Source organism: Vibrio sp. B7 (assembly GCF_963888765.1).
Lineage (GTDB): Bacteria > Pseudomonadota > Gammaproteobacteria > Enterobacterales > Vibrionaceae > Vibrio > Vibrio anguillarum.
The window spans coordinates 115,344-173,014 of sequence record NZ_CAWPKR010000035.1 but is presented as its reverse complement, the minus strand read 5'-3'; the positions used below and the strand labels follow the sequence as shown (position 1 = coordinate 173,014).

The 57,671-nt window shown below is 44.9% G+C and carries 42 protein-coding genes and 2 pseudogenes (2 of these 44 cut by a window edge); 23 read left to right on the top strand and 21 right to left on the bottom strand.

Annotated features, from left to right (window positions below; genetic code table 11):
• The 6 genes from ylqF to AACV32_RS11725 form a co-directional block, all read left to right on the top strand.
• Positions 1-593 carry the 3' portion of a ribosome biogenesis GTPase YlqF gene (ylqF, locus tag AACV32_RS11750; protein ID WP_170895126.1) on the top strand. The gene continues 352 nt to the left of window position 1, outside the view, so the window shows 593 of its 945 coding nt (coding positions 353-945); its start codon lies beyond the left edge, outside the window; it ends in the stop codon at positions 591-593.
• A gap of 224 nt (positions 594-817) precedes the next feature.
• Positions 818-1,963, top strand: coding sequence for an efflux RND transporter periplasmic adaptor subunit (locus AACV32_RS11745; RefSeq protein WP_170895127.1), 1,146 nt, complete (start codon positions 818-820; stop codon positions 1,961-1,963).
• Positions 1,953-3,239, top strand: a complete 1,287-nt coding sequence (locus AACV32_RS11740; protein ID WP_017050028.1) for a TolC family protein — start codon at positions 1,953-1,955, stop codon at positions 3,237-3,239. The genes AACV32_RS11745 and AACV32_RS11740 overlap by 11 nt, the downstream gene beginning before the upstream one ends.
• Positions 3,236-4,453 (top strand): ABC transporter permease, encoded by a 1,218-nt coding sequence (locus tag AACV32_RS11735; RefSeq protein ID WP_170895128.1) that lies wholly within the window; start codon positions 3,236-3,238, stop codon positions 4,451-4,453. The genes AACV32_RS11740 and AACV32_RS11735 overlap by 4 nt, the downstream gene beginning before the upstream one ends.
• Before the next feature lie 2 nt (positions 4,454-4,455).
• The gene (locus tag AACV32_RS11730) at positions 4,456-5,739 is read left to right on the top strand and encodes an ABC transporter permease (RefSeq protein ID WP_170895129.1); all 1,284 of its coding nucleotides are present in this window, start codon (positions 4,456-4,458) and stop codon (positions 5,737-5,739) included.
• Positions 5,732-6,451, top strand: a complete 720-nt coding sequence (locus AACV32_RS11725) for an ABC transporter ATP-binding protein (RefSeq protein ID WP_170895130.1) — start codon at positions 5,732-5,734, stop codon at positions 6,449-6,451. Before AACV32_RS11730 ends, AACV32_RS11725 begins: the two co-directional genes overlap by 8 nt.
• Positions 6,452-6,568: 117 nt before the next feature.
• Here the strand turns inward: AACV32_RS11725 and AACV32_RS11720 are convergent, their stop codons facing one another.
• On the bottom strand, positions 6,569-7,555 hold the full coding sequence (locus AACV32_RS11720; protein WP_170895131.1) for a CobW family GTP-binding protein: 987 nt from the start codon (positions 7,553-7,555) through the stop codon (positions 6,569-6,571).
• A gap of 483 nt (positions 7,556-8,038) precedes the next feature.
• Between AACV32_RS11720 and clcA the strand changes: the two genes are divergently transcribed.
• The 3 genes from clcA to cqsA all read left to right on the top strand — a co-directional run bounded on the left by clcA (position 8,039) and on the right by cqsA (position 11,940).
• Positions 8,039-9,436, top strand: a complete 1,398-nt coding sequence (clcA, locus tag AACV32_RS11715) for a H(+)/Cl(-) exchange transporter ClcA (RefSeq protein ID WP_013868492.1) — start codon at positions 8,039-8,041, stop codon at positions 9,434-9,436.
• Between the two features lie 148 nt (positions 9,437-9,584).
• Complete coding sequence (locus AACV32_RS11710; RefSeq protein ID WP_013868491.1) at positions 9,585-10,559, top strand: TDT family transporter; 975 nt, start codon at positions 9,585-9,587, stop codon at positions 10,557-10,559.
• A gap of 199 nt (positions 10,560-10,758) precedes the next feature.
• Positions 10,759-11,940, top strand: coding sequence for an alpha-hydroxyketone-type quorum-sensing autoinducer synthase (gene cqsA / locus AACV32_RS11705; protein WP_017050024.1), 1,182 nt, complete (start codon positions 10,759-10,761; stop codon positions 11,938-11,940).
• 86 nt (positions 11,941-12,026) lie between these two features.
• Here the strand turns inward: cqsA and AACV32_RS11700 are convergent, their stop codons facing one another.
• From AACV32_RS11700 to cra, 4 genes are all read right to left on the bottom strand, one after another.
• On the bottom strand, positions 12,027-14,078 hold the full coding sequence (locus AACV32_RS11700; RefSeq protein WP_013868489.1) for an ATP-binding response regulator: 2,052 nt from the start codon (positions 14,076-14,078) through the stop codon (positions 12,027-12,029).
• A gap of 138 nt (positions 14,079-14,216) precedes the next feature.
• On the bottom strand, positions 14,217-17,258 hold the full coding sequence (locus AACV32_RS11695; protein ID WP_170895132.1) for an SbcC/MukB-like Walker B domain-containing protein: 3,042 nt from the start codon (positions 17,256-17,258) through the stop codon (positions 14,217-14,219).
• A complete protein-coding gene (locus AACV32_RS11690) occupies positions 17,258-18,400 on the bottom strand; it encodes an exonuclease SbcCD subunit D (protein WP_170895133.1) in 1,143 nt (380 codons plus the stop codon). Before AACV32_RS11690 ends, AACV32_RS11695 begins: the two co-directional genes overlap by 1 nt.
• Before the next feature lie 142 nt (positions 18,401-18,542).
• Positions 18,543-19,673, bottom strand: a complete 1,131-nt coding sequence (cra, locus tag AACV32_RS11685; RefSeq protein WP_170895184.1) for a catabolite repressor/activator — start codon at positions 19,671-19,673, stop codon at positions 18,543-18,545.
• 225 nt (positions 19,674-19,898) lie between these two features.
• On the opposite strand from cra, the gene fruB reads away from it, so the two are divergent.
• The 6 genes and pseudogenes from fruB to AACV32_RS11655 all read left to right on the top strand — a co-directional run.
• A complete protein-coding gene (fruB, locus tag AACV32_RS11680; protein WP_017050020.1) occupies positions 19,899-21,041 on the top strand; it encodes a fused PTS fructose transporter subunit IIA/HPr protein in 1,143 nt (380 codons plus the stop codon).
• A 10-nt stretch (positions 21,042-21,051) separates the two neighbouring features.
• Positions 21,052-22,005, top strand: coding sequence for a 1-phosphofructokinase (gene pfkB, locus AACV32_RS11675; protein ID WP_017050019.1), 954 nt, complete (start codon positions 21,052-21,054; stop codon positions 22,003-22,005).
• A gap of 18 nt (positions 22,006-22,023) precedes the next feature.
• Entirely contained in the window at positions 22,024-23,766 is a 1,743-nt protein-coding gene (gene fruA / locus AACV32_RS11670; protein WP_017050018.1) for a PTS fructose transporter subunit IIBC, read from the top strand.
• A 141-nt stretch (positions 23,767-23,907) separates the two neighbouring features.
• Positions 23,908-24,285 (top strand): hypothetical protein, encoded by a 378-nt coding sequence (locus tag AACV32_RS11665; RefSeq protein ID WP_231140440.1) that lies wholly within the window; start codon positions 23,908-23,910, stop codon positions 24,283-24,285.
• Positions 24,286-24,338: 53 nt separating this feature from the next.
• Positions 24,339-25,022, top strand: coding sequence for a DedA family protein (locus AACV32_RS11660; RefSeq protein ID WP_026028609.1), 684 nt, complete (start codon positions 24,339-24,341; stop codon positions 25,020-25,022).
• A gap of 285 nt (positions 25,023-25,307) precedes the next feature.
• Positions 25,308-27,845: pseudogene (locus tag AACV32_RS11655) on the top strand (M16 family metallopeptidase); the annotation flags it as partial.
• Positions 27,846-27,920: 75 nt separating this feature from the next.
• Here the strand turns inward: AACV32_RS11655 and AACV32_RS11650 are convergent.
• The 4 genes from AACV32_RS11650 to AACV32_RS11635 all read right to left on the bottom strand — a co-directional run bounded on the left by AACV32_RS11650 (position 27,921) and on the right by AACV32_RS11635 (position 32,253).
• On the bottom strand, positions 27,921-29,015 hold the full coding sequence (locus tag AACV32_RS11650) for a S1 family peptidase (RefSeq protein WP_170908166.1): 1,095 nt from the start codon (positions 29,013-29,015) through the stop codon (positions 27,921-27,923).
• Positions 29,016-29,143: 128 nt separating this feature from the next.
• Positions 29,144-30,127, bottom strand: coding sequence for a trypsin-like serine protease (locus tag AACV32_RS11645; protein WP_170888984.1), 984 nt, complete (start codon positions 30,125-30,127; stop codon positions 29,144-29,146).
• Between the two features lie 77 nt (positions 30,128-30,204).
• Positions 30,205-31,338: a glycine cleavage system aminomethyltransferase GcvT gene (gene gcvT, locus AACV32_RS11640; RefSeq protein WP_026028607.1), complete on the bottom strand. Its 1,134-nt coding sequence runs from the start codon at positions 31,336-31,338 to the stop codon at positions 30,205-30,207.
• A gap of 291 nt (positions 31,339-31,629) precedes the next feature.
• Positions 31,630-32,253 carry a helix-turn-helix domain-containing protein gene (locus tag AACV32_RS11635; RefSeq protein ID WP_010320321.1) on the bottom strand — a complete coding sequence of 208 codons (624 nt, stop codon included), beginning with the start codon at positions 32,251-32,253 and terminating at the stop codon, positions 31,630-31,632.
• A 392-nt stretch (positions 32,254-32,645) separates the two neighbouring features.
• On the opposite strand from AACV32_RS11635, the gene AACV32_RS11630 reads away from it, so the two are divergent.
• The 4 genes from AACV32_RS11630 (at position 32,646) to AACV32_RS11610 (ending at position 39,860) form a co-directional block, all read left to right on the top strand.
• On the top strand, positions 32,646-33,989 hold the full coding sequence (locus AACV32_RS11630) for a serine hydroxymethyltransferase (protein WP_170895135.1): 1,344 nt from the start codon (positions 32,646-32,648) through the stop codon (positions 33,987-33,989).
• Between the two features lie 57 nt (positions 33,990-34,046).
• A complete protein-coding gene (gcvH, locus tag AACV32_RS11625) occupies positions 34,047-34,427 on the top strand; it encodes a glycine cleavage system protein GcvH (protein ID WP_013868476.1) in 381 nt (126 codons plus the stop codon).
• A gap of 81 nt (positions 34,428-34,508) precedes the next feature.
• Entirely contained in the window at positions 34,509-37,388 is a 2,880-nt protein-coding gene (gene gcvP / locus AACV32_RS11620; protein WP_170895136.1) for an aminomethyl-transferring glycine dehydrogenase, read from the top strand.
• A 609-nt stretch (positions 37,389-37,997) separates the two neighbouring features.
• Positions 37,998-39,860 carry an amidohydrolase gene (locus AACV32_RS11610; protein ID WP_170895137.1) on the top strand — a complete coding sequence of 621 codons (1,863 nt, stop codon included), beginning with the start codon at positions 37,998-38,000 and terminating at the stop codon, positions 39,858-39,860.
• Between the two features lie 133 nt (positions 39,861-39,993).
• Here the strand turns inward: AACV32_RS11610 and AACV32_RS11605 are convergent.
• A pseudogene (locus AACV32_RS11605) lies at positions 39,994-40,080 on the bottom strand (DUF4113 domain-containing protein); the annotation flags it as partial.
• A gap of 449 nt (positions 40,081-40,529) precedes the next feature.
• On the opposite strand from AACV32_RS11605, the gene AACV32_RS11600 reads away from it, so the two are divergent.
• A complete protein-coding gene (locus tag AACV32_RS11600; protein WP_170895138.1) occupies positions 40,530-41,309 on the top strand; it encodes a TerC family protein in 780 nt (259 codons plus the stop codon).
• 171 nt (positions 41,310-41,480) lie between these two features.
• Positions 41,481-42,578, top strand: a complete 1,098-nt coding sequence (locus AACV32_RS11595; protein ID WP_170895139.1) for a calcium:proton antiporter — start codon at positions 41,481-41,483, stop codon at positions 42,576-42,578.
• 202 nt (positions 42,579-42,780) lie between these two features.
• On the opposite strand, the gene AACV32_RS11590 is transcribed toward AACV32_RS11595, so the two are convergent.
• The 11 genes from AACV32_RS11590 to AACV32_RS11540 form a co-directional block, all read right to left on the bottom strand.
• Entirely contained in the window at positions 42,781-43,650 is an 870-nt protein-coding gene (locus AACV32_RS11590; RefSeq protein WP_064626653.1) for a DMT family transporter, read from the bottom strand.
• A gap of 2 nt (positions 43,651-43,652) precedes the next feature.
• Positions 43,653-44,105 carry a GNAT family N-acetyltransferase gene (locus AACV32_RS11585; RefSeq protein ID WP_170895140.1) on the bottom strand — a complete coding sequence of 151 codons (453 nt, stop codon included), beginning with the start codon at positions 44,103-44,105 and terminating at the stop codon, positions 43,653-43,655.
• Positions 44,106-44,175: 70 nt separating this feature from the next.
• Positions 44,176-44,739, bottom strand: a complete 564-nt coding sequence (locus AACV32_RS11580; RefSeq protein ID WP_094151699.1) for a Crp/Fnr family transcriptional regulator — start codon at positions 44,737-44,739, stop codon at positions 44,176-44,178.
• 527 nt (positions 44,740-45,266) lie between these two features.
• Positions 45,267-46,460: an acetate/propionate family kinase gene (locus AACV32_RS11575; RefSeq protein ID WP_170895141.1), complete on the bottom strand. Its 1,194-nt coding sequence runs from the start codon at positions 46,458-46,460 to the stop codon at positions 45,267-45,269.
• Between the two features lie 329 nt (positions 46,461-46,789).
• A complete protein-coding gene (vctC, locus tag AACV32_RS11570; RefSeq protein ID WP_013868453.1) occupies positions 46,790-47,551 on the bottom strand; it encodes an iron chelate ABC transporter ATP-binding protein VctC in 762 nt (253 codons plus the stop codon).
• Between the two features lie 6 nt (positions 47,552-47,557).
• Positions 47,558-48,508: an iron chelate uptake ABC transporter permease subunit VctG gene (gene vctG, locus AACV32_RS11565; RefSeq protein WP_029189680.1), complete on the bottom strand. Its 951-nt coding sequence runs from the start codon at positions 48,506-48,508 to the stop codon at positions 47,558-47,560.
• Positions 48,509-48,530: 22 nt separating this feature from the next.
• Complete coding sequence (vctD, locus tag AACV32_RS11560; RefSeq protein ID WP_026027432.1) at positions 48,531-49,466, bottom strand: iron chelate uptake ABC transporter permease subunit VctD; 936 nt, start codon at positions 49,464-49,466, stop codon at positions 48,531-48,533.
• A gap of 27 nt (positions 49,467-49,493) precedes the next feature.
• Positions 49,494-50,405, bottom strand: a complete 912-nt coding sequence (locus AACV32_RS11555; RefSeq protein WP_026028180.1) for a siderophore ABC transporter substrate-binding protein — start codon at positions 50,403-50,405, stop codon at positions 49,494-49,496.
• A 195-nt stretch (positions 50,406-50,600) separates the two neighbouring features.
• On the bottom strand, positions 50,601-51,782 hold the full coding sequence (locus AACV32_RS11550; protein ID WP_017045107.1) for a DUF3103 domain-containing protein: 1,182 nt from the start codon (positions 51,780-51,782) through the stop codon (positions 50,601-50,603).
• A 239-nt stretch (positions 51,783-52,021) separates the two neighbouring features.
• Entirely contained in the window at positions 52,022-54,466 is a 2,445-nt protein-coding gene (locus AACV32_RS11545; protein ID WP_170895142.1) for a M9 family metallopeptidase, read from the bottom strand.
• A gap of 189 nt (positions 54,467-54,655) precedes the next feature.
• The gene (locus AACV32_RS11540) at positions 54,656-55,417 is read right to left on the bottom strand and encodes a class II glutamine amidotransferase (protein ID WP_017045106.1); all 762 of its coding nucleotides are present in this window, start codon (positions 55,415-55,417) and stop codon (positions 54,656-54,658) included.
• 506 nt (positions 55,418-55,923) lie between these two features.
• Between AACV32_RS11540 and AACV32_RS11535 the strand changes: the two genes are divergently transcribed.
• Together AACV32_RS11535 and AACV32_RS11530 are read left to right on the top strand one after the other, a co-directional pair.
• Positions 55,924-56,169, top strand: a complete 246-nt coding sequence (locus AACV32_RS11535) for a hypothetical protein (RefSeq protein WP_019280755.1) — start codon at positions 55,924-55,926, stop codon at positions 56,167-56,169.
• Between the two features lie 195 nt (positions 56,170-56,364).
• Positions 56,365-57,671, top strand: the 5' end (the start) of a protein-coding gene (locus AACV32_RS11530) for an immune inhibitor A domain-containing protein (RefSeq protein ID WP_170895143.1). It continues 1,450 nt past the right edge of the window; the window shows 1,307 of its 2,757 coding nt (coding positions 1-1,307); it begins with the start codon at positions 56,365-56,367; its stop codon lies beyond the right edge, outside the window.

Genomic DNA, 57,671 nt, shown 5'->3' with positions numbered 1-57,671 from the left:
TTCGCACCATGATCATGGGCATCCCGAACGTCGGTAAATCAACCATCATCAATACGTTAGCCGGTCGCGCTGTGGCTCAAACAGGTAACCAACCCGCCGTTACTCGCCGCCAACAACGTATCAATTTGCAAAATGGCATTGTGCTGTCCGATACTCCGGGAATTTTATGGCCTAAAGTGGAAAACCCACACAGTGGTTTTCGCCTAGCCGCAACGGGGGCAGTAAAAGATACTGCAATGGAATATGAGGATGTAGCCTTTTATACTGTTGAGTATTTAGCGCAAGCTTATCCTGAGCGTTTGCAAAAGCGTTATCAAATCGATGAGCTACCTCAATCTGATGTGGAATGGATGGAAGAAATTGGCCGCAAACGTGGTGCTCTGCGCCCCGGTGGCCGTATTGATCTGCACAAAGCGTCGGAGATCCTGCTGCATGAATTACGCCAAGGTATTCTCGGCCAAATTACTCTTGAACGCCCTGAAATGATCACCAAAGAGTTAGTGGAAGTGGAAGAACGAACGGCTAGAGAAGCCGAGGAAAAAGCAGCCAAAAAAGTAGAGCGTCGTAAACGTTATTTGCGTAATAAGCGCTAAATTCCTCTCGGATCCCTTCTACGCTACACCTCATTTCTACTATTACCATCAGGGCGGTCAATGATCGCCCTTTTCATCAAAACAGACAACTGCATGCTGTTTGCTATTTCTAACTGACATTATCATGACAAATCAATACAGGTTTTTATGCGCTACTTCTATAGCATGAAGGAACCTTCTGATGACACTCAAGTCATACCACCATTGTTTATTTTCTCCTTGATATGGAATTGTTCATGAAAAAGCGTTGGGCCATCGCGGTAATTAGCGCCGCCTTAATCTGCGGGGGCTATTACCTAACTACCAATAGCAATGAATCTCTCTCGGCTTTCCCCACTCTGACGGTCGAACAGGGAAATATTGCCAAACAGGCAATCGCTGTTGGCCAAATCGTGCCAGCTCACTCGGTATCTATAAAATCGCAAATTGAGGGGATTGTCGGTGAAATTTATCATCGGGTCGGTGAACAAGTTACCTTGGGCACGCCTTTGATCAAAGTGCGTCCAAATCCAACACCGCAAGCGTTAACCGACGCAACCACCGCTTTAATGCAAAGTGAGGCGAGCTTAGATTCCGCCAAACAGACGCTGGCAAACTTGCAGCAGTTAGTTGAACAAAAGATTGTGCCGGAAAACTACGGTGAGCTAATCCAAGCAAAATCAGAGCTAAAATCAAAACAAGCCGAAGTGCAACAAAAAAGGCAGAACCTTGAGCTGATCCGCAGCGGTGAAGCATCGGTTGGCGATTCGAAACTCACGTCCACACTCGTCGCCCCCATTGATGGCACCATTTTAAACCTAAAAGTGGAAGTAGGAGAGCCGATCATTTCCACTGCCTCAAGCCAAGCGGCAACTGAAATGATGTCGATTGCCGATATGAATGACATGATTTTCAAAGGCAGTGTCAGTGAACATGATGCGGCGCAACTCGCCTCAGGGATGGCCGTCAACTTAACGTTAGCACCGTATCCAGAAGCAGAAATCAGCGGCGTATTAAGCAAAGTTGCGGTTCAATCTGATAAGTTGAATAACCCTAGTGATACTAAAACGACTAGCTTTGATAATGGATTTGAAGTGGAGATTAACCAGATTCGCTTTCCTGACAATATGGTGATTCGCTCGGGCTTTTCTGCTACCGCACAGATCACATTAAAGAGCGTGGAAAACGTCATCACCATTCCAGAGCGCGCATTACGATTTAGCGGTGAAAAACCTGAAGTCTTGATCCCAGATCAGTCAGAACAAGGTTACCAAGTGCGCGCCGTAACCTTAGGTTTGTCCGATGGCATTAATGTGGAAGTGATTGCGGGTTTATCAGCGGAGGATGTGATCATCGACAACAGTTTATTCGGAGGCAAAGATGACCACTAAGCGCCCTTTTCAACGTAATGCGCTAGCAGCCGCGCTAATGACGTTCTGTGGCGCGGTGACTTTTTCAGCTCACGCCATCACTATTGAACAAGCTTGGCAAGCCGCCAAAGCTTTTGACCCTACTTATTCACAAGCACAGATCCAATCTCAAATCAGTGAAACAGAGGTCCGAAGTACCAAAAGTGCCTTGCTGCCTTCTTTTAGCCTCAGCGCGGATACCTCATGGGATGACGATGGCAACAACACTAAAGGCTATAGTGCCACATTAAGCCAAACCATTTGGGATAGCGCTAATTGGGCACAGCTCGACCAATCTCAAGCAAGCTATGTGGCATCACAATTAAAAGTGAAGACTGCACATAATGAGCTGGCTGCAACATTACTGTATGCCTATCTCGATCTCGCCAGCGCACAAGGCGATCTACAACTTGCTGAGCAAAAGTTCGTAGAAGGTGCAAAACTGCTGAAGATTACCGAGCAGCGCTACAAAGCAGGAAAAATTCGATCAACGGCATTGGAAGACATGCGTGCTAACCACGTCGATGAGCAAGCCGATATACTCAGTGCGCAAGCTGCTCTAGAAGAGAAAAAGTCAGCCCTTATCGCGCTCATCAATCAAGACCCACAGCACATTGACCAAATTAAAACGACCGACCTCATTGAACCGCCAATGCAGGTCAGCAGCGAAACTGAATGGTTAAAGCTTGCGCAGAATAACAGCCCTGAGTTATTGGCTGCCCAGCAGGAAGTCGCCGCTTCTGAATTTGGCCGAGATGCAGCCAAAGCCAAATATTATCCCACCTTATCTGGCAGTGTTTCTTACCAAGACAATGATCAGGGTCGAGATGGGGATCTCAGTACAGGTTTAAGCTTAAAAATTCCGTTGGATTTGAATGGTTCCACGCGCGCCACGGTCGATCAGGCTGCGCTGCAAGTCTTAAGCGCCAAGCAAGTACTGCGCAAGGTAGATATCGAGATTAAACGCAAAATTCAAAGTGGCTTTAACCAAATCCATCTGGATTGGCGACAAGTGGAGATGGCTCAGTTACAAGTCCGCTCACGAGAGCAAGCTTTAAAAAGTAAACAAACCGTTTATGAGTCAGGAATGACTGAAGCTTCTGATTTGATTGACGCCCATAACGCTCTGTTTAACAGTAAAAACAGTCTACAACGGCGATTGTACCAATATTGGAAGCAGCGGATTGGCCTGCTGCAAGCTGCTGGGCAGTTAGATGATGACGTGATCGCTTCGCTCTCTCAGGCTCTGCACTCATGATCTCAAGCCTACAACAAGTCGTGCAAACGCTGCTTGCCCATCGGCTACGCAGCGCCCTCGCGGTCATTGCTATCGTTTGGGGTATTGTGTCGGTTTTAGTGCTCGTTGCCTTAGGTGAAGGATTTTATCGCGTCAATACACAATCTTTCGCGCTGTTAATGAGCGATACACAAATGGCTTTCCCCAGTCAAACCACCAAACCTTGGCAAGGCCTTGCGGCAAGACGAGCGATTACCCTTTCAGAGCCGGAAATGCATGCTTTGGCACAGCACCCAAACATCAGCGCATTATCAGTTATCTACGGAAAATGGGATGCTAAAGTGACGAATGTAAAAGGCCGAATGCTTCCCGGTTACGTCAGCGGGATCGACTCTCAATTTTTAGCATTGCGCAACTTGCAACTGACCGCGGGGTCACGCGGCATTCACGCCAGCGATCAGCAAAACCATTCCCGAATTGCGGTGGTTGGTTGGCAGTTGGCACAAGTTGGTCAGCTATCCATTGGTGATACGATCAAAGTCAATACCATTCCCTTCTCGGTTGTCGGTATTACTCAGCAGCAAGAAGGGGGCATTTCGATAAACAATGAAAACAGCCAAGTGATGATCCCAAGCAGCGCTTTTACTGATCTTTGGCAAAGTGAGCCTGAATTTTTCCTTGTGCAGCCCGCCGCAGGGATACCAGCAGCGGTATTGCGCATGAACATCCTCTCTTTCTTCGCCAAACAGAAACATTTTGATCCGAGCGATACTGAGGCCATAAACCTACCTGACTTCAGTAGCGGCGCTCAGTTTTTCAATGCCTTGTTTCGAGGTATACAGCTGTTCTTAGGGGCAAGTGGAGCGATGACGCTTGCGGTCGGCGCTTTGGGCGTCGCCAATATCATGTTCCTTTCTGTCACGGAAAGAACGCGGGAAATTGGTGTGCGTTTAGCCATTGGCGCAACACCGAAGATCATTTTGCGCCAGTTTATTTTAGAAGGTGGGTTGCTAGTGGCATTAGGTGCAGTGTTCGGAATGCTCCTCTCCTATCTGGTGGTACTATTACTGAATTACATCGGCTTACCTGATTGGCTCGGCGAACCAGTCATCACTGTGCCAGCTCTAGGCTGGTCACTGCTCGTCACCACGTTGTTTGCACTGCTGGCTGCTTATTTCCCAGCAAAGCGTGCCGCCAATCTCACCCCCGTCATCGCCTTAAGTGCGAGGGCTTAATAATGATGTTACCTATCAGGCAAATTTATCAAGAGATGGCGGCCGAAAAACTGCGCTTGCTACTCACTATTTTAGCGGTGGCTTGGGGCACACTTTGCATCGCCACCATGCTCGCAACAGGCGAAGGATTACGCCAAGGGCTGACACGCTCATCACAAAGTGGCAATGGCAATTTACTCTATTTGACCGGGGGGTATGCCAGCCAGACCGCCGGACGCTTTTTTGAAGGGAAAGCCCTCTCTTTGCAAGCAGATGATGTTGAGCTTGTTCGCGCACTGCCCTTTATCCAACGCGCTGAAGTCAGCGCACAATGGGATAAACGCGTCAGCAATCAAGACAATGGCACCTGGCAGCGCCCACTAGCGGTTAACCCAGAATATCAGTCCTTAACTGGTATTGAGATAGCCAAAGGAGGGCGATGGATCAACCCGCTCGATAATCAACAGCAGCGTAAAGTGGTTGTACTCGGTTATAACGCCGCAGTGCAATTGTTCAATTCTGAGGATGGTTGGAGTTGGCTGGAACCCCAGACGCTGAGCATAAACCCCGTCGGTCAATTGATAAAAATAGGTGATGAAAACTTTACCGTTATCGGCGTGATAGCGCAGACAAGTGCAGAGGTAGAACAAGGAACCCCTATTGACTACGCGGTATTTGTGCCTTTTCGCACTTGGCAACGTTTTAACCCCAACGCAGCGATTGCAGCGATCAATGTGCAGCTCAATGCCACGGTTGATCGCGAAAAAGCCGCGCAAGTGGTTAAGCAAGTGATCGCCAGAAAGTACGGTGCCAGTGCTTCAGACACGCAGCTCCTGCAAGTCGAAGACATGCTATTGAGGCAAAAAAGCATGCGCCGTTTCTTATTCGGTCTACAAGGATTTTTGGGCATTATTGGGCTTATTACCCTCGGCGTAGCAGGCATTGGTATTGCCAATGTCATGTACGCCACGGTAAAACGATCCACGCGAGACATCGGTGTACGAATGGCCGTCGGAGCTACGCCCACCACTATCAAACTCCATTATTTAGTGCAAGCCTTGCTCACGATGTCACTTGGCGGTTTAGCTGGCTTAGGATCCACTTACGGGCTGATCACCTTATTAAGATACGCTCCCTTAGAAGGCAATATGCTGTTTGAGCAATTAGGGAAACCCTTACCCGAACTGTCGTTTTCGATTGTCTTTCTTGTGATCGCGGCGCTGGCGATTGTCGGTGTGATTGCCGCGTGGTTTCCCGCCAATCGCGCGGCTAGCATTACGCCATTAGAGGCATTACAAAGTGAATAAACAAAACTTACCGAACCTTGTTCAATTGACCAATATCAGCAAGCACTATCGCAGTGGTGAAGAGTTGGTCAAAGCATTAGACGGCGTTTCGCTATCGATTCAAAAAGGCGAATTTCTCTCTATTCTAGGGCCATCAGGCTCGGGTAAATCAACCTTAATGAATATCCTCGGTTGCTTGGATGTTCCTACATCGGGTGAATATCAGTTGGACGACAAGGCGGTCGCCTCGCTCAGCAGCCATCAATTGGCTCATATTCGTAATCAAAAAATTGGCTTTGTTTTTCAAAGTTTCAACCTGCTCGAATACGCTAATGCTCTCGATAACGTCGCCCTACCCTTGGTCTATCGCGGAGTAAAATTAAAAGAGCGCCGAGCACGTGCAGCAACACTATTAGAAAAAGTGGGGCTTGGCGATCGCATGCAGCATAAACCCAACCAGCTCTCGGGGGGACAAAAGCAGCGGGTGGCGATTGCGCGCGCGTTGGTCAATGATCCGCAAATTATCTTAGCCGACGAACCGACAGGTGCGTTAGATTCAAAATCAGGCGCTGAAATTGAAGCCCTGTTCAATGAGCTTCATCAAGAAGGACGAACGCTTATTGTCGTCACTCACGATCTCGCATTAGCGAAGCGAACTCACAGAATAGTGAATATCAAAGATGGGCAGATTTTATCTGATGAACGCGTTGATCTCGCAACAAGGCAGCCATAAATAGCTCAACGCATTATAAGAAGTTATAAAGTGAACGAGAAAGACGAAGCCGTTCCAGTTCGCCTTTCTTAGTTCATTTTTTCTTTGTTCTTTCTTTGTTGGTTTTTTCTTTGGATCCTATTGAGAGATACCCGCCAATTTCAGCAATACCGCTTCGAGTTGATCCCATGGCATGAACTGTGAGTCAATCACTTCTAAGCGTGATTCAAACCCTTCTAAGCTCATCTCATTCACTGAAACGACTCCTTGGTTGATGTTGAAGGCGTAGCATCCTTTATCGGTATTGACGACCGCCTTAACACGCTCAGCGGTCAGGGCACTCAGCATAGAAAAAAGCTCATCAAAATCAAAATGGTATTCAGCGCCGATTAACCAACCACAACTGAAATAACCTTGGCCCCGATTTTCTTTGCGCACAAACGCTTTACCCGGCTGTAACGCAAACTGTGGTTCTAACGAAGCATGATGATGGTGATGCGCTTCAATATGAGTAGAAGCTGCGCCGTGAAGACGTTCAATATCTAATAATTCTAAAGGCAACTCACCTTGCTTGACTAACTTGCTAAAAATCTTCGCGGGTGATTGATCAGTCACCCAGTCATTAAACGCATCCACATCAGCACTAGTGCATTGATCCACTTTATTGCCAATCACCACATCACCACTGGCCAATTGGTCATTAAAATTTTGGTTGGATGTGTATTTTTCATTACGCAAGTTGCGCGGATCCACTAAAGTGATCGTGGCTTTTAAATCGACATACGGTGCATATTGATCAGAAGTTAAAGTTGCCACCACTTGCTTAGGGTGCCCAAGCCCTGTTGGCTCAATTAATAGACGATCGGGCTTTTGCCTAAGTAAGGCGTTAATTCCAACAGACATAGGAACACCCGCGGTACAGCACATACAGCCGCCCGGTACTTCTTTGATCAGCGCGCCTTGGTCAGACATCATCGCCCCATCAATACCAATTTCTCCAAACTCATTGACCAACACCGCCCACTTTTCATCAGCAGGTTTATTCTTCAATAAATTCAAAATGGCCGTCGTTTTTCCTACACCAAGAAAACCGGTAATAATATTAGTTGGTACTTTTTTTGTCATGTCAGCACTCCTTTTGCGGCAGTATATACCGAAATAAGAAGCCAGTGCATGGTTTACAGGCAACAATGAGCCGAGGTACATAAACGACAAAAGGCGCACTACGGTGAGCGCGCCTTTCCCCTCGTAACTCAATCGTGAGTTCGCGAATCGGGAGGACTATAGATGCAACCCGATCATAAACGAGGACATAGAATTGAAATATTGCTGATTCCATCCAAATTGTAGGTAAGGCTTGAATTCCTCCCTGTACGATATCTGAATCTGCCTTACGCTTTAACTATGGTTCATTTGGCTGGCTTAGCAAGGTTCAATCTCTGTTTTTTAACTCATTTTTAACTCAGATCTCGTTTTTAGTAGAGAATCTCTCCATCTTCCAGATATGGAAATCTACATTGCAGCTTTGACGCTATAGTTAATCACTTTGGCGCGTATAATTCTGTAACAAAATATGTTCACATTTTACCAATCGAGGCCCTTTTTTACATGACCAAAAGAGAGAGATTGAAACAGTCACTGCTTGCAAAAGTTCCAAAAGATACGATTAACCAATTTCTCTCTAAGGACAAAACACCACTCTCAATCCTTTTTCTTTCGCTCATTGTCGGTATTCTTGCTGGGATTGTTGGTACTTACTTTGAAGCCGCTGTGCACCTGGTTTCTGAAACACGCACCGAGTGGTTAAAAAGTGAGATTGGTAATATCTTACCCTTGTGGTTGGCCGCTTTTCTTATCAGTGCAGCGTTGGCGTTTATCGGTTATTTTCTTGTGCACCGGTTTGCGCCCGAAGCCGCCGGTTCTGGCATTCCTGAAATTGAAGGCGCGATGGATGGTATGCGCCCCGTTCGTTGGTGGCGAGTACTGCCAGTGAAGTTTTTTGGCGGTATGGGTGCCTTAGGTTCTGGTATGGTTTTGGGACGTGAAGGGCCCACGGTTCAAATGGGGGGAGCCATTGGCCGAATGGTGTCGGATATTTTCCGCATAAAAAATGACGATACCCGCCACTCACTCTTAGCATCTGGCGCAGCTGGAGGCCTAGCTGCCGCATTTAATGCGCCGCTGGCGGGCATCATGTTTGTGATAGAGGAGATGCGCCCGCAGTTTCGCTATACCCTCATTTCAGTACGTGCCGTCATTGTCTCGGCGGTGGCGGCAAATATCGTCTTTCGCGTGATTAATGGCCAACATGCTGTGATCCAAATGCCGCAATATCAAGCACCAGAGCTGGCTTCACTGTGGCTGTTTCTGCTGCTTGGGGGACTGTTTGGTATTTTCGGTGTGCTATTCAACCGTTTAATCACACTATCACAAGATATTTTTGCCAGAATTCATCGCAATGATCGTAAACGATATTTACTCACGGGTTCACTATTGGGAGGCTGTTTTGGCTTAACTTTATTGTATATTCCTGAATTGACTGGGGGTGGCATCTCACTAATCCCTAATATCACCAATGGTGACTACGGTGCCGCTATCTTGCTGCTTTTGTTCATTGGTCGTATTTTTACCACCTTGATCTGCTTTGGTTCTGGTGCTCCGGGCGGGATTTTTGCACCAATGCTGGCATTAGGCACGCTGTTTGGCTACGCCTTTGGCCTGATTGCGCAAGAACTGTTACCACAATTAGCGATTGACCCAGGAATGTTCGCCATTGCAGGCATGGGTGCACTGTTTGCCGCAACGGTTCGCGCACCCATTACAGGTATTTTATTAGTTATTGAAATGACCAATAATTATTATTTAATTTTACCGCTGATTATTACTAGCCTTGGCGCGGTTATTTTCGCTCAATTACTTGGCGGCCAACCCATTTATAGTCAGTTGCTCCATCGCACCTTGAAAAATGCCAAGCTGCAACAACAAGATCTTCCACCAAAAGAGTAATCGTGAGACTCATGAATATTGACTCCGCTGCGAATTGTTATGTCTAAGTAACAAATTAGAAAGTGCGATGTTGCACCACAACTCGATAAACTTGATAATGCGCTCGTTTGCTGGCTGCTAGAAATACATTATTCATTTTCTAGAGCAAATGATGACATGGAGTTTATCGTTGAACTGGAAAAGGTTAATTCAAGTACAAAGCACACCGCCCTCTCAAGCGGCGCTAGCATTAGGTGTGATCAGCCTCGGGCATGCGTGGGCACTTTATATTCCCTCGGTCGGTCTCATTATTCGCCCCTATTTGGCACTGCTCGGTGCATTATTACTGCTGCCTGTCTTGCTAAAATACCTCACCAGCTTCAAGACATTCATGGAGGACATTCGCCACCCTCTTTCAGGTAGCTTGATGGCTCCAATGAGCATGACTTTACTGATCTTAAGTGATTATCTCGCTTTAATTTCACCGCTCATTGCTTATCCTATTTGGTTTACCGCGCTCTTGCTGCACTTCACCATGATGCTGCTTTTCTTCAGTTTTCAGGCCATGAACTTTAAAATCAGCCATATTGTACCAAGCTGGTTTCTTTATCCGGTTGGGTTAATCAGTAGCTCGCTCGCTGGCACGCAATTTGGCCACACTGTCTTTTCAGAAACACTCGTCTCTGTCTGTATCGCTATCTATTTTTTTATGCTGCCGTTAGTGTTATATCGTTTGGTGTTTGCTGGAATGTTACCTAAACGCGCACGCCCAACACTCGCCATTATGGCTGCACCTATTAACCTCACCCTCGCGACGTATTTGGTCAACTTCCCTCATCCTGATCCAATATTAACAGGCGCACTGGCTGGCATTGCCATCACCATGACACTGCTTATTTACCTTTGCTATATCCGTCTGCTCAGGCTCAAGTTTCAACCGTCTATTGCTGCTGTGACCTTCCCTTCTGTCATCAGTGCTATCGCCATGCATCGTTTAACCACCTTCTTTGAAGGACAGTACCCGCAATGGCACTGGTTACATCAATTTGGGTTATTTGAATTGACTATTGCTACTTTCTTAGTCGTTTGGGTTTCTATTGGTTATATAAAAATGTATTGGCCTGAATTATTTGCTAATAAATAAAAACCTAATATTTATCTTTAATTAAAAATTAATTAGGGCTGGATAAGCCTAGGCAATGACGAACAATATAAAAGACACTATACCTTAATTTGCAATAGCAGCCAAAATAATAAAAACTCACTCGTGACAATTTTAAATTAATATTCAATATATCCTTTGTCAGCTGGCATTTAATTAAAAACATATAAAGGATATAACCATGAATTCACGTAAGTGGAAACACGAACTACCGGCTTCTATACAATCTAGAATTGACTATTTTATCAATGATTTGATTAATGCAAATGCTAACGGAAAACATCTAGTCCTAGGGAAAAGGCCAACAAAAAACGACATAGTGTTACAAAGTAATGATTATTTAAGCTTGGCTGATCATCCATTAATTAAAGCACGGCTGAAAAATGCCATCGATAAAACACATGATAGTGTTTTTATGTCCGCTATTTTTCTACAAGATGAAGAGTCTAAACCTTCATTAGAAACGAAATTTGCAGAATTTGTAGGCTTTGATAGTTGCCTTCTTTCTCAATCAGGATGGAATGCTAATACTGCCTTGTTGCAAGCCGTGTGCGGGCCACAAAGTAACGTCTACATTGATTTTTTTGCTCACATGTCAATGTGGGAAGGTGCTCGTTACGCTAATGCCAATATTCACCCATTCATGCACAATAATTGTGATCATTTGCAAAAACTAATCGCTCGACACGGCCCAGGGCTCATTGTGGTTGATTCGATTTACAGCACTATAGGTACGATTGCACCACTCACCGATTTGGTCACTATCGCCAAAGAGTATGGATGCGCCATTTTAGTTGATGAGTCGCATTCACTTGGCACACATGGCGAAAAAGGTGCAGGACTTGTCAGTGAATTAGGGTTAACAGCAGAGGTTGACTTTATTACAGCTAGCCTTGCGAAAACGTTCGCGTATCGCGCTGGCGCTATTTGGGCGAATAATAATGTGAATCACTGTATCCCTTTTGTGGGTTATCCCGCTATTTTTAGTTCAACTATTTTGCCTTATGAAGTCGAAGCGTTAGAAGCGACATTGGACATTATCAAATCAGCCGATTCTAAAAGAACTCAGTTGCACCGCAATGCACACACACTGCGTCGTGGACTAAATAGTATAGGGCTAAGCGTACGAAGTGAGTCCCAAATCATAGCGCTAGAAACCGGAGATGAACGAAATACAGAAAAAGTTCGTGATTATTTAGAAGAGAATCAAATATTTGGTGCTGTTTTTTGCAGGCCTGCCACTTCAAAGAATAAAAACATTATTCGGCTTTCGTTAAATAGTAATGTCACTGACTCACAAATTGACACCATATTAACCGTGTGTGAAAGGGCCCAAAATGATAGCAGTCTCTATTTCAAGTAAGTCACGCATCGACATACTAAACCAATGGTGCAATCTCAAATAAGAAGGATAAGGTAAGGAATAACCCTAGGGTTCACCTAGGGTTATTAAATCCAGTGACTTAATTTTTTTAACAATAGCGTTTTATCCGCTGGTTTTAAAACGTAATCATTCATTCCTGATGTACGGATTTTTTCTATCGTTGAAGGGCTATTGTCACCCGTATGCCCAATAATAGGCACTTTACTGTAAGAAGCGGTGGATGAACGGATAGATAAAGTGGCCGAAATACCATCCATAATCGGCATTTCAATATCCATTAACACCAAGTCAATTGAATTATTGGCCAACATTTGTAATGCTAATTCCCCATCGCTCGCTTGCAGTACTTCATACCCTTGCTTTTCTAGCAGCAGAGCGGTGAAGCTACGTAAGGAGTGGTTATCATCGACCAACAAAATTCGTTTTTCATAATCATATTGTTTTAACGGGATAACATTTTTATCGGCAATAAGCTCTTCCGTTTCAAAGAGTAGTTCATCAATAATCGCCGATCCATCCAATAACAATTTGTGCTTTTCAATTGGGTAAATGGTTAAATGACGCTCCATCGTCAGCGCGTAACGCTGATTTTGGTCATATAAATAGCAAACTTTTGCTTGTGTAAAATGCAGTTTAGGTTCCAGTTTGGTTAAGTAATCCGGCGTTTCATCCAACGTTTGCAGATCCACAAAGATCAGATCAAACTCAAATTCAAACTCTTCTCGACGCAAAGCACTCTCAGGCTCTAAGACATTAAGCTGGAAACCAAGATAGAACGATTTCTCACTGAGATAACGATTCACTATGCTCGTTTTGCCAATATAAAGCAGAGATTTCGCCTTCATTAGATCAAGTTTAATATTAGCAACGGCTTGCGAATCATACTCGGGAAACGTTAAGGTAAACTCCGTCCACTCTCCAAGTTCAGAACGGCAGATAATATCCCCTCCAAAAGCATGCATTACTTTACGGCAAAAGGGTAACCCCAGACCATAGCTACCATTTTTACCGAAGGTATAAAAGTCTTTAAAAATATCGTCCAGCAAATGAGGTTCAATACCAACACCATTGTCTTTCACTGTAATTTGGTGGCAATTCTCACTTGATTTCAAGGTGATATGGATATTAAACATATCGTTATTTTGATAGTAGAACGCATTCTTGAGTAGATTGTAGAGCACGTATTTTAACAGTGTACTGCTGCCTAAAAAATCAAAGTCATCCACCACCTTAAGAGTCACTGCCTGCCTGTCTTCTGGTCTTTTATAAGAAAAACTGCGCAGTGCCTCTTCTATAACAGGCTTTACAGCATGCTTTTTAAAGGTCGATGTTGAGACCCTATTTTGATCAATCGAGGTTAACAGCAAATCAATGGTCTCATTACCGGAGCGAATGACTTCATCAGCATCTCTTAATAGCCCAGCAATCAGCTCTAAATCTTTAGACGGTAGCGTATAAGATTCTGATTTGGATGCCGTAGGATTGGGCAATACTGAACCCATTACTTCAATTGACGCTTTTAACGCACTTAATGGATTTCTCATTTCATGCGCAATCCCTGCGCCAAAAGACTTGGCAATCGACACCTTCGCTTCATGTTCAATTTGGTTACGAAAATAGAACAGGTTGCCAAAAATGTAAGTAAATAGAAAAATCGGTACATACGGCCATTCCACCATCACTCGCAATTCCGCGTCCATTACGCCATAAGTCACAAAGTAAGCACATGCTAATGCAATGGCGGCTTGAATCAGCATGACTTTTGTTTCGTGGACTAAGAGGATATGGAGGAAAATAGACGCCATGAACGACATCGCCCAGATCGTTGACCAATCGTTCATCAGCATCATGTAGCCAAAGAAGAATGGCAAACAAAATCCTATTGAAAACAAGTAATAGTAAGGTAAGTAGTGCTGTAAATGTTTCGGCGTTGAATTACGAAAAATAATCCCCGCAAATAAAATGGCGCAAATCGCCCGTAACTCCATACTTTCATAAGGTTGTGGAAAGAGATAAGTCCACACGTAATAATAAAGGGGAAAACCAATGAACCCCATCCATCCCACAAGGGTGAGGTTCGGCTCAGCGTACTGGTATATTTTTTTTACTACGTCCATGCAACCTTACCAAACTGATACATTCATTTTTATAATCATCATCATGCATAACCTGATCTTTTTAAACGTCGAAGTGAGTCACACTCGCCACGCTATGCTTATTAATAACTAGCACAAGATAACCTACATTCCCATTCATTATGCAACAAGTCTTATTGAGCTGCCGTTATTTCTCGCCACATCGACATCAATGCGTAAGGCTATTTGCTCTTTCAGCTCGCTCACGTGAGAAATGATGCCGATCGTTCGGCCTCCTTGTTGTAAGTCGACAAGGGTTTGAATCGCCAAGTCCAATGACTCAGGATCTAAACTGCCAAAACCTTCATCGATGAACAGTGTATCCAGTTTAATACCGCCGCTGTATGATTGCACCACATCCGATAACCCCAGCGCTAATGACAACGCCGCCATAAAAGATTCACCACCTGACAAGGTCGCCACATCTCGCCATTTTCCGGTGTAGCCATCTTCGACCATCAGATCAAGCCCTGAACCCACATTACCTTTGGCGCGATCTTCTTTACGCTTGAGCAGGTAACGCCCCTTACTCATGATCTGCAGCCTCATTGAGGCTTGGATCAGCACATCATCTAACAGCACGCCAAGAACAAAGCGATGCAAACTCACTTTGGCGCCTGTTTTGCCGTTGGCGATATCGCTCAAAGTCCCAAATACTTGATACTCTTGCTCTAAGGCTTCATTTTTTATATGTAAAATAGCGATTTTTTCTTTCACACTGGTTAAGGCATCCATTTTAGACCGTAACGTGCTCCATTGATCCAGTGCGCTTTGCTGTAACATGGCTACAGCCTCGACCGCGCTTGCATACTCAGCAAGATTGGGCTCACTTTTTTCACTCAGCTCACTGGCTAATGTTTGAAGCTGGGCGTTTAACGTCGTACTTCTTTCGTCAAATTGTTTGATCTGCTTTTCAAGCTGCTCGATCTGCTGCGAAGATAAACGCGCCTGTAAATAGTGCTCAGTATCGTCGAACTGGCTCTCAATCAGCGCACTGTGCCACTGCTGCTGTGACTGCGTAAACGCATTTTGCCAATGAATCTGGTGTTCGACCGCCGCCGCCAACGCCGCTTTCGCACCAGAAAAATCAGCGTTCGCTTGATTGAAGCGCGCTTTAGTTTCCGCATCTAAATGGTTGAGATTGGCCAATTGCAGCTCTAACTGGGTTAAAGATTCGTTCAAATGCAAACTGTCTTGATACGACTCCGGGATCCCTTGGCTTAAGGCAGAAACTTCGGTCTGCTCTTTGGCAACCGTCAGGGTGGCCTGTTCGACTTTATGCTGCTGCGTTTCAGCATTTTGCTTAGCTTGTGCTAACTGCAGTTCTAATTTTGCCAATTGTTGAGCTAATTGCTCTGGATTGAGCGATTCAAGATGAGCAATGGAATGTTCAAGATCGCTTTGAGCTTGCTGCAGTTGTACTAAACTTTGCGTATTTCCAGATAATGACTCCCTCAAACTTGCCATCTCTTGCTCAAGCCGTGCGTATTTGGTCGCTCGTTGCTGTTGCTGTTTTAGCGTTTCTTGCTCTGTGGCCAGTTTGTTTTGCTGTATCGCTCTCGCCTGCTGCACTTGCGCCTTAGTCACCGTTTCTCCGGTATAACGCGCTAATTTAGGATGATCGCAACTGCCACACACCGGGCACTCGTCGCCTTGATCCAAGGTTCGAGCCAGCTCGGCGGCTTGGTTGGTGTGCCAAATCAGCTCTAATTTATCGGCTTGCTGTTTCGCGTCCAATGTCGCGCGCTGCGCCAACTCAAACTGCTGCTGACTATAGCTCAGTGCAGCTTGCTCTGTGACTAAACGCTGTTCAAGCTGCTGCAGCTTTAATAAGCGATCAATCTGCTGTTTGATGGTTTCAAGCTCTAAGCGCTGGCCTTTTAACTCAGCCAACTGCTGGCTAACTCTTTCGCACTCTTGACGCTTAAGCATAATTTGCTGCTCAAACTGCTCAACAGCGGTGCGCAAGTTGTGGCGATTTTGCGTCGCGAGCTCCACTTCACGTAAGGCTTGTTGCAGCGCTTTTTGATGATGCTCCCGTTCAACAAGCTTAGTTTTGATTAGGTTTAAGTCATAAATTTGTTGCATCAGATTCGGCACTATTTTGACTTTTTCTGCCGCGTCTTCTTGAGCCGCTTTAGCTTGTTGCCACTGCTGTTGTGACTGTGTAAGCGCTTGTTCTTTTTCGACTTTTGCTTGGTTGGCCGCTTCTAACTGACGTTGTGACGATTGTAATTCGTAATAGGGTGAATCTAAGCGCGTAGCTTGCAAGGCTTGATGCCTTTGAGCTTTTACCGCATCGATGACTGACGATTGTGCATCGTGATCGGCTTTAAGTTGCACGAGTTGACGCTGCTCTTGAAATTGTTTAGCAAGGGTTTGCGCCGCCTTTTGCTCGCTGCTCGCTGCATCAAACCTTTGCTGGGCATCTAGGTACGCTGCGTGAGCGGCCGTCAATTGCGGTGACAGCTCAGCAATGCACGTTTCAAGGTGTGGCTCGCTAGTTGCGTTCACGACGTCCAATGCGCCTTTAATTTGGTGATCAAATTCTTCTTTCGCTTTGCGGATCCCCGCCGCTTTCTCAAACAGCGCTCGTTCAATTTGGCTATAAATGTGAGTTTGAAACAACTGACCAAAGATTTGCTCCCGCTCTTTGGAGTTGGCAGTCAGTAATTCACGAAATTTCCCTTGGGGGATGACCATCACTTGGCGAAACTGTTTTACATCTAAACCGATCAATTCCACCATTGCTTTACCGACGGGATTGGGTTTGTTAGCAAGCAATTTCATTTCGCCATCGACCCATTCAAACAAGCTCGCGGCATGGGATTTTTTTGTTGAGCCTTCACCGCGTTTTTTCGGCACTTCTTGGTCGGGCGAGCGATCAACTTGGTAGATTCGCCCGCCAAGCTCAAACTGGTAGCTGATTTCGGTGAGCGTGTGCGGGGCCGCGTAGTCGCAGCGCATTTGATCACCAGTACGCTCACTGCCTGTCGTTTCACCATACAAAGCGTAGCAAATGGCATCGAGCAGTGAACTTTTGCCCGCTCCGGTTGGACCATTAATCAAAAATAGCGGTGAGGCTCCCAAGGCGGTAAAATCCACCACTTCTTTATGAGCAAAGGGGCCAAATGCTTGCAGGGTCAATTGTATTGGACGCATTAGGCTTGGGCCCCCGGCTTTAGGGCTTGAATGACGTCGATCACCGCTTGCTCTTGCGCTGCGGTTAACGCTTCTTGCTTAGCTTCTAAGAAAAAATCGCGGAACATATCCACCTCACCGCGTGCCAAACGTGCACGCCCCATTGTTTGATCAACTCCCACCAACATGCCCGGTTTTTCTAAATGCAGTACGTTGGGGTAGGATTGACGCAGTTTTTCCATCGGGTCCAGTATCGCGTGTTTGTCGGTAAGACGAACTAACAGATAATCGTGGTTGTGTGGGTCTGTTTTGCCTTGCTCGATGATCTCCAGCAACTCACCTTCAATAATACGCATGCTATGAGGAGCAGTCAGTGGCACATGCGTGGCGCTGGCAAAACCTTGTTCATCAAATTCAACCAAGGTCGCTCCTTTCTTGTGGTGCTGCTCTGAAAAGCTGTATTTCATTAGAGAGCCAGAGTAACGGATATACTCTTCCCCCTTTTTCTGCGGTTGGTGCAGATGGCCGAGCGCAACATAATCAAAAGGTACAAAGTGTTGATGACTGACACGATCAGAGCCGCCAATGGACAAAGGACGTTCAGAGTCAGATTCGATAGCGCCATCAACAAAGCAGTGGCCAATCATAACGTGACGTTGTGACGGATTCCACTGCGATATAATCTTCTCAATAAGGTATTGATGGGCTTCATCATGACTGGTTACAGCCTCTCCAAAGTAGTGGCGAACGACTTCAGGGTCGTTATAAGGCATACCATAAAATGCCACTTCACCAGCAATGGCTGATTTTAGTACCACAGGCTGCATCATCTGTTCAAAATTGCTAATAATGTGCAAGCCCGAGTGTTGCATCTGCTTGGCCGCAAAGCCTAAACGCTTCGCCCCGTCGTGGTTACCGGGGATCATAATTAAGGGGATGGAAAGCTCGTTGCACACGCGGTTGACTATATCATCCATCAATTCAATGGCTGCAGTCGGTGGAACTGAACGATCGTAGATATCTCCGGCGACGATTAAAGCATCCACCCGATTGCACTGTAGATACACAATCAAGTGATTGAGTACTGCGCGCTGATCATCCAATAAAGAAACGTTGTGAAATTGTCGACCGAGATGCCAGTCAGAGGTGTGAAGAAACTTCATTCCAACCCTAAAGATAGCGAAAATCAAAGTGCTTCATAATACGCGATTAACCAAGAAAAGCGACGTAAGATCGAGAAAAACAGAGCTTAGGCTACGTGAATTTTCTTGATGACTTTATAAAAATTAAGCTAAAAAGTGACCATCAATGGATACGAACTTTCAGTTTACGAGGCACCAATTCGATCCCAGCTTGATAACGTTTTGCCGAAGCGTTGAGGGCCAAAGCAAGTGCGCTGTCGGCAATCAGCTCAAACTGCTGCGGCAACGAGTTGATTTTAATCGGCAAGAAATCAAGTAAACGGTTATCACCAAATGTCGATAACTTCACACGATTCATCAAGCTTGGGTTTTCAAACAGTACATCTAAGATCCCTTCAAGCAGGGTGTAGGAAGTCGCGACGATCGCATCTGGCATACTGTTATTGGCGATCCATTCATTCACCACTCGTTTGCCCTCTTCTCGATTAAAGTGCGCGCCATAACCGATGACACTGTGCAGATTTTTCGCTCTCAGCGCTGATTCAAACCCCAACTGGCGTTCTTGCGAAATATTGAGCTCTGGTAATGCACCGACTAAGCCGACGGTTTTGATCTCCGGCGTTAATAAAGAATGCGTCAATTCAAACGCGGCGTTGAAATCTTCACTGATCACACAGGCAAAAAATTCATCATCTAACGGGCGGTCAATCGCAATAACCGGAGTGCCTGAATGTTGCAACTTGAGATAAAACTCACTGGCGTTAGGAATCGCGCTGGCGACAAATAGCGCATCGATGCGGCGTGAGACTAAGGCATCCACCACCGACATTTCGGTATGCGGATCATCGTCCGAACAGGCGATGAGAATTTGGTAACCCGCTTGGCGAGAGTTCTGTTCTAACAATTTAGCAAGACGCGCGTAACTGGTGTTCTCAAGATCAGGGATGATGAGCCCAAAAGAGCGGCTATTTCCTGCTCGCAAAGCAGAAGCGGCGTGATCGGGACGGTAATTATGAGCATCCACCACGGCCATCACTTTCTGCTGGGTTTTTTCACTAATGCGGTACTTCTGCGCTTTGCCATTGATTACATAACTGGCGGTGGTTTTAGAGACTCCCGCTAACTTCGCTATCTCATCTAGTGTCATATCAACCACTCTTGTTCTGTGCGTCGGATCATAGAACTCATTTTTTGATCCTTGATGAAGTTGAATTATACGCTGAATCGATTCAGTATAAAAGCTGAAAGGATTCAGCAAAATTACAAAATGATAACTAAGGCTACATTTGACCATCACTTCATCGATGTAAAGATGACCAAATGTGAGTGTTATAAAAATGAGCAGTGCGAGTAATAAGTTGAACAGCGCCATTTTTCGTCAAAAATAGGTTTGCTGAATTTTTTTGGGAAAAAAGCTGAAACGATTCAGCTTGAATAAGTCATATTAATAAACTATCACTTAGGTGAAATCTATACTTAAAAGTGATAACGAATTAAGCCGTAAGGCAAAGAGGCCAAAATGCTGCAACTCAATTCCAACAATATTACTTTGGGCCAATCACCCACGAACAAGCAAGAGGCGATTCGAGCTATCGCAGCGGATCTAACCAACAAAGGGTTCGTCGAAGCAGGTTATGTCGATGGCATGCTTAACCGTGAAGCTCAGAATTCGACCTTTCTTGGTAATGGTATCGCGATCCCACACGGTACAACCGATACACGTCAACTGGTTAAGCAAACGGGTGTTGCTGTTCACCACTTCCCCAACGGCGTTGACTGGGGTAACAACGCAACCGTTTATGTCGCGATTGGTATTGCAGCGAAATCCGATGAACATTTGGGCATTCTGAAGCAACTGACGCAAGTGTTGTCCGCCGATGGCGTTGAAGAGAAACTGAAACAAGCGTCCAGTGCCAATGATGTCATTGCACTCCTCAATGGCGAAGTGCAATTTGAGCCTGATTTTGATGCTTCGTTGATCCAACTGCTTTTCCCTGCCAGTGATATGGTACAAATGAGCGCCGTCGCTGGCGGTTTGCTACGCAATACTGGCTGTGCTGACAATGAATTTGTTGCCGAACTGGTCACGAAAGAGCCAACCCACCTAGGCAAGGGATTGTGGTTAATCAGCAGTGACAAAGCGGTCAAACGCACGGGCATTTCGTTTGTGTCAACCGCCAATGCGTGTGAATACAATCAACTCAACGTCAAAGCCTTGATCGCGATTGCCGCTTGTAATAATGCCCACCAAAACATTCTGGATAAGCTCACGCAGCTTGTGCTTCAGCAGCAGCAAGAAACCTTACTCAATGCGAATGCTGCCCAATTATTGGCTTTCTTCAGCAATGACAATGAACAAGCTCCGGCAAAAGATGAGAGCGCAGCAAGCAAGGTTGCGGTATTTAAAATCAAAAACGCACATGGTCTGCACGCTCGTCCAGGAGCGATGTTGGTGGCCGAAGCGAAGAAATTTGAAGCCAATATCAAAGTGTCTAACTTAGATGGCGACGGAAAAACAGCCAACGCGAAAAGCCTGATGAAAGTCATTGCGCTGGGCGTAAAACATGGCCACCAGCTTCAGTTTTCAGCTGAGGGGCCAGACGCCGAGCAAGCATTAGAATCGATCGGTAAAGCGATTGCTTCTGGTCTAGGTGAAGGGTGAGGATTAAGTCATGACAAATAAAGTCGTCACTATCACGCTCAACCCAGCGCTTGATTTAACAGGTAGCTTGGATGTGCTGAATGTTGGCTCAGTGAGCCTAGTCAAACAAGGTTCACTTCACGCCGCAGGTAAAGGGGTTAATGTTGCGAAAGTACTGAGCGATCTCGGTGCAAAGGTGACTGTGACCGGATTTCTTGGCCGTGATAACCAAGAGTTGTTCTGTCAGCTATTTGATCAAATGGCCGCAATTGATGAGTTTGTTCGTGTTGATGGTGCAACCCGTATTAACGTGAAATTGGTGGAGAAATCGGGCGAAGTGAGCGACATCAATTTCCCCGGAGTTGAAGTGACGCCGCTTGCCATTGAGCAGTTCGAACGCACTCTCGAGAGATTAGCCGCTGATCACGACTATTTTGTGCTCGCTGGTAGCTTGCCACAGGGCATCTCCCCAGCATTATGTGCTTCGTGGATCGAAAAACTGCACTTCATGGGTAAAAAAGTGCTGTTTGATAGTAGTCGTGATGCCCTCAAAGCGGGTCTTGACGCAAAGCCTTGGTTGATTAAACCAAACGATGAAGAGCTTTCTCAATTTGTGGGGCGTGAACTACACACTCCTGAGCAATGCCAAGCTGCCGCCGCGCAACTGGCCGAAAAAGGCATTGAAAATATCGTGGTGTCGATGGGAGCAAATGGCGTGATGTGGTTGAACCAACATCAATGGCTTCATGCAAAACCACCACGTATGCAGGTCGTTAGCACTGTTGGCGCAGGCGATACTTTAGTCGCGGGCCTTTGCTGGGGACACATGCAGCAGATGGAAAAAACAGAACTGCTTACTTTTGCCACTGCCCTCTCTGCGTTAGCTGTTACGCAAGTCGGCGTGGGTATGTCAAACCGAAAACAACTCGAAACCCTACAACAACAAATCCAATTACAACCCGTTAGCTTAAGCGCTAACTCATAAGGACAGAAGGTCGTAACTATGAAGATTGCTATTATTACCGCATGCCCCAGTGGCGTTGCAAACAGCATCATTGCTGCCGGGCTGCTTGAACAAGCGGCAAAATCGCTCAATTGGACCGCTGTGGTTGAATGTCATTCCAGCATCATTCAAGGCCATACGCTCTCTAGCAGTGAAATCGACAACGCAGATGTGGTGGTTATTGCTCGTAATACACCAATAGATACCACCCGCTTTATCGGCAAAAAAGTGTACCAAAGTGACATTTCAGCCTGCACGTCTGATCCCGTTACTTTTTTAAACAGCGCGATAAGTGCAGCGACTATCCTAACTGAGCAAGAGGCAAAAACGGTGTCTGCGCCAGTCGTAACGCAAGCTGCTAAAAAAATCGTGGCTATCACCGCTTGTCCAACGGGTGTTGCACACACCTTTATGGCGGCAGAAGCGCTAGAAAACCATGCAAAACGCCTTGGCCACCAGATCAAAGTAGAAACACGTGGTTCTGTGGGCGCGAAAAACCAACTCACGGCACAAGAGATTGCTGATGCGGATTTGGTGATCATTGCGGCCGATATCGAAGTGCCACTCGATCGTTTCAACGGCAAAAAACTGTACAAAACCAGTACTGGCCTTGCACTGAAAAAAACCGAGCAAGAGATCACCAACGCGTTTAACCAAGCGTCTATTTATACGCAATCGTCAGCGTCTAATAATAATCAAACCGAAGAGAAAAAAGGGGTGTACAAGCACCTGATGACTGGGGTATCTCACATGCTTCCTGTCGTAGTCGCGGGTGGTTTGATCATCGCACTCTCTTTTGTGTTTGGTATTGAAGCGTTTAAAGAGCAAGGCACATTGGCGGCAGCGCTGATGACCATTGGTGGCGGTTCAGCCTTTGCATTAATGATCCCTGTCATGGCGGGTTTTATTGCGTTCTCGATTGCTGACCGTCCGGGGCTTGCTCCTGGTTTGATTGGCGGGATGCTGGCAAGCTCTACCGGAGCCGGTTTTCTTGGCGGTATTGTGGCCGGTTTCATTGCAGGTTACGCTGCTAAATTCATTGCAGATAAAGTCTCCTTACCTCAATCGATGGAAGCGCTAAAACCAATCCTCATCATTCCATTTGTGGCGAGTCTCTTTACTGGCTTGGTGATGATTTATATCGTCGGTGGCCCTGTATCGAGCATCATGGCTGCAATGACTGAGTTCTTAAACAACATGGGCTCAGCCAACGCCGTACTTCTGGGTGTAATCCTAGGCGCGATGATGTGCTTTGACTTAGGTGGGCCGATTAATAAAGCAGCGTATACCTTTGGTGTTGGTCTACTTGCTTCGCAAACTTACGCACCAATGGCCGCTATTATGGCTGCGGGTATGGTGCCAGCGTTAGGTATGGGCCTTGCGACTTTCCTTGCCAGAGACAAATTCGAAGCCGGTGAACGTGAAGCGGGTAAAGCCTCATTTGTACTAGGTTTATGCTTTATCTCTGAAGGGGCAATTCCATTTGCAGCGAAAGATCCAATGCGCGTTATCCCAGCTTGTATGGCAGGCGGCGCGTTAACGGGTGCACTGTCTATGTTGTTTGGCGCGAAATTAATGGCTCCGCACGGCGGCTTATTTGTCCTACTGATACCAAATGCGATTACACCTGTACTGATGTACCTAATCGCGATTGCGGCTGGTACGGCGGTGACTGGCTTTGGTTACGCCTTCCTTAAAAACCGCGCAAAAGCGAGCGAGAGCTCAACCGCGGCAGCAATATAATTTGCATCATTAATATCTAACCATCATGAGTGAGCAGCAGCGCTGCTCACTTTTTCACGCTTTTCCAGGGCTAAAATTCCTTTACACGCACCGCTGACACGCCGCATACTCACCCTCAGTTTAAGTAGCCTCGCGATAGTTATGATCCAGTCATTGATGTTTGCCTTCTTGTTTAGCTTATTGAGCCTGTTCTCCTCGCTCAACCTCAATGCTACACAAAGCTTTTCGGCGAGTGAGTCTACGACAATCCAGCATGTTCGTTTTTCCAGTCATCTATTTTTTGTTGATCGTGATGCAGCGATATTAACCACAAGGCATGAAACGCCACGAGTCAGTGGGCTTCGGTTAATCTCAGATGACGACGAAAAGACGAGCGCAGAAACTACCCTACTTTCTTACATTCTCAGTACCACTGCGTTTGTCGTCATTTGTTCTCTGTATATAGGTCAATCAACTCACGTTTTTGTGCGTAAAGCACTGCAATTTTCCAACCTGTATTCACGCTTCGCCCACGCTTAACACCTTTTTCAATCGGACCAATTATTACTATTTACTGATTGAGGAAGCTTGTTATGAATACTTTTTTGTCTATTTTCTCTGCCTTATGGCATCAAGATCTGTTTGCGCTACAACAGGTCGATCTGTCGTTACTTTACCTCTGCATTGGGTTACTTATCTTCGTTGAAAGTGCATTTATTCCAGCAGCGCCACTGCCTTGCGATAGTGTGATTGTACTGTGTGGTAGCCTTGCGGCCGTTGGGGTACTCAACCTTTATGCCATTATTGGCGTGCTGGTTTTTGCTGGTTGGCTGGGCAGTGCGATCGCCTTTTATCAAGGCCACCAACTTAAAGAGTGGCGATTAGTCTCAACTTGGCTCAACAAAGTCTCAGAAAAACAGTGGCGCACTACCGATAACTTGATCCAAAGGTATGGGCTACTGGCCATGTTCATGGGGCGCTTTCTGCCGGTAGTTCGTTCTTTGCTGCCTATGGTAATGGGGCTGCGTAATGCAGTAACACCAACACGCTTCCTGCTCGTCTCACCACTGAGCGCGCTGGCGTGGATTCTGTTTTTGGTCGGCTCAGGCTTAGGTATTTCTCTTTTGCCCGATAAGCTTGCCAAAATAGCCAATCATGCGTTGATATTAGCACCACTGATGACACTGTTGATCGCTATCTCAACGGTACTGGTGGGTTGGTTAATGCGTAAACGTTCACTGCAAAAAGCCCCTCGTATCAGTGAAGAAAGCCAGTAGATCACCGAACTAATCTCTCAGCAGTGTGAAGCTAATGCTTCCACTGTTGAAGAAATTAGCCAGCCTCTCTGTTTTATGGTGCTAGCTGACGTGTTAGAGATATCCAATACAAAGGTGGGTAAACTATTCAAAACCTAACACTACCGTTACACAATGTAATTAATAACATTCATTGTTACGAAAAAATTGAAACTTCTTTCTCAAAACCTGAGTTGACAGTCACATTCCCCAAAATAATTCAAACCTCATGACGTATATTGCCACCAAATACATGTCGAGGTTGTTATGAAAATATATCGTCTACTATTCGTTAGTTGCTTATTTCTGTTGGGATGTGCTTCAAATCAAGCGTTCATTCCGATCAAAGAAGATCCCTATTGGGCGAGCGCCGAGCTGGCCAATGGCATGAAATACCACATTTATCCCAATCAAAAAGAACCCGTTTCCATCCGCTTGATTGTTCACGCAGCCGCATTTCAAGAAAACAACCAGCAACAGGGCTACGCTCATTTTCTTGAGCATATGGCTTTTAATGGCAGCGCTCATTATGCCGGAAATGATGCGATCAAAACCTTTGAGCAATCAGGTGTCAGTTTTGGCCCTGACATCAATGCTTATACTGCTTATCAAGAAACGGTTTACAAACTGGATTTACCCGATAACCAAGCGGTAGAGCCAGCTCTGGTCTGGTTTAGAGATATTGCCGATGGTATAGAGCTTACTCCTACATCGGTTGAAAATGAAAAACGCGTGATCATGGGCGAGTTTCGTTTTTCACGTAAAGAGGAGAAGAGCTACGCTCAAAACGTTTATGAGCACATGATTGCTAATACTTTATATGCGCAGCATGATCCCTTGGGCACCAAAGAGAGCGTGAACCAAGCGACCCCCGAAGGGATTGCCGATTTTTACCGCACTTGGTATCAGCCACAGCTCACCGAAATCGTTATCGCTGGCAATATCACATTAGAGCAAGCCACGGCATTGATAGAAAAACATTTCGCGAGCTGGGAAAAAGGCAGCACGCCAATGCCGACTAGAAATCACAGCATTACGGCCAATAATACAGATTTTGTGGGTTACATTGGTGCCAATGACTCACCGAACATTAGCCTATTCATCGACCGTGGCGAGCAAAAAATAGCCAGCCGTGAACAACAAGCCCAGTGGTGGCTCGATGATATCGCCCAGCAACTGATACAACAGCGGTTATCCAGCAATTTTAGTGACGCCAACCTTCCGGCACTTTGGATTTATTCCCAAACTATCCCGTTTGAAACCCAGCGCTATTCGTTTGCAGAGGTCGGGTTTCCAGTGGACTCAAGAGAAGCATCGCAAAATCTCTTCTTCTCCACACTTGCTGCACTGCGTGATCATGGTGTGAGTGAGCAAGAGTTTCAGGCGATTTTCCGTCAGTATCAAGAGATGTTAGCGAACTTCGATAACAATTGGCAAAAAGCCACCGCGATAGATTTAGTCGAAGAAAAAACGCTGGCGCGCACGTTAGATCAACCGATCCAGTCACATTTAGACCGACGTTCGACGTTAACCGAATTTATCTCGACCACCAACAATGCCATACTCGATGAACACCTTCGCAAATTATTGTCTAGCGACTACCAGATCAATATTGGGTTGGATAAAAGTGAAGACAAAGAATCCGTCGTCGCGACACTGCCAACACTCAAAACCCTGTTTGCCCAAAAAGGGCAGCCACCGCTATTGCAAGAGGTCAATCAAGCTTTTGTAACACCTACGCAGATAGGCGCCATTTTGTCAGAATCTCAACCTCAAGAGTCGGTGGATATCACCACTTGGACGCTAAGTAACGGTGTTGAAGTGTGGTATCGCAGAGACATTAACGCAGGGGAAAAAGTGTATGCCTCTTTGGCAAGCCTTGGTGGTAAAGCAAGCTTAGAGCCCGATTTGCGTAAAGCTTCTGAAGTGCTTATTCCGAGTGCCATACGCGGTGGAATTGGTAACTTTAGCGGCTCTCAGTTGGATAATCACCTGAGAAGACACGGCATCATATTGAATCCCTACATCGACTTTACGTCGCATGGTATCAGCCTTGAATCATCTAAAGATGAGTTAGCCGAAGCGTTTGCGGCCCTTTATACGGCGATGACAGCCATCAACATCGACGACAGCCATCTGCAGTTAACAAAACAAGAGTTTAAGCAAAATCGTGATACTTTTCTTCGCTCACCCATTGGCCAGATGGCGCTCGCCATTAATCGCAATAGCTATCTGCCGGACACCACTCATTGGTTATACGAAGGATCGGACATCAATACGGTGAGTGTTGAGCAACTGATGCAAACCCATGATGATCTCTTTAAGAAAAATAGAGGCTTTAAACTCTTTATTACCGCAGACATTAAACCTGCCGAACTGAAACCACTATTGCGTACCTATGTAGCGTCATTAACCTTCAGCTCTGCACCTGAGGTCGATTATCGCATTGATTATCGCGCAGACTTTCAGCCTCGAATCGACATGGCGATCAACGATGAAAAAAGCAGTGCCTATCTTGCCAGAGTGATCAGTAACGACCCGGAACACAAATCGGCTACTACTATCTTTATGGATGATATGTTGTGGCGTGTGGCAAACCGCCGCATGGTGAGTCAGGTGCGTGAACAGCTAGGGCTGGATTACGCTCCCAATGCTTTTTCGGTTTCAGCCGATAGTGAACCACACAACGATTGGCTATTTAGCGTAGATATTTCATCCAATGATGTCGATACCGCAGAGCAAGCCATTGATAAGCTGATTGACGGTTTATCCGTCGAAATAACGGAAGAGGAAACGCTCACCGCAGCGAAACAATTGATTGCCGATCTCAAACCACTCAAAGACGACCCCAAGCAGATGAATTGGTTTATTCAACGTTATTCACTGCACGGGTACGGCATCGATGCGTTGTTTAACATAGAGCAAACGGCAAACCGAATCACCGCACAAGAGATGACGTTGAGAGCCAAGCAAATTTTTAATCACCACAACAGACGAACCAAAATCATTATGCGCCCGAAAGCGAAATAACAGCAGTAGAGTCAACCCTAGGATACTCAAACTGCCACCGCTCTCCTCTTGAGGGGCAACAGTTTGAGTATCAATCAGAACACGTACCCCATTTTGAGTGGCAACATAATATTTAGGCACCTCTGCCCCTGTAAGAACGCGCTGAATCCAGCTCTGATAATCATAAAGCTCCGTAAATACCGAGGTGATCGGTTGGTTAGTATCACCACATAGTGAAGGCCCAAAGCTGGTTAAACCAATTTGAATGTATTGCGAGCCATTAAACCAATAGATAGGCCCACCGGAATCGCCAGAACAGGTGGAGTTTTTATATGCACCGCTTACCGCACCATCAAAACAGATCTGCTTTGAGGTCAGTGCCGAGCCATAAAAAGCGCTACAGACGGCATTACTAACAAAAGTGAGGGTCGTTTCTTGCAACTGCTTATTAGCATTCGGGACATTACCCGCCACGTAGCCATGCCCAATCGCTTTGTAATTATTGCCAGCAGGGTAATCATTATTTAACTGAGTATTGAGTAGCGCAGAATAGTCCGCCACATTGAGCGGTGTTTCGAGCTTGATAATCGCAATGTCATCACGCCAGAGTGCACTGGACGAATTGATGTAAGTACTGGGGTAATAAAAAGCCGCCGCGCGCGATATCTGGATATTCCCGTAGGGGAAATCGGCCACATTATCCAACTGAGGCACTACCACCGTATAAAGCATGGTATCTTTTTTACCGTAAATACAATGAGCTGCCGTCAAAATAAACTGTGAATTGATAATACTCGCCCCACAAAAACTGTTGGTACTATACTGAGCGCTGCTTTGATATAAAAGGCTAGCAAAAGAAGGGTAAGTGGCACTGCTGGTATCCGAACCATTCACAATGTAAGGCTGGAAATCAACCGCATAAGCATTTGCTGATAGCATCGCACTGAACAGTATCCATTTGTACATCCATCACCTCGTCACTCATCTAGAAAGATACGCGTGTATCACTTTCAAGTTTAGCGCCCTAAGTGGAACCTGCTCAAAAAAGGCAATAAAAAAGCGACCTAAACAGGTCGCTCGAGATCAATAAGGGTTCAACGTCTACGAATGAAGCGGATAAACATCAGCAGTAAAGACCACCAGCCGAATGAACCACCACTGTCAGAAGGTGGGTTTAAATAAGCTTGGCGTTTCGCTTCTGTTGCGACAAATTTTGGTGGTTCAGAACCAAGCAGAACACTCTCTATCCAAGTAGAATAGTCAAGGATTTCCGTAAATACCGATGGAGCAGTAACCAGTGGGTCTCCACACTTGGTATTTGGCCCGAAGCTGGTTATACCAACTTGGATATAGTTACCGCCAATATGCCAAAATAACGGCCCCCCAGAATCGCCCTGACAGGTTGCATTTTGCAGCCCCGTAGAACCTATCGCCCCTTCCATGCATAAATTAGTGTCCGGTACACCAGTCCCATAATGACAAGAACTGTTAGGTACATAGGTTAACTCTGTTTGTTGTAGAGACGTTTTAGTATCGAGGTTAGAAGAGGTATTACCATGCCCAACGGCAATAAAGGTTTCACTTGATGAACGATAAGTGCTATCAGAATTTGCGGTAGGCCGCGTTAAGTAGTCAGCAGACGACACCATTGTCAAAGGTGTTTCAAGCTTGAGGATCGCAATATCATCCAATAAAGTGGTGTTGTTATAAGTTGATGGGTAATAGATCTCCGCCACTCGCGCTTTTTCTAATATGTTGTATGGAAAGTTTGTTTCAATTTGCAGCTTAGGTACAACAGAGGTGAAAAGCTGATTTGCACTATTACCATAAACACAGTGCGCAGCCGTCAATACGTATTGGTTATTGAGCAACGAAGCACCGCAATAGCTTCCTCTTCCATACGAACCGTTATAATCAATTTGATCAAAAAACAAGCTCGCTATAGAAGGAAACTCCGTCACGCTTGCATCCGTACCGTTTACTATGTAGGGCTGAGCATCAACGGCGAACACATTGCCAGAGACGGCGAGCGAAGATAAAAGTACTACCCATTTGTTCATCATGTCATTCCTTATCACTTTGAACCCAGATAGTACTTAATCCGTTATCGATATGAAACATCTTTAAATGCGCTTTTATTACATTTTATGATGCTTTAGCCGCGATAATAACGCTGAGCCACAAACGGCATTTTCTCAACCACCATAGGCAGCATTTTTCCGCGCACATCAGCAAAAATTTCTGTGCCTATCGCTGATAAATCAGCTCGGATATAGGCCATAGACACGGGCTTGCCAGCCGTCGGTCCCGCTGTACCACTGGTCACTACGCCTATATGCTGGCCATCGGCATCAAATAGCTCAGTGCCTTCACGTACTGGCGCTTTAGTTAAACCCACTAAACCTACACGTTTACGTGCAACATCTTTGCTTTCGATCTGCCCAAGAATAATGTCTGCACCCGGAAAACCACCCGCACGCTCACCTTCAGCACGACGCACTTTGCTTATCGCCCATAACAAGCTCGCTTCAACTGGCGTTGTGGTGGTATCAAGATCATGCCCGTAAAGACATAAACCACACTCTAAACGCAGTGAATCGCGCGCGCCCAGACCAATCCATTCCACTTCTTCATAAGAGGTCAGTTTACGCGCCAATGCTTCGGCCTGCTCTGCTGGTACAGAAATTTCATAACCATCTTCACCGGTATAACCACTTCTGCTGACAATGCATTGAGCACCGTCGATGTCCATTAGCTGAATATCCATAAAGTGCATCGTCATCACTTGTGGTTGCAGGCGAGCTAACACTTCAGCGGCTTTTGGCCCTTGCAGCGCTAACAGCGCGCGATCGTCAATGACTTCGAGCTCAACACCTTGTGGCAAATGTGCTTGTAGATGCGTGATATCTTGTGCTTTACAAGCCGCATTAACCACAACAAACAGATGATCATCAAGGTTAGCAACCATCAAGTCATCCATGATGCCACCTTGTGCATTGGTGAAAAAGGCGTAACGCTGCTTGCCTGCTGGTAAGTCAATAATATCGACCGGAACCAATGACTCCAATGCTTGCGCGGCATTGGCTCCATGCAAACGAAGTTGGCCCATATGCGAAACATCAAACAAACCAGCCGCCTCGCGAGTATGCAAATGCTCTTTCTTTACCCCTAATGGGTACTGAACGGGCATGTCATAGCCAGCAAATGGCACCATTTTCGCTCCAACTTCGATGTGCAGCGCATGTAAAGGAGTAGTGAGTAATGTTTGATTTGCATGTTCTTGAGTCATTTTTATCTCCATTTCAGCCGACCCAGCAGGGAATTCACCACCAAATTTTGGCTATTATGTCCAAAGAAGAGGAAACCATGTTTCCAATAGTGAACAAGAATGCGCCCGTTCGGGCGGATTAACAAGTTCAAAACACGATGAATTGTCAAAATTAACAACCCAATCACAATTAAAAGTCGCGATATGCTTAGCATCGCCTGAGCTAAAAGTGATTAAAAGCACACTGCAGAAGGTAAAACCACCAAATAGCAAACGATTGCCGTCACTATAAGAAACTTCGCGTTTTCACACTCATTTTGCAGTAACCCACAAAATCAATGCATCCTCTTCGCTGACAGAGACCAGCATGTGCCCCATGTTAGCGTCGTAATAAACGCTATCACCTTCCGCCAATCGAACCGGTTCATAAAATTCGCTATAGAACAAAACTTCACCCGTGAGGATCAACAAAAACTCCTCACCATCGTGACGAACCCAGTCACTGTACTCTTCAAATGCACGAGCTCGCACTCGGCTTTTAAACGGCATCATCTTCTTATTAGAGAGCTGCGTGGCGAGCAATTCATGCTCGTAAGTTGGGGTGGGATGCGGCTTGCCCTGACCAATACGAGAAATATCCCTACGACCTGTTGCCACAATTTTCTTTGGTGGCTCAAATAGTTGAGGCATATCTATCTGCAATCCATGAGCGAGTTTTTGCATCGCTTGGTAGGTTGGAGAAATCTGTTCGTTTTCGATTTTACTCAATGTAGATCGAGCTAATCCTGTCCGCTGGCTCGCCTCTTCTAGCGTAATCCCAAGCTTAGAGCGGATCTCTTTAATACGTTGCCCAAGCTTAAGCGGTTCGATCGTTTGTTCACCAGTTTCCTTGGCCAAGGTCAACGATGGGTACTCATCATAAATGTCTTCAGACATGCTTTCCCTCGATTGTTATCTTCCTGATTTCGGCCATCATTGTGGCATAAAGCCAACGCAAGGTTAAAGAGGCTGAACGTAAATAAAGCGTGCTCTTGCTTACAAAAAAAGAAACCATGTTTCCTATAGGAAATTTTTGATTGATTGTTTATAAGTCAAAGAGTATGTTACTGACTTGTTAGATAAAGAGATGCAGTTTACCACTTATTGCGGTTAGGGATTTAACAAGGTTTAAGTGGCTTTTCACCCCGTATTGTTGGGGTTGCAATCCAGTTTAAGGATAACTGACACTCTGCTTTGTTGTCGCCCAACGGCTTAACGATAAGGCAGCCACTAAAAAGGAATGACGGAATGTTTAGCCAATCCGTCGGATTATTGGAAGGTCATCTACCATGAATGCCAACGTGAACAAAAGTTACCCCAACCACTGCCTTGAGAGCTTTTTCTCAACCAACCTTGCTGCCACTGATGATGCTGTCTTTGCGGGTATTCAAGCCGAATACGTACGCCAAAATGAACAAATTGAGCTGATCGCCTCAGAAAACATCGTTTCAAAAGCCGTTATGCAAGCGCAAGGTACTTGTCTCACCAATAAATATGCAGAAGGCTACCCCGGCCGTCGCTATTACGGTGGTTGCGAACACGTTGATACCGTCGAAACCATTGCGATTGAACGTGCAAAATCCCTATTCCATTGTCAATACGCCAACGTGCAGCCGCATTCAGGCGCACAAGCTAATGGCGCGGTGATGCTGGCTTTACTGCAACCGGGTGACACGATTTTAGGTATGTCTCTGGATGCCGGAGGCCACCTCACTCATGGCGCTCGGCCTGCTCTCTCTGGTAAGTGGTTTCATGGCGCTCGGCCTGCTCTCTCTGGTAAGTGGTTTAATGCAATTCAATATGGTGTCGATAGCACGACCTTAGAAATCAATTATGATGATGTACGCAGCCTCGCGTTAGAACATCAACCAAAAATGATCATTGCGGGCGGCTCTGCCATTCCTCGCGTGATTGATTTTGCCAAATTCCGAGCCATTGCTGATGAAGTGGGCGCGCTCTTAATGGTCGATATGGCGCATATTGCCGGATTAGTCGCCACTGGTGCTCACCCAAGCCCATTGCCGCATGCCCACGTTGTCACGACCACCACACATAAAACCTTGCGCGGCCCACGAGGCGGTATGGTTTTGACCAACAGCGAAGAGATCAGCAAAAAAATTAACTCGGCGGTTTTCCCCGGCCTGCAAGGTGGCCCGTTAATGCACGTAATTGCGGCCAAAGCGGTAGCACTAGGCGAAGCGTTAGGCCCTGAGTTTCATCGTTATATTGATTCGGTGATCGATAACGCAAAAGTTCTCGCCGAAGTATTGCAAACTCGCGGTTGTGACATTGTGACTGGCGGGACTGACACTCATCTCATGCTTGTTGATCTTCGCCCTAAAGGGCTGAAGGGGAATATCGCCGAACAAGCATTAGAGCGTGCAGGAATCACATGTAACAAAAATGGCATCCCATTTGATACCGAGAAGCCTATGATTACTTCGGGTATTCGTTTAGGTACGCCAGCTGGAACCAGCCGTGGTTTTGGTCGTGAAGAATTCAAACTCATCGGTGAGTGGATTGGCGATGTTCTCGATGGCCTTGTTGTGAGCCCAGAAGGAAACAGTGATGTTGAGCAACGTGTGCGCAAACAAGTTAAAGCGCTGTGCCAACGCTTCCCACTCTACCAATAGCCTTTTTAAATTAAACACAAGTTCAAATCAATACGATACTTTTTTGGAGATAAAGCAATGGACAATACACTGAAGTTTGCAGATAGCCACGAGTGGGTGCGCGACAACGGTGACGGCACAGTGACCATCGGTATTTCTGAGCATGCGCAAGAGATGCTTGGTGACGTAGTGTTTGTTGACCTACCTGAAGTAGATACAGAAATTGATGCTGGAGACAGTTTTTCTCTAGTTGAATCTGTCAAAGCCGCTTCAGATATTTACGCACCGATTACAGGTGTCATCGTTGAAATCAACGAAGAGTTAGAAGATAGCCCAGAACTCATCAACGAAGAACCGTATGAAGGTGGCTGGATTGTGAAAGTGAAGATGTCTGATGCTTCTGAACTCGACAATCTAAAAAATGCAGAAGAGTACCAAAACTCTATCGAAGAAGATTAATTAGCCCATCACGGATCAAAGCTGCCCAGCATGGGCGGCTTTTTTTTAAGGTCGCACACGATCTTTGAAAAGGTAAAGGAAATGACTGAATTACTTCACAGCCCACTGCTTAGCCAGTTAAGTACCGAAAATGAGTTTGTTGCACGCCACAACGGACCCAACCCAGCCGATCAACAAAAAATGCTCAACGCGATTAATGCCGAAAGCTTAGCCGCGTTAATCGAACAAACCGTTCCTGCGCAAATTCGTTTAGAAAGCCCAATGTCCCTTGCTGCGCCTAAAAGCGAAGCCGATATGCTCAGCGCGATGAAAGTATTTGCCAATCAAAACCAGATTAAACGCACGTTCATTGGTCAAGGTTACTACAACACCTTCACGCCGAACGTCATTTTGCGTAACGTACTGGAAAATCCGGGCTGGTATACGGCTTACACGCCCTACCAGCCAGAAATCTCTCAAGGTCGTTTGGAGTCGCTGCTTAACTACCAACAAATGGTGATGGATTTAACAGCAATGGATATTGCCAACGCGTCGCTGCTCGATGAAGCAACGGCCGCTGGCGAAGCAATGACACTGTGTAAACGCGCAGGAAAAAACAAAAGTAACGTCTTTTTTGTGGCGGACGATGTTCATCCACAAACCATTGAAGTGGTAAAAACTCGCGCTGAATTTATCGGTTTTGAGGTACAAATCGGCGCACTCGACTCATTGCCTGAACAAGATGTGTTTGGCGCGCTGCTGCAATACCCAAGCACCACAGGTGAAGTGCGTGATTTAAGCGACCTGATTGCTAAAGCGCAAGCCAATAAAATCTTGGTTACTGTTGCCACGGATTTACTGGCCAGCACCTTGCTGAAACCAGCAGGTGAAATGGGCGCGGATGTCGTGATTGGCTCAGCTCAACGTTTCGGTGTCCCTATGGGTTACGGCGGCCCACACGCCGCCTTTATGGCCACGCGTGAAGCGCACAAACGCACTATGCCCGGCCGCGTGATCGGAGTGTCGATTGACGCTAAAGGTAACCCAGCACTGCGCATGGCAATGCAAACTCGCGAGCAGCACATTCGCCGCGAAAAAGCGACCTCGAACATCTGTACCGCGCAAGCTCTGCTGGCTAATATGGCCTCGTTTTATGCTGTCTATCATGGCGCAGAAGGGTTACGCACCATTGCGCGCCGTACTCATCATATGACAGCAATTCTAGCGGCAGGCTTAACTCAAGCGGGCTACGAATTGGTGCATAACAGCTTCTTTGACACGATTACCTTAAAGAGTGCCGCTCAAACTCAAGCTCTGTACGCAAAAGCGCAGCAAGCCGACATCAACTTACGCCGATTTGATGACCAATTAGGCATCAGTTTGGATGAAACCACCACCACCGCTGATCTTGAAACCCTGTTTGCGGTTTTCGATATTAAGCAATCGGTAAGCGCGCTGTCGGCAGAAATTGCCGCCAACGAATTTGCAGCGATTCCAGAACACTGCCGTCGTCAATCTCGCTTCCTAACGCATCCTGTGTTCAACACCTATCACAGTGAAACGCAAATGATGCGTTATTTGAAAAAACTTGAGAATAAAGACTTTTCATTAACTCACGGCATGATCCCGCTTGGCAGTTGCACCATGAAACTGAACGCCGCAGCCGAGATGATCCCTGTCACTTGGCCTGAATTTGGTTCAATCCACCCATTTGCACCGAAAGAGCAAGCCGCAGGTTACGCCGCTCTCGCTAAGGATTTAAAAGAAAAGCTCTGTGAAATCACAGGCTATGATGCCTTCTCGCTACAACCAAATTCCGGTGCTTCTGGCGAATATGCAGGACTTGTAGCGATTCAGCGCTACCACAAAAGCCGTGGTGAAGGACACCGTAACGTCTGCTTAATTCCGAGCTCAGCACACGGTACCAACCCTGCAACCGCTTCAATGGTTTCGATGAAAGTAGTGGTCGTGAAATGTGATAATAACGGCAACGTTGATATCACAGACCTCGCAGACAAAATTGAGAAGCATAAAGAGAACCTCTCTAGCATCATGATCACTTATCCTTCAACGCACGGCGTTTACGAAGAACAAGTTAAAGAAGTGTGTAACATGGTTCACGCCGCGGGCGGCCAAGTTTACCTTGATGGTGCCAACATGAACGCGCAAGTTGGTTTAACCAATCCGGGCTTTATTGGCTCTGATGTTTCTCACCTCAACCTGCACAAAACATTCTGTATTCCTCATGGCGGTGGCGGCCCAGGTATGGGACCGATTGGTGTAAAATCTCACCTAGCGCCTTTCCTACCGGGACATATTGAAGGGGGAGTTGAAGGCAGCGATCACGCAGTATCTGCGGCCGATTTAGGCAGCGCTTCTATTTTACCTATCTCATGGGCTTATATTGCCATGATGGGTGCAGAAGGCTTAACCACGGCTACTCAAATCGCTATTCTAAATGCCAACTACGTGATGGAAAGACTGCGCCCACACTACCCTATTCTTTACCGTGGTAGTAACGGCCGCGTAGCGCACGAATGCATTATTGACATTCGTCCGCTTAAAGAAGCGACAGGTATCAGCGAAGAAGACATTGCTAAACGTTTGATGGATTATGGCTTCCACGCACCGACGATGTCATTCCCTGTTGCTGGCACCTTGATGATTGAACCAACCGAATCGGAAGACTTAGCCGAATTGGATCGCTTCTGCGAGGCGATGATTGCGATTCGCGCCGAAATGGAGAAAGTTCAATCAGGCGAATGGCCATTAGCCGACAACCCGTTAGTGAATGCGCCGCATACACAATCGGATCTCGCAAGTGATGCATGGGCTCACCCATATTCTCGTGAAACGGCTTGCTTCCCATCCGCTCATACTAAGGCATCAAAATACTGGCCAACCGTGAGCCGTGTCGATAACGTATACGGTGACCGTAACCTTGTCTGCTCATGCCCAAGTATCGATAACTACCAAGAGTAGGTGCTAACGTTGATAGCTCGTCGTCACAGTTTATGATCATCTTTTAGGTTGTGACTGACTTTGTTATCAATATTAAATAATAAAGGCGAACTGAGAAGTTCGCCTTTTTGTTAGGCTGTAAAACGATTTTTGGGCAAAAGTTACCAACATGTTGTGTACTGCGGTGTCAACATATCGCATCGCATTACCCATTTATAAGTCACCTACGCCGCCCAAAAAAAATCTCACGTCCAAACCGGCCATTTAATGCATCGTAGGCATGCATCAACGCAGGGATCTTAGGGGTAGTATTGAATAAATCCGGTTGCTAATTTTGCCTATCAACAAGCTCAGTAAACCAAAACCCATCTTGTAAAACCGGACATCCTCCTTAAGGAGCTACTTGGCGATTCAATATCTGTAATTCGCTATCCGGCACTACGTGTTTAGAAAACGTGTCTCTTAATCTGTCGAACCACATGCCATCCTTCACATTTTTGTCCATTTAACAAACTTGCAGTATTCATTTTATGGCATAGAATTCATAAGTGCAACCAAGTGCATACTGAGTATAGTTTACGCACGCCGACCTCTGGTTGCGATCAAAAATAACATGAAAGGAGCGACTCTATGGTTCATCAACATCACTGCCAAGGCTGTGCACAGTGTGCATGCCATAACCCATATTGGGAAAGTTTTGAGAAGCATGACGGTATTAAACATTTTTTGAATCACCTGCAAGCAACACTTCCAAGACCACGGAATCTTGAGAATCTACTACCGACAACAACTGCAATTTATACAGGGGGTTGCATTCGTCCAATGATAGGTGGGCAATCTGATGTGGTTGAGGCCGTTGGTTTTGCCAAAGGTAAAGTGGTTGCAGTAGGAGCACTGGCGGCAGTTAAACAACATATGATAGAAAACGGTTTTCCAGTTTACGAGTTAGTGACTTTAGAACATGATCAAACGTTGTTACCTGGGCTAATTGAACCACATGTCCACATCGTTCCTACCGCAATGACAATGAGCTGGTTGGATTTAAGTCCATTTAATGGCCAAGACTTAAAACTCAATTATTCAATCAGCTCAATTTGCGATACCTTAAAAAATGCTAAAAAACCGATAAATGGTTGGCTATTAGGTATAGGAGTTGATCCTGCATTAATGCCTTTTGATGAGAGTGATGGTACGCCACAATTATCACAGCTCAACATTGACATTTTAGATGATGCAATGAAAGGTACCGACAAAGAAGATACTGCTATTTTTTTAATTTCAGCGTCATTGCATACCGCCTATATCAATAGTAAGGCTCTTGATTATATTAAGGATAAAAACAAAATTTCGGATGCTGATGTTGAAGAAATAAAAAAACAAGGAGCCTTGCAAGAAATGACACAAATGGGATGGGGTATACATGCCATTCCCGAGTTACAAAAACTTAAAGTCATTATGCACCTCGAAAATAACATTCGTTCTATTTTTACTACAGCCAATAAGCGTGGTGTAACAACTATGTTTGATGCTGGTATGAAGCCGGACATGGCATCAATGCTAGAAACATACCGGCTCTATAATCCGCATAATATTCGCGTGGGTTATGCGAGTGTTTTTGAGAATGCTGAACAGGTACATGATGATTTAAATACTTATCAACCTTTACAAGAATCAAGCTTAGATAAGGTATTTCAAGCGGCTGTAAAATTAGTGGCTGATGGATCTAACCAAGGATTAACAGGTTTTCAGGCAGACGAATACGCATGTAAACCAAAAAACAACTTTGGTATTTTCAATTTTAGTTATGACGATGCATTACATACAAACCCCAGCAATCCTAGCTTCCAATCAACCGTAAATGCAGTAGTTGAAAAAGGTTGGCCATTGTTAATACATGCTAACGGTGATCAAGCCGTAAACTACACAATTGATGTTTATGCCAAAGCTTTAGGAAAACAAAGTGGGCTTGATAAGCGCCATCGAATAGAACACTGCTCGTTACTCTGTGATCAAGATGCAGATCGGATGATAGATTTGGGGCTATCACCCAGCTTTTTGATCGGTCATGTGGGTTATTGGGGATATGCTTTTAAAAAAGTTATTTTTAAAGAAAAATCTGAATACTTAGATCGCTGCAAAACGATGCTTGAACTCGGTGCGCGCATTACTTTACATAGCGACTTATCTGTTACGCCACTGGGTCCACTCAGAATGATGGAGCAAGCTGTTACTCGTATTATGGAGAAATCATCAGATGATGAAGTACTGCATCCAAATGAGACAATCACAAGAGAACAGGCTTTAAGAGCAATTACTTATGATGCGGCATGGCAGTGTCACGTAGACCAATGGATTGGTAGTCTGGAGCCAGGAAAACTCGCAGACTTTGTCATATTAGCGAAAGATCCTATAACTTGTAAAAGCACACAAATTAGACATATTCCTGTTTTACAAACTTGGGTTGCGGGTAAATTGAGATATCAGCACGGTTAGTAATTCCAATTTGAAAGGATTGAGTGCATTACTACTTAATTCATTTGGCAGCATGCCCACAACAGAAACCGTGCGAGCATGCTGCTCTATTACATTCACACTCGTCGCCCTCCACTATCGATATATTGCTAATTCAACATCTTATTTTGGGGATATCTTGCCAACGCGTTGTGTACTGCAGTGCCAACATATCACGCCGTATTGCCCATTTCTGAAAGATAAAGTGGAACAACTGGAAAACAAGGAGCAAATACGACCACATTGCGCTCTAATCAATGACGAAGTCTTGTTTGCTGATGCTTAACTGTCGCTAGCCGCCCAAAAATTAAGGCGCACACCGCTCACTAATGTGCTTCTTAATCTAACGGAGTATTGACGTTACCCAAAATGGAGCAAAAATAGGGTGAGCCGTAGGTTAATTTAGTAACGTAATGGTAGATTGCGTAACCTGCCTAATCATCCATTATGCCTATATAAAAACAGACGATATTACCCATAAAAATAGGTACGCACTTTGTTACAAATCGCCCTCTTGTCTTGTGGTTCAGTCAATGATTTACTGTCGCTTCCTTAGCAACAGAGGCTTTTATTGACAATGGACGACCCCTTCAGGCGACCAATATTTACTGATTCCCCCCTTCACCGTGCCCCCTTACTTAAGGAGGCCACATGTTAGAACTCTTCCTACTACCCGAAACTTGGGTGATATTTGCCACACTGCTTGCTTTAGAAGTGGTTCTTGGCGTTGATAATGTAGTGTTCATTTCCGTCTTATGTGAACGGCTCCCCGTTCAGCAGCGGCCACTTGCGCGTAACTTAGGCATTTTGTTAGCGGTTATCGCTCGGATTGGTTTGGTTTTTTCTATCAGTTGGCTGATGTCGTTAACTGCACCGATAGTCGTTTGGTTTAGCAACGAATTATCTGGACGAGATTTTATCCTCATCTTCGGCGGTGCTTTTCTGTTATTCAAAGCAGCAAAAGAGTTGTGGAACTGGCTGATGCCTGATGAGCATTCACATACGACGACAGTAAGTGCTGGCCTTGCGGTCGTATTACTGCAAATTGTCGCGGTTGACGCGGTATTTTCCATGGATTCGGTAATAACTGCGGTGGGTCTAACTAACGACATTCCTATCATGGTCGCGGCCATTTTAGCGTCTGCGGTGATCATGATATTAACCGCAGCGCGCATTAACGCCTTAGTCACCCGTTATCCGGGTTTTAAAACGCTGGCATTACTGTTTTTAATGATGCTGGGCGGTTTGTTAATCGCGGAAGGTGTTGAGCTGCACATCAATAAAGGCTACGTCTATTTTGCGATGGCGTTTGGTTTGGCAATGGAGATTTGTCATATTCAATGGGCGAAGAAACAATCGATCAAGATTAAGCAGCTACGTCCGTTGAAAAGGACGGCATCTTTACTGAGTTCAAAGCCAATAGTACGGTGATATTGATAGCTAAAGCGCATCAATGTCAAACTTCATCGCCAACATAACCCTTGATTTACTAGGCCTGCGGGTGTGAAGAAACGAAAAAGAACCATCGAGTGATGAACAAGAAAAATGTGTATTTCCAAGAGGAACACACTATCATAACCATTCCAGAAAAGGCTATTGCCTATGAAAATGTTTTTCCGGCAGGAAATTGCCCTGCTTTTTGGTCTGTTAACTCTGCTTTTTTTCAAAACATTAGGGGCTGATTTACTATCAGATACGACCCCATTTTGGATCTATATCCTCATTTCTACTGGGCTATTTGCTATTGTGACATGGGCAATATTCTCCGTTGTTCGCCATTCAGATGCTCTGGCCGTGAAACTTGGTGAGCCATTTGGAACCTTGATTCTCACCCTCTCTGTAATTTCACTTGAAGTGGTGATGATCTCCTCTGTAATGCTCACTGGCGAGCCAAACCCCACGATGGCTCGTGATACCATGTTCGCTGTCGTGATGCTGGTTACTAACGGCCTTGTTGGCGTTACTTTGCTACTGGGTGGCTGGCGTTACCATACGCAAAGTTTTAATTTAGAGGGCGTTAAATCTTATTTGGTCGCCATCATCCCGCTAGCCTTGCTATGTCTCGTTTTGCCTAACTTCACTGAGGGCGGAAGCGAGGGTAGCTTGTCGAGCGCGATGTCTTGGATGCTCATTACCATCTCTGTGATGCTTTATGGCGTTTTTCTGTTAATTCAGACTCGCAGCCACAGCCACTTTTTCGTTGGCAGTGAGCACGAAAATGGTGAAGAGCATCACGGCCCACTCCACAGCAATAGCTACCATACAGTCATGCTGTTGGCTTACCTTCTGGTAGTGATCATGCTGGCTAAAACCTTAGCTATCCCTATCAATTATGGGGTGCATGTTATGGAAGCCCCTGCCGCATTAGGTGGCTTTATTGTTGCGTGTATTGTGCTAGCCCCTGAAGCTGTCGGCGCACTTAAGGCAGCATTCAATAATCAACTGCAAAGAGCAATGAACCTCTATTTCGGTTCTGTGCTAGCGACTATCGCGCTTACTGTTCCAGCCGTTTTATTCATCGGCGCGATGATGGATCAAGAGGTTCGTCTTGGGCTATCCTCTGCTGATTTGGTATTACTTGTCACCACCTTAATGGTGTGCAAGGTAACATTCAGTAGTGGCCGAACCAATGTATTACATGGCGCAACGCATTTGGTTCTGTTTGTGGTTTATCTTTTCCTGATGTTTGAGCATGCTTAGTCGATAACTTCAAATTCAATAAACCGTAGCCAATAAAAAAACCGAGTTTAAACGCTCGGGCTTTTTATTGGCTGCAAGACTTACGGTCAAATACGCTCTACACATTCACGAGCAATTACCAGCTCTTCATTGGTTGGGTTTATATTCATGGTAGATGTCATCAATATATTTTCTAATTCACTTTCGCCTATGCCTTTTGGGTTTATTCGGACGGTTGATTTAACCGATTTACTTGTAACAACATTTTCCAAGGTAATAAAGGTAGTATGATCATCAAGATCCCTAATATGGTAAAAAAGTCTGGCACTTCATTGAATAAAGTAACACCAAATAAGGTAACAAATACCAGTCCTGAGTTCTCTGCTAGGGCAATAGAATTAGCAGGTGCTCGTTGATACGAAGCAACAGCTAATCCGTTGTAAGTAAGAACCAAAGTTGCACTTGCCAAAATGAACAGCAGATTCGTGGTCGAAAGAGGCACCCAATGGAATATAGCTAGGCAGCCAGAGATCGGTAGTGAAAGTAATGATGTCCAAAAAAGCGTGCTGACAACAGTTTGCTCCGTTGGTAATTTTTTCGCGGTAAGGTTGAACAAGGCAATTGTAAATGTAGTAACAAGGGCGAAGACTACCGCCAATTCAAATTCTGATGGTCTTAAAACCACAATCACTCCTGAAAACCCTATAAGAGATAATACACTGCTCTTAATCGTTAGTTTCTCTTGGAGAAGTAAAATCGATAATGGAAGCATCATTAGTGGCGCAGCATGAAAAATCGCATTAGCCGTAGCTAAAGTTAAGTGAGTGATTGCAATTACCATGCAACCACTGCCTATTATAATTAGATGTGCCCTAAATAGATTGAGTTTAGCGCTATACAGTTTTCGCTTTTGCTTGGACTGCTTTAACCATAAAGGATAAATAACTAAAGTAGAAAATAATTGCCGTATAAAAATGTACTGAAAGGCTGATACCTCCCCATTAAGTAACTTAACTGCGACATCAGATAGTGAAGCAGCAAGATTACCTAATATGAGAAAGATAATCGCGAGGTTTACCACAGGAAAAGACACTGTTATTTTTCCAACTTCATATCGATATGTGGGATGTCATCCTCCAAATACATTACAGAAGTCGGCATAAATCCATGGTTTTGGTAGAATTCTGATAGGTGTTCTTGAGCGCCAATTTCGATTGACTCTCTGGGCCACAACTTGTCACATGCACATAGAGCCTCTTGTACCAGTTGATGCCCTATGCCCCCTCCACGAGAATTTTTTGAAATAGCAACACGACCAATACTGACGGATGGATAACTAACCCCCTTTGACATTAAGCGTGCGCAGGCTATTAACTTGCCACCTTGATAACCCAGTAAGTGGTAAACACCTTCTTGGTGATCTTTACCATCCAACTCAGGATAGGGACATTCTTGCTCGACAACAAACACGCCAACTCTGAGTTTTAGCAGTTGATATAGTTGCATTGTTGTTAATTGGGGAAACGGATGGAGTTGCCAAGTAATCATTTTAATTCAGCCTTACACATATTGATATCCGAAATGTAGCAAGGTGAATAAGTCTAGACATTAACAATTGTTAAGTTGGATTGCGTTTTTTGATACGACTCAGGCTGATCGGTGTAATGCCAAGATAAGCTGCAATTTGATAATCGGTGAGGCGCTCTAACAAGTTAGGATAACTGTTACAGAACTGTTGATAGCGTTCTTCTGGAGTATAAAGCAACATAAAACGTTCTTTGTTTTCTTTATACATCAGTTGTATTTCCAATAGCTTGAGATAAATACTATATTTATTCTTACGCCATGTTCTTAATGTTTCGATAGGGAGAGACATAATCGAGCAAGGGGTAAGTGATTCAAGTTGGTATGGTGATGGCGTTTGGTTAACTAGGCTTTCAAAACCAATGATCCAGTCATTTTCCCAATAAAACTGTTTGCTAAACTCTTTGCCCTTGTCAGTAAAATAAACAGCGTGACATATTCCTTCTAATAGAAAGAAAATCTCTTTTGCAACTTCCCCTTGATGGTAAAAAATATGCCGACTAGGCAAAGAACAAAGCTTTGCAGATTGCTTTAGCTGTTCTACTTCGTGTCGAGTAAAGTCATTTTTTTGTAACTGCTCTAGGAAAGCGTCAAGCATAATTGGTTGTACCTAAGTATTTATCTATAACCAAACATTAACTGAATATTTAAGCACACAATAAATTCGCCAAAAAACAATTAAAGCGGAGGTGTTCAGGTGATGATAACCTACATCAAATTAGCATTCTACGTGCCATTTTATACCCCTAGGTTCCTTATTTGTAGCTGTGAATGACTTACAAGCAAGAATCGTAATTAATAAGACAAGAAAATTTCGCATATTTACCTGTAGGTATCATTTATCAGCAAGACTTTGCAAGGTAGCATACCCTGTGAGTTTACTATCTACTAGTGTCTGCTTGTCGTTCAAAGCCGATCTTTAGAGTAATTGCGTTAGCTTGTTTCGGGGCATAAACAAGTCAACACGAACCTTGTTGATTTAAGGGCACAAAATGAATTGTAGAAGGCAATTTAGTAAGCCATGGGGGTGTCGCCATGCACATCCTTAGTGATGGTCTATCCAACATATGAGTACAAAAAAAGCGAGCACTAAGCTCGCTTTTATCTATTTGATTTTAAATGTAATTATAGCAACTCAACCGACTGTTGAGCGATCACGAATTCTTCGTTAGTTGGTACCACAAGCGCTACTGCATTTAGCATGTCTGATTTTGCGATAATGCCAGCATTACCGAATCGAGCTTGCTCGTTGCCTTGCTCATCTTCCACAAAACCAAGAATTTTCAGGTTGCGTAGAATTTCACGACGAATAGGCAATGCGTTTTCGCCAATACCACCGGTGAAAATAATACCGTCGAGCGAATCAAGCGCTGCAAGGTATGACGCGATGTATTTCGCCACACGGTAGGTGAAGACTTGGAAGGCCAATGTAGCGCCTTCATGACCTTGCTCCATGGCTTCGAGAATGCCACGTGCATCGCTGGTTAAACCAGAAACACCCAAGAAACCAGAGGCTTTGTTCAATGAATTAAACACTTGTTCTTGTGTCCAGCCCTTCTTCAATAGAAATTCAATGATGCCGGGGTCAAGGTCACCACAGCGAGTGCCCATCATCAAACCGGAAAGCGGTGTAAAACCCATACTGGTATCGACACTCTGACCATCTTTAATTGCGCACACTGACGCACCATTACCAAGGTGAACAGAAATAAAGCTGCTTTCTTCAACTTGCTTGTTGATCATTTTTGCCGCTTCACGGCTCACAAAATAGTGGCTGGTTCCGTGGAAACCATAGCGGCGAATACCAAACTCAGTGTATAGCTCTTTTGCAATCGCACCTGTGTAGGCTTTTGCTGGCATGGTTTGGTGGAAAGCGGTATCAAAAACAGCAAACTGCGGTAACTCAGGAAACGCTAGCATTGCCGCGCGCATACCAATCGCGTGTGCTTTATTGTGTAGCGGTGCTAAATCACTAAGCGCTTCAACTTCGTTGACGATTTTTTCGTCTAACTTAACGGTCTTAGTAAACTTCTCGCCACCATGTACTACGCGGTGTCCAATTGCAACGACGTCATCAATCAAGCCGTAGCTTTTCACAAGCTCAACCAGTTTTGCAACCGCCAACAGGTGGTGATTCGCTTCACCTTGAATCGCACAATTGGCTTTTTCTCCGTTAAACTTCCAGCTCATACGGGCATCATCAAGCCCAAAGCATTCACCTAGACCACTCAGTACGGCATCCCCCGTATTTGAATCAATCACCGCAAACTTCAGTGATGAGCTGCCAGAGTTAATAACCAAAACAAACGAGTTCGACATGGGGTAAGTTTCCTGTTTTAGACTAAGTGTTGAAGTATACAACTTCTTGGTTTACGTGACCCTCATTATTCAATAATTTTTTAATCTTTCAACTTTGTTTTAGTTTCAGCATCATACCAAACGATTTTTTCTTGATCTGAGGCAAATTATTATTTCTTTTGAAGTGAGAAATATATCAATATTTAAGTCCATCCTGTAGCGCGCAGTAAACGTCTGCACTTCCACCATTTTGCGTTGACAACATTAGGCAGTAAAAAGGGGCCTTACGGTGAATCGAAAGCGTTCTGTTCAGTACTCGTAACGTTACGCACACCGGCAGTTAAATCGCATCAATGGGTGTAATACATACAAATACGCTTACTTTCTATTTCTAATACGTTGAACGGCGTTTCATAGATATCGCTCAAAACCGACGATTGAATCACCTCTTGTACTGTGCCAGTTGCTACTACTTGGCCTCGTTTCAGCGCAATGATGGAATCGGAGTAACAGGATGCAAAATTGATGTCGTGGATCACCACGACCACCGCTTTATTCAACTCATGTGCTAAACGCTGAATAGTGGCCATGATCTGCAATGAGTGTTTGATATCGAGGTTGTTCAATGGCTCATCGAGAAAGATGTAATCGGTATCTTGGGCGATCACCATGGCAATAAAGGCCAGCTGGCGTTGGCCGCCACTCAGTTCGTCTAGGTATTTATCTTCTATCGCTTTAAGATCAAGATATTCGATCGATTGCTCAATCATCGCATGATCGTTGGCTGTTAATTTACCTTGCGAATAAGGAAAACGGCCAAAAGCCACCAGCTCTTTCACGGTAAAACGCATGGTCAGAGTATTGGCTTGACGCAGAACCGACAGCTTTTTAGCCAACGCTTTAGTATCCCACTCAACCAGCTCTTTGCTTTCAATCCAAACTTTACCGCTATCACGGCTGACCAAACGGCTGGCCATCGACAGTAAGGTACTTTTCCCTGCGCCATTAGGGCCAATAATTGAAGTGACCTTGCCTTTTTCAAACTGCGCACAGGCCTTATCCACAACGGCTTGTTGGCCAAACACTTTAGTCAGTTTATCTAGCTGAATCATATGAAATTAAACCATTTTATTACGTAAAAGGAGGGAGAGAAAATAGAGGCCTCCAATGAAATTGATCACCACACTCAGCGTTGTTTCAAACTGGAATACTTTTTCAACCACCCATTGACCAGAAAGCAATGCACACACCGCCATCGCGGAACAACCAATCAATAAGGTTCGGTGTTGGTATGAACGAAACCACTCGCGCGTTAAGTTGGTGACCAATAAGCCAAAGAACATCACGGGCCCAACTAAAGCTGTAGAAATAGCAATTAATACCGCACTAAGCATCAATACATGGTGCGTCACTCGGCGTACATCCACCCCTAAACTGACCGCGTTATCGTTATCCAACCATAAAACATCCAACACGCGATGCAGGCGAAACAGGCCAAAGCAAACCAACAGCAGTAACGGTGTTACCCAATACACAAGTTCCACTTTCACGTTGTTGAAGCTCGCAAACATATTGGACTGTACCGATGAAAAATCATTCGGATCCATCAGCATGATCAAAAAGGAGGAAATGCTGGAAAACAGTTGCCCCAGAATGACTCCTAATAGCAACAACACCATTAAGTTGCTCTGCTGCTTACGAAAATAAAAAGCGAACAACAAACTAGAAAACAGCAACATGGCAGCAACGGACAACGAAAAATTGAGATAAGCATTGAGGGCATAGCTACTTAGGCCACCAAAAAGAGTCACCACTAACACCTGCACAAACAGGTAGAGTGAATCAAACCCCATGATGCTGGGCGTTAAAATTCGGTTGTGGGTAATGGTTTGAAATGCTAGAGAGGACTGCGCAATGGCAATACCCGCTAACACCATCGCCAATACTTTGGGTACACGACGAGAAAGAAAATAATGATAGTTGTCGGCGTTCAATCCAACACCAATAAATAACCCAGCAAAAAGCAGAGAAGCCAAAACCAGTAACCACAGTTTGGTATGATCACGCAAAGTGATGCTCGCACATACAGACTTACCCATGGCGTTGTCCTCGCAACAGCAACACAATAAATACACTGCCACCGAGAATACTGATGATCATCGAAATCGGCACTTCATAGGGGAAAATAATCAAACGGCCGCCCAAATCACATAGCAGCACCAATAACGCACCGAAAATGGCCGTACGAGGGATATTTTTGCGTAAGTTGTCGCCGTAATAGTGGCTGACTAAATTAGGCACAATCAACCCTAAAAAAGGCAGTTGACCGACAATCATCACAACCGTCGCAGACATCACCGACACCAAACAAACGCCAATCACCAGCACTTGCTGATAGTTAAGCCCTAAGTTCACAGCAAAATCTTTACCCATGCCGACGGCCGAAATTCGCGCCGCATACAAATAGCTAAAGAGGGCAACCGGGATCGCAATATAGAGCAGTTCGAAATCCCCTTTCAGCAAATTGGCAAAATTGGCTACCGTCCAGCTAGAAAGGTTTTGTATCGCATCGTATTTGTAAGCGATGAAGGAGGCGGCGGATTCCACCACATTACCAAAAATAATGCCGATCAAAGGGACAAAAATGGCATTTTTAAACTGCACGCGCTGAATCAGTTGCACAAACAGCAAAGTGCCCGCAATCGAAACCGAGAAAATAAGCCACAAGCTTTCACCGTGACCAAAAAAGACTAAGCTCAACACATAGCCCAGCATGGCGCATTCAATGGTACCGGAGGTAGAAGGCGCGGCAAATCGGTTTTGACTGATTTGCTGCATAATAAGACCCGCGATACTGAGCCCTGCCCCTGCTAAAACAATCGCCAACAAACGTGGCAACCGACTGGTAAAGAGCAGTTGCCAAGCATGGGCATCCCCTTGCAGTAATGCCATTAGTGATAGATTGCCTACCCCCACAAACAGTGAAGATAGGCTGACTACCAACAAAGCAAGCAATAACTTTTTCAAAGCTAACCTCAGCTTGTTTGTGGCAAATTAGTGAATGTGTACAGCATTTCTAACGTCGCTGATCATCTGCTCTGTAGCAGTCACACCAGAAATGGATAGGTACCAAGCATTAAGGTCTAAAAACGCCATGCTTTTATTTTTGTAGGCCGCCGTCGCTTTGATCAGGTCATTTTCAAACTCTTGGCGAGTGTGACTTTGCCCTTTGTTGACCAACGTATCACGATCAATGATCAATAAGGTTTTAGGATCATGTTCGCGAATAAATTCATAAGAGATTAGATCGCCATGGCGTGTCGCTTTGATGCTATCGACGGTCGTTTTGAATCCAAAATCTTTATACACCGCCGAGAAACGTGATTCAGGCCCAAAAGCGGTAATGTTACCGCCAGAGCTCATCACTGTGAGCGCATCGATTTGGTTGTTCTGATTAAAGCTACGAAGTGCTTGAAACTGCTTATCTAAATCTTCAATTTTGGCTTCCACTTGGTCTTCAATAGCAAATACTTTGCCTAGATTACGCCACTGCTGTTGTGTACTCTGCCAGTAGCCTTGGCTTGCATCGGCTGCAAAAACGATAGTTGGTGCAATTTTAGATAGCTCGTCATAACTGGTTGCGGCGCGCGGCCCAATCACAATCACATCCGGTTTTTGCATATAAATGGTTTCGAAATCAGGCTCAAATAAAGAACCGGCAGGTGCGTATGTATCGCTGTTGTACTTCGCTAAATAATTCGGCAGTTCAGTCACTTTCGATACCGCGACAGGTTCAATACCAAAGCGATCTAACGTATCTAACGCACCCAAACCAATGACAACCACACGTTGCGGATTTTGCTCGATCGTCGTGGTACCGAGTTGATGCTCCACAGAAACGGTTTTAGCACTGAGAGTAAAAGAGGTAAGCAAGCCAAGTGCTGCCAAACTAAACAACGATTTCATATAGGTTCCCATTCAAAATAACTGCGACAGATTTTGATAAGCATTCGCATTAAGTTCGGGTAATATAATCGTTGACCGTCGTTCAAGCAACCCTATTCACATCAAAATCGGCCATGATGATCAGAAGCAGCAAGAATGATGAAAAAGCGAGCGCTAATAAGAGATTCGCGCTCGCTTTCTAGGGGGAGAGAAATGTTATGGACGTGTCGGGTTAATCGTCAAAGGCTCAAAAGTGGCCACTGCGTTACCACTCGCTCCAGGATGATCAACATAGCTGGTGTCTTGCATCAAGGTGTAAAAGACATCGACATAATCGTCGTCGTTGACCAGTAAACCATCGGGAATCGCATCAATGATCTTGCCCGTGATTTGCGGAATAATCGCATACGCCTGCACTTCTGGATCAGGGATAAGCTTCAGCACTTCTTCCGCTACTTTGACGAGTAATTTAGCCAGCTCCTTATAGTCGGTACCATCATCTTGCTCCATCAAGATAAGATCGGCTGCGCCCCAACGGTAACGAGACCATTGGATCATCACTTGATTTGGGAAGTAATCTTGCTTGTCGTAATCCAAATAAGGCATTTCAACTAAGTCAATGGTCGGCTCATCTCGGCTTGGATTGATGCCTGTAACAATCGCATAAATTTCAGCCGCTCCAGAGATCCACGGTTCTTTGTCATCCGCTAAACGAATTTTTTTCAGTACTGTGGTGGAAATAGGCTCAGCGCTATTATCGCTGCTGCGGGCCATCGCTTGCGCGGCGACGCTACCACTTTCTACTGTGGTCAATGTGGTCGATTGACCCAATGCGTTCATCTGTGCACGCATTGCTTGTAAGCCTGCGCGCAATTCCACTTCGCTATTACTATCAACCACGAAAACGGGTACATCTGGCATTTGATATACGTCCAGTTGATGCACCTGTCCGTACACATCAAACGCTTCAATATATTGCCAAGACGCATCATTACCTTTGGGCTCAAAAGCAAACAACGGGCTTTGTCCTTCTTGCCACTCTTTAATCATCGACGCATCGGCAATACGCAGTTGCAGCAACTGCTCAGTAAAATCCTCAATGCCTTTCATTGAACGAATTTGCGCGTCTGCTACAACCATCTGTTGACTAAAATCGGAATCAGGCTGCTCTTCAAACAAAGTGGAAACAGAAATGGATAGGTTTTGCGCGCTGATTTCAGTTTTAAGTGTGGTTTCAAGCTCGGCGTAACTTTCACTCAGTTGCAGTGCTAACGCTCTTTTTTGCTGTGCAATCGCATCAGCATTAGATTGGCTGGTGCTACTGGTTGTCGCTTCTTCTGAGTTGCACCCCATAATAGTGGCCACAAGCAGTAATGAAACGGGTGTTATATATCTCATAATGAACCCTTAATATTTTTAATTACAACATAGAGTAATAACTCTACATAAAAACACAATATCACCGAATGCTATTCTTTCAAGAAATAAATAGAGTGTTAATTTATATTCTTCCCACAAGATCAAATTATTATTAAGTAAAGATTAAATTAAAAAATGTTAATATAGCTATTACTTTTCTGGCTAATTATATGATTTTAATAAAAAGAAGTGCTTTTACACTTCTTTTTATTCATTAGTTATTCATAAGTTGCATAGAGCTCGACTTGGCTATTGGCTTGCTGTGCATTAAGCATGAAATGGACATAGCCCGCTTGTGTCACTGGCAGTTCGATATACTCATAACTATCAGAGCGCTTAGACGCTTGGTCAAAATGAGTCAATGTAGGCCAGTGCTCGCTTTCTGCATAAAGATCAACATTGTGGGCTGCCATCTCATCAATAGGCTGGAGCCAAACTTTGACACTGCTCATTCCCTCTGGTACATAAATCGCTGCATAGCGAGTTTGATGAATACCCAACGTCATTGGCTGACGATTTTCGAGAACAACAGGTGCTAAATCATCACTAGGCTTTTGCGTATTATCGGTCATGGCGTAACTTACTTTCGTATTTAATTCAACACGCTGATAAGCTTCTCTACCCGTAATACTAAAATAATAGCGACCCGGTAAAACGGTACCATTGGCTTGTTTCTCTAGTGCAATTGTTTCATTACTATGCAGTTCAAAATTTGTTATTTGATAATCATAATAATGCGCAATTTTTTCATAACTTAAATAAAGATCGGCGTCACCATCACCGCTAATATTAATCGACAATTCACTGATATTATCTGGAACATCAATATAATAGAGTTGTTCACTGTACTGCTCACCCGACAAGGTAACACTCTGCCCTAACGCTAAATGATTCATCGTGTCTTCTGGTTGAATTGGCGGCACAGTCGGCTCGTCTGGATTACCACTGTCCGTTGTCAAAGTGTCTAACCAAGTTGAAAATTCGCTGTCTAGGCTTTTGCCGATCCGTTTCACTTGCTCAGCCCATGCTTTGAAATCGCCACTACGTGATAGCGCTAGCAGTTGATCCACTTCATTGGGATGGTTTTCCAGCATAAAACGAACCGCTAAATAGCCCCAGCGATAAATTTGATTGGTGTCATTTTGATAAGTAGTGGCTAGCACTTGCGTGAGGCTCAGTTTTTTCTCAGCAATTAAGTCTACCGCCGCTTGGTAGCCTTTTTTATAGTGCATGTATTCAGCGAAGCCTTCCAACCACCACACGATATGGCCTTCACTTAAATTGAGAGAAAATGAACCGTATTGATTGTAGCGTCCGTCCAAATAATGCACATATTCATGCTCTAAATTGAGAATAGACAACGCCTCATCCTGCGCATATCGATAAGCGACAAAGCGCGCTGTGTTGTTGGCATCAGCCGGGTTGCCTTCAAGGTATTGCCCGCCGTTGTTGGTAGTATTGCCAAACAAGAAGTTGGAATAACTGACATAACTTTCGTTGCTATCAAATACCACCACTTCCACTTGTTGATTGAGATCATCGGCCACGGGCGTGAAACCGGTATTCGCGACGGCATGGAAGTCGGCTTCTTTCTCATTCAAAATTTCACACGCTTGCTCTGCTTGTTGTGGTGTTAAGCCTTGCGAACGGATAATGGCAGGCCCATCACATTGATGACGATTTGGCATGATACGCTGTTCAAGTTGCTGCTTAGCTTGCGTTAAATTAAGCGCTTCCAATGTCTCTGGCGCGTAGTAAGAAAGCATTTCAACCGCAGCAATCCAGAGTTTATCGCTACGTCCACCCAGCGGGTAACGTTCCAGTACTTTTTCTAAAATCGCAATGACTCGAGTTTTGGTGTTTGGGTAAGGGCTAACCAGTAAGCGCCCCGTTTCACGCACCGCATTGTACAAAATGAAATCGGCATCGGTTCCTAACGCCCAATCATGCTCAGTGGCAAAACGATACAGTGTCTCCAAATATTCTGGATGGGCTTCAATGTCTTGATAAAAATCATCACGCGAAGCATGGCCGCTCATGGATCGAAATAAGTTATTTAAACCATCAACAAACTGCACATCTTGCGCCGTTTGTGGGTTAAAGGCGTCCAATAGCACGATGAAATTCGTCATCGTTGAAGGTAGGCGTTTCACGTTATCGACCATTAACGTTAAGCTCGACATGGCCGCCACTTGTTCACGACCTAAGCTCAAACTATAAGGCGATAACATAAACTGGTTAATCGTATCCGCAATCGCATTACTCAATTGGTCCGAATAATCACCAAAATCTTGTTTTACACCATAGCGCACATAATACGCGGCACGGATAAACTCCCCCAGATTAGCAATAGATTTGGCTTGCGCTTCTGTTCCTTGATATTGCGAAACCTCTAACGCCAGCGCTCGGTTAATGCTGTCTATACTATTTTCACTGTATAGACCCAAGATGGCTTTACTATCGGTATAAAACCACGAGTTATAACAGGCTGGTTGTGCATTTTTAATCGCTAAAATTGGCTCTTGTGCTTGGGTGATATCATTAAACTGGCAGGCATCTAATGCATAAGAAAAAGACGGTAATCCTGCTAACGATAATGCCAATAGTAAAGCGTTAGGTTTGAGACGAGGGGAATGAATAGATGGAACAGGCGCAATACGCATAGTAACGACTCTCTATAGATCATAGAAATAAATGAGTCGCGGTTTATATCAGAATCACATTAATAAAATGAAACTTGGCGCATAGAAACCAAGATCTTACTTCAAAAAAGAATTGCTCTCATGAGAGAGCAATCGATTAACCAATAGATCTTATATATCAATATATTACTAATTGTTTTCCACCACTAACTAAGTGATCGGATACACAGTACATTGAGCGCCAATCACATGAGTAATGGTTTGCGGCTCAATCATTTGCCAACCACTTTCACTGTCAAGGGGTTCTGACGCAACCACCATATTATCGCCTTCGCTTTTACTAAACACAGTCGGCGGATTACCATCAGAGCTATAACGCACTAACCAAAAATCTTGCCCATCAGAGATACAAATCGAAGCTTTAAAAGGTGTGACTATCTGTTTCTCCGCCAAAGCCTGCGCAATTTGACCAATCGTGGTCGTAATGGCTTGTACTGGCTGACTGCGTAACCCATTACTCATCATCAATAAAAAAATCAATTCACTATCCGTTGTCCCAACACGCTTGACGTATAGCGATTCCGGTAGCTGCCGTTCTAAGGCGAATTTCACTTTTTCAAACTCACCAATTTGCCCGTTATGTAAAAACATCCAGTGATCCAAAATAAACGGATGACAGTTAGAACGGGAAACCTGCGTTCCGGTGGACGAACGCACATGCGCCATAAAACGGTGAGAACGAATGTGATGCGTTAAGGATCGCAGGTTTTCATCTCCCCAAGCGGGTAAGACTTCATGAAACTGCCCGGGTGTAGTGCGTTCGGTATACCAACCCAGCCCAAACCCATCAGCGTTGACACGGGTGACCGCTTTACGCGCTTCTAAACTTTGGTGCACGAGAGAGTGTTCCGGTTGATAAACCAGTTGATCGAGGTAGATAGGAGTTCCTTGGTAGGCGAGCCAGCGGCACATAATGCAAACATTCCAAAATAATCAGTCACTGATTTCAATAAAGCACGTTTGCTCAATGGCTGCAAGGTGTCCAGGCAACGATACCTTTGCCACTTGGCTCATCAACGCCACAAGTTAATGACTCTTAAATGCAGGCTTAAATGATGAATTATTTATTGAACGAAGATCATCTTTTAGCAAAGTTCATATTATTAAAAATACTAAACCTATTATTAGTCATTGTTGGTTTTGACCCAACATTCACTTTCGATTGGATTCTAACCTATCACTTTATTTATCTAAAGAATTTCATCTTCATCACTAAGAATAAAATACAAATCCATCAATTATTAATTCTAAATTTAAGAATAAAGAACCAACATATTTATCAATTAAAAACAAACCAAATGTTAACTGGTTATGTTTAAAATATGATGTTATTTCAAAACAACAATTATTTACACTTGCTATGCGTATGACTGATATATAAATTGTTACAAATAATTCACACATTATATGGATATACTGTGAAACATTTAATTTATTTTTTATTAATTAGTTACTCATCAATTAGCCTTGCTCAATCTTCAGTTGATGATGAACGGTTGCTCGCCTCATTAATCGAACGAGGTGTGATATGTGAAGGGCTGACATCAGAACAGCAACAACAAGCACTTGCTCTTTATCTACAAAGAAAACACCACAAAAAAAAGTCTCTCAATTCGACAACTCATCAAGAAGAAGCGTGTATTTCTCCGCCGAAGAGCGACTAAATCACCCGTTCAATCTTCACTGAATAACACTCAGAAAACTTGCCTAGATAAGAATATACCAGCCACTCATTGCGTCCATGAATTCTATTTTATGGCGATGAAAGCCATTTATTCTCTATAGCGCTCAGTCGTATGGAAATCAGTTCAGTGAAATTGTTAATACCATAAATACAGAAAGAAAAATAAGGAAAGCAGATGAAACACATAAGGAAAACCTTGCTTGCGTCAGCAATGGTAACACTATTTAACGTCAGTGCTTATGCGCACACCCCGATTGATTTAGGGGTAGTCAATGAAGATAAACTCATTGAAATGTTAGTGCGTAACGGTGTTGTGGATGCCAATGCTACCGATGCAATCAAGCGCGATGCCTTGGATCGTTATTTAGAGCAGAAAATCAAATCGGGCTTCCACGGCGATGCGCAATTTGGTAAGCAAGCTCTTGAGCAACGCGCACGGGTATTAAAGACCATTGAAAAACAAAAAGGCCACCAAAAAGCCAGCGTTTTTGCTCTCGATATCAGCACCAAACGCACCGATAAGGTATTAGCGCTTTTAATTGATTTTCCCGATTTACCTTGGAACGATAACCGCCTGACCAAAGAGCATACTGAAATGCTCTATGCCAGCTACAATCCACCTCACTATCAAGATCTGCTTTTTTCCGATGCGGGCTACGCAGGCCCTAATGGAGAAAATTTCATCTCGATGCGTCAGTATTATGAAAGCGAGTCTGGGCAAAGCTACAGTGTGGCCGGGCAAGCCGCAGGTTGGTATCGCGCGTCTAAAAACGCCGCGTTTTACGGGGGCAACTCGGCAACAACAGACAAAGATATGAATGCGCAAGAGTTGGTACGCGAAGCACTGAACCAACTGGCGCAAGACCCTAGTATTAATCTGGCCGATTACGATATTGAAGATCGTTACGATTACAATGGTAATGGCAACTTCCGCGAACCGGACGGCGTCATCGATCACTTGATGGTGTTCCATGCATCCGTTGGTGAAGAAGCCGGCGGCGGTGTGCTTGGACCTGACGCCATATGGTCCCACCGTTATAATCTCGGCCAACCTTATGTCCTTCAAGGCACAAAAAGTACGCTTCCAGATCGCTTTAACGGCCAATATGCCGCCTTTGATTACACCATGCAACCGATTGATGCGGCCGCTGGGGTTTGCGCACACGAGTATGGCCACGATTTAGGTTTGCCTGACGAATACGATACCCAATACACAGGTAAAGGTGAGCCAGTTTCCTATTGGTCCATCATGTCTTCTGGCAGTTGGGCCGGAAAAATTGGCGGAACACAACCGACGGCATTCAGCTCTTGGTCTAAACAGTTCTTACAAAAAGCGGTCGGTGGTCGTTGGATCAATGACGATCAAATTTCGATTGCAGAGTTAGAGAAAAATCCTCGCGTATTTACCCTATTCCAAACCACTGACAATGCTCGACCAAATATGGTGAAGATTGATTTACCACTGAAACGTGTTGATGGAGT

Bases quoted from the DNA above. Each gene is read 5' to 3' on its own strand.
- pfkB (WP_017050019.1), top strand. From the start codon at position 21,052: ATGACAAATAAAGTCGTCACTATCACGCTCAACCCAGCGCTTGATTTA.
- AACV32_RS11650 (WP_170908166.1), bottom strand. From the start codon at position 29,015: ATGTACAAATGGATACTGTTCAGTGCGATGCTATCAGCAAATGCTTAT.
- AACV32_RS11710 (WP_013868491.1), top strand. From the start codon at position 9,585: ATGATGACATGGAGTTTATCGTTGAACTGGAAAAGGTTAATTCAAGTA.
- AACV32_RS11580 (WP_094151699.1), bottom strand. From the start codon at position 44,739: ATGCTTGACGCTTTCCTAGAGCAGTTACAAAAAAATGACTTTACTCGA.
- fruB (WP_017050020.1), top strand. From the start codon at position 19,899: ATGCTGCAACTCAATTCCAACAATATTACTTTGGGCCAATCACCCACG.
- AACV32_RS11610 (WP_170895137.1), top strand. From the start codon at position 37,998: ATGGTTCATCAACATCACTGCCAAGGCTGTGCACAGTGTGCATGCCAT.
- cqsA (WP_017050024.1), top strand. From the start codon at position 10,759: ATGAATTCACGTAAGTGGAAACACGAACTACCGGCTTCTATACAATCT.
- fruA (WP_017050018.1), top strand. From the start codon at position 22,024: ATGAAGATTGCTATTATTACCGCATGCCCCAGTGGCGTTGCAAACAGC.
- gcvT (WP_026028607.1), bottom strand. From the start codon at position 31,338: ATGACTCAAGAACATGCAAATCAAACATTACTCACTACTCCTTTACAT.
- AACV32_RS11595 (WP_170895139.1), top strand. From the start codon at position 41,481: ATGAAAATGTTTTTCCGGCAGGAAATTGCCCTGCTTTTTGGTCTGTTA.
- AACV32_RS11665 (WP_231140440.1), top strand. From the start codon at position 23,908: ATGATCCAGTCATTGATGTTTGCCTTCTTGTTTAGCTTATTGAGCCTG.
- AACV32_RS11740 (WP_017050028.1), top strand. From the start codon at position 1,953: ATGACCACTAAGCGCCCTTTTCAACGTAATGCGCTAGCAGCCGCGCTA.
- AACV32_RS11730 (WP_170895129.1), top strand. From the start codon at position 4,456: ATGATGTTACCTATCAGGCAAATTTATCAAGAGATGGCGGCCGAAAAA.
- AACV32_RS11545 (WP_170895142.1), bottom strand. From the start codon at position 54,466: ATGCGTATTGCGCCTGTTCCATCTATTCATTCCCCTCGTCTCAAACCT.
- AACV32_RS11660 (WP_026028609.1), top strand. From the start codon at position 24,339: ATGAATACTTTTTTGTCTATTTTCTCTGCCTTATGGCATCAAGATCTG.
- gcvP (WP_170895136.1), top strand. From the start codon at position 34,509: ATGACTGAATTACTTCACAGCCCACTGCTTAGCCAGTTAAGTACCGAA.
- AACV32_RS11695 (WP_170895132.1), bottom strand. From the start codon at position 17,258: ATGCGTCCAATACAATTGACCCTGCAAGCATTTGGCCCCTTTGCTCAT.
- AACV32_RS11600 (WP_170895138.1), top strand. From the start codon at position 40,530: ATGTTAGAACTCTTCCTACTACCCGAAACTTGGGTGATATTTGCCACA.
- AACV32_RS11585 (WP_170895140.1), bottom strand. From the start codon at position 44,105: ATGATTACTTGGCAACTCCATCCGTTTCCCCAATTAACAACAATGCAA.
- AACV32_RS11630 (WP_170895135.1), top strand. From the start codon at position 32,646: ATGAATGCCAACGTGAACAAAAGTTACCCCAACCACTGCCTTGAGAGC.
- AACV32_RS11700 (WP_013868489.1), bottom strand. From the start codon at position 14,078: ATGGACGTAGTAAAAAAAATATACCAGTACGCTGAGCCGAACCTCACC.
- gcvH (WP_013868476.1), top strand. From the start codon at position 34,047: ATGGACAATACACTGAAGTTTGCAGATAGCCACGAGTGGGTGCGCGAC.
- cra (WP_170895184.1), bottom strand. From the start codon at position 19,673: ATGGTCAAATGTAGCCTTAGTTATCATTTTGTAATTTTGCTGAATCCT.
- AACV32_RS11555 (WP_026028180.1), bottom strand. From the start codon at position 50,405: ATGAAATCGTTGTTTAGTTTGGCAGCACTTGGCTTGCTTACCTCTTTT.
- AACV32_RS11575 (WP_170895141.1), bottom strand. From the start codon at position 46,460: ATGTCGAACTCGTTTGTTTTGGTTATTAACTCTGGCAGCTCATCACTG.
- AACV32_RS11735 (WP_170895128.1), top strand. From the start codon at position 3,236: ATGATCTCAAGCCTACAACAAGTCGTGCAAACGCTGCTTGCCCATCGG.
- AACV32_RS11550 (WP_017045107.1), bottom strand. From the start codon at position 51,782: ATGAGATATATAACACCCGTTTCATTACTGCTTGTGGCCACTATTATG.
- AACV32_RS11720 (WP_170895131.1), bottom strand. From the start codon at position 7,555: ATGACAAAAAAAGTACCAACTAATATTATTACCGGTTTTCTTGGTGTA.
- AACV32_RS11690 (WP_170895133.1), bottom strand. From the start codon at position 18,400: ATGAAGTTTCTTCACACCTCTGACTGGCATCTCGGTCGACAATTTCAC.
- clcA (WP_013868492.1), top strand. From the start codon at position 8,039: ATGACCAAAAGAGAGAGATTGAAACAGTCACTGCTTGCAAAAGTTCCA.
- vctC (WP_013868453.1), bottom strand. From the start codon at position 47,551: ATGATTCAGCTAGATAAACTGACTAAAGTGTTTGGCCAACAAGCCGTT.
- AACV32_RS11745 (WP_170895127.1), top strand. From the start codon at position 818: ATGGAATTGTTCATGAAAAAGCGTTGGGCCATCGCGGTAATTAGCGCC.
- AACV32_RS11635 (WP_010320321.1), bottom strand. From the start codon at position 32,253: ATGTCTGAAGACATTTATGATGAGTACCCATCGTTGACCTTGGCCAAG.
- AACV32_RS11540 (WP_017045106.1), bottom strand. From the start codon at position 55,417: ATGTGCCGCTGGCTCGCCTACCAAGGAACTCCTATCTACCTCGATCAA.